Annotated in this window: 62 protein-coding genes and 4 tRNA genes (2 of these 66 running past the window's edge); 29 read left to right on the forward strand and 37 right to left on the reverse strand. The window is 70.7% G+C overall.

The features are described 5' to 3' along the window. The 17 genes from AB0N02_RS34020 to AB0N02_RS34100 form a co-directional block, all read right to left on the reverse strand. Positions 1 to 855 carry the beginning of a UvrD-helicase domain-containing protein gene (locus AB0N02_RS34020; RefSeq protein WP_363954920.1) on the reverse strand. Its footprint begins 990 nt before the window's first position, so 855 of the gene's 1,845 nt are visible here — the first part of the coding sequence; the start codon lies at positions 853 to 855; its stop codon lies off the left edge, out of view. Between the two features lie 92 nt (positions 856 to 947). After that, complete coding sequence (locus AB0N02_RS34025; protein ID WP_363954922.1) at positions 948 to 1,250, reverse strand: hypothetical protein; 303 nt, start codon at positions 1,248 to 1,250, stop codon at positions 948 to 950. 248 nt (positions 1,251 to 1,498) lie between these two features. After that, complete coding sequence (locus tag AB0N02_RS34030) at positions 1,499 to 1,834, reverse strand: hypothetical protein (RefSeq protein WP_363954925.1); 336 nt, start codon at positions 1,832 to 1,834, stop codon at positions 1,499 to 1,501. Then, positions 1,831 to 2,028, reverse strand: a complete 198-nt coding sequence (locus AB0N02_RS34035) for a hypothetical protein (RefSeq protein ID WP_363954928.1) — start codon at positions 2,026 to 2,028, stop codon at positions 1,831 to 1,833. The genes AB0N02_RS34030 and AB0N02_RS34035 overlap by 4 nt, the downstream gene beginning before the upstream one ends. Continuing rightward, a complete protein-coding gene (locus AB0N02_RS34040; RefSeq protein ID WP_363954931.1) occupies positions 2,025 to 2,858 on the reverse strand; it encodes a DUF2303 family protein in 834 nt (277 codons plus the stop codon). The genes AB0N02_RS34035 and AB0N02_RS34040 overlap by 4 nt, the downstream gene beginning before the upstream one ends. After that, positions 2,855 to 3,226, reverse strand: coding sequence for a hypothetical protein (locus AB0N02_RS34045; RefSeq protein ID WP_363954934.1), 372 nt, complete (start codon positions 3,224 to 3,226; stop codon positions 2,855 to 2,857). The genes AB0N02_RS34040 and AB0N02_RS34045 overlap by 4 nt, the downstream gene beginning before the upstream one ends. Further along, complete coding sequence (locus AB0N02_RS34050) at positions 3,223 to 3,462, reverse strand: helix-turn-helix transcriptional regulator (protein ID WP_363954937.1); 240 nt, start codon at positions 3,460 to 3,462, stop codon at positions 3,223 to 3,225. Before AB0N02_RS34050 ends, AB0N02_RS34045 begins: the two co-directional genes overlap by 4 nt. Beyond that, positions 3,459 to 4,025, reverse strand: coding sequence for a hypothetical protein (locus AB0N02_RS34055; protein ID WP_363954940.1), 567 nt, complete (start codon positions 4,023 to 4,025; stop codon positions 3,459 to 3,461). The genes AB0N02_RS34050 and AB0N02_RS34055 overlap by 4 nt, the downstream gene beginning before the upstream one ends. Next, positions 4,018 to 4,476, reverse strand: coding sequence for a hypothetical protein (locus AB0N02_RS34060; protein WP_363954943.1), 459 nt, complete (start codon positions 4,474 to 4,476; stop codon positions 4,018 to 4,020). Before AB0N02_RS34060 ends, AB0N02_RS34055 begins: the two co-directional genes overlap by 8 nt. Beyond that, positions 4,473 to 4,895 carry a hypothetical protein gene (locus AB0N02_RS34065; protein ID WP_363954946.1) on the reverse strand — a complete coding sequence of 141 codons (423 nt, stop codon included), beginning with the start codon at positions 4,893 to 4,895 and terminating at the stop codon, positions 4,473 to 4,475. Before AB0N02_RS34065 ends, AB0N02_RS34060 begins: the two co-directional genes overlap by 4 nt. Next, on the reverse strand, positions 4,892 to 5,119 hold the full coding sequence (locus tag AB0N02_RS34070) for a hypothetical protein (RefSeq protein WP_363954949.1): 228 nt from the start codon (positions 5,117 to 5,119) through the stop codon (positions 4,892 to 4,894). Before AB0N02_RS34070 ends, AB0N02_RS34065 begins: the two co-directional genes overlap by 4 nt. After that, the gene (locus tag AB0N02_RS34075; protein WP_363954952.1) at positions 5,116 to 5,388 is read right to left on the reverse strand and encodes a hypothetical protein; all 273 of its coding nucleotides are present in this window, start codon (positions 5,386 to 5,388) and stop codon (positions 5,116 to 5,118) included. The genes AB0N02_RS34070 and AB0N02_RS34075 overlap by 4 nt, the downstream gene beginning before the upstream one ends. Beyond that, positions 5,385 to 5,567 carry a BldC family transcriptional regulator gene (locus AB0N02_RS34080; protein WP_363954955.1) on the reverse strand — a complete coding sequence of 61 codons (183 nt, stop codon included), beginning with the start codon at positions 5,565 to 5,567 and terminating at the stop codon, positions 5,385 to 5,387. The genes AB0N02_RS34075 and AB0N02_RS34080 overlap by 4 nt, the downstream gene beginning before the upstream one ends. Further along, positions 5,567 to 5,809, reverse strand: a complete 243-nt coding sequence (locus AB0N02_RS34085) for a hypothetical protein (RefSeq protein WP_363954958.1) — start codon at positions 5,807 to 5,809, stop codon at positions 5,567 to 5,569. Before AB0N02_RS34085 ends, AB0N02_RS34080 begins: the two co-directional genes overlap by 1 nt. Further along, positions 5,806 to 6,399: a hypothetical protein gene (locus AB0N02_RS34090; RefSeq protein WP_363954961.1), complete on the reverse strand. Its 594-nt coding sequence runs from the start codon at positions 6,397 to 6,399 to the stop codon at positions 5,806 to 5,808. The genes AB0N02_RS34085 and AB0N02_RS34090 overlap by 4 nt, the downstream gene beginning before the upstream one ends. Before the next feature lie 85 nt (positions 6,400 to 6,484). Beyond that, complete coding sequence (locus AB0N02_RS34095) at positions 6,485 to 6,790, reverse strand: hypothetical protein (protein WP_363954963.1); 306 nt, start codon at positions 6,788 to 6,790, stop codon at positions 6,485 to 6,487. After that, positions 6,790 to 6,987: a helix-turn-helix domain-containing protein gene (locus tag AB0N02_RS34100; RefSeq protein WP_363954966.1), complete on the reverse strand. Its 198-nt coding sequence runs from the start codon at positions 6,985 to 6,987 to the stop codon at positions 6,790 to 6,792. The genes AB0N02_RS34095 and AB0N02_RS34100 overlap by 1 nt, the downstream gene beginning before the upstream one ends. Positions 6,988 to 7,156: 169 nt before the next feature. Here AB0N02_RS34100 and AB0N02_RS34105 point away from each other — a divergent pair, with 169 nt between their 5' ends. After that, positions 7,157 to 7,666 carry a helix-turn-helix transcriptional regulator gene (locus AB0N02_RS34105; RefSeq protein ID WP_363954969.1) on the forward strand — a complete coding sequence of 170 codons (510 nt, stop codon included), beginning with the start codon at positions 7,157 to 7,159 and terminating at the stop codon, positions 7,664 to 7,666. 148 nt (positions 7,667 to 7,814) lie between these two features. Continuing rightward, on the forward strand, positions 7,815 to 8,030 hold the full coding sequence (locus AB0N02_RS34110; RefSeq protein WP_363954972.1) for a hypothetical protein: 216 nt from the start codon (positions 7,815 to 7,817) through the stop codon (positions 8,028 to 8,030). Positions 8,031 to 8,179: 149 nt separating this feature from the next. Here the strand turns inward: AB0N02_RS34110 and AB0N02_RS34115 are convergent, their stop codons facing one another. Continuing rightward, positions 8,180 to 9,166: a tyrosine-type recombinase/integrase gene (locus tag AB0N02_RS34115; protein WP_363954975.1), complete on the reverse strand. Its 987-nt coding sequence runs from the start codon at positions 9,164 to 9,166 to the stop codon at positions 8,180 to 8,182. Between the two features lie 294 nt (positions 9,167 to 9,460). On the opposite strand from AB0N02_RS34115, the gene AB0N02_RS34120 reads away from it, so the two are divergent. Continuing rightward, positions 9,461 to 10,801: an alpha/beta hydrolase-fold protein gene (locus tag AB0N02_RS34120; protein WP_363954978.1), complete on the forward strand. Its 1,341-nt coding sequence runs from the start codon at positions 9,461 to 9,463 to the stop codon at positions 10,799 to 10,801. Between the two features lie 51 nt (positions 10,802 to 10,852). Here AB0N02_RS34120 and AB0N02_RS34125 read toward each other — a convergent pair. The 3 genes from AB0N02_RS34125 to AB0N02_RS34135 form a co-directional block, all read right to left on the reverse strand. Then, positions 10,853 to 10,927 (reverse strand) — tRNA-Val (locus AB0N02_RS34125). 15 nt (positions 10,928 to 10,942) lie between these two features. Continuing rightward, positions 10,943 to 11,013 (reverse strand) — tRNA-Cys (locus tag AB0N02_RS34130). A 22-nt stretch (positions 11,014 to 11,035) separates the two neighbouring features. Beyond that, positions 11,036 to 11,107 (reverse strand) — tRNA-Gly (locus AB0N02_RS34135). A gap of 385 nt (positions 11,108 to 11,492) precedes the next feature. Between AB0N02_RS34135 and hutH the strand changes: the two genes are divergently transcribed. Beyond that, entirely contained in the window at positions 11,493 to 13,040 is a 1,548-nt protein-coding gene (gene hutH, locus AB0N02_RS34140) for a histidine ammonia-lyase (RefSeq protein WP_363954981.1), read from the forward strand. A 50-nt stretch (positions 13,041 to 13,090) separates the two neighbouring features. Here hutH and AB0N02_RS34145 read toward each other — a convergent pair whose 3' ends face one another. Next, on the reverse strand, positions 13,091 to 14,446 hold the full coding sequence (locus AB0N02_RS34145) for an NAD(P)-binding domain-containing protein (RefSeq protein ID WP_363954983.1): 1,356 nt from the start codon (positions 14,444 to 14,446) through the stop codon (positions 13,091 to 13,093). Between AB0N02_RS34145 and AB0N02_RS34150 the strand changes: the two genes are divergently transcribed. Genes AB0N02_RS34150 through AB0N02_RS34160 form a run of 3 tightly spaced genes read left to right on the forward strand, consistent with a single transcriptional unit; the run spans position 14,358 to position 17,114 of the window. Next, positions 14,358 to 15,260 (forward strand): LysR family transcriptional regulator, encoded by a 903-nt coding sequence (locus AB0N02_RS34150; RefSeq protein WP_363954986.1) that lies wholly within the window; start codon positions 14,358 to 14,360, stop codon positions 15,258 to 15,260. The genes AB0N02_RS34145 and AB0N02_RS34150 overlap by 89 nt on opposite strands. Before the next feature lie 4 nt (positions 15,261 to 15,264). After that, positions 15,265 to 16,287, forward strand: coding sequence for a chorismate-binding protein (locus tag AB0N02_RS34155; protein ID WP_363954988.1), 1,023 nt, complete (start codon positions 15,265 to 15,267; stop codon positions 16,285 to 16,287). After that, a complete protein-coding gene (locus AB0N02_RS34160) occupies positions 16,284 to 17,114 on the forward strand; it encodes an aminotransferase class IV (RefSeq protein ID WP_363954991.1) in 831 nt (276 codons plus the stop codon). The genes AB0N02_RS34155 and AB0N02_RS34160 overlap by 4 nt, the downstream gene beginning before the upstream one ends. A 55-nt stretch (positions 17,115 to 17,169) precedes the next feature. On the opposite strand, the gene AB0N02_RS34165 is transcribed toward AB0N02_RS34160, so the two are convergent. Beyond that, positions 17,170 to 18,537, reverse strand: a complete 1,368-nt coding sequence (locus AB0N02_RS34165) for a hypothetical protein (RefSeq protein WP_363954994.1) — start codon at positions 18,535 to 18,537, stop codon at positions 17,170 to 17,172. Positions 18,538 to 18,581: 44 nt separating this feature from the next. Here AB0N02_RS34165 and AB0N02_RS34170 point away from each other — a divergent pair, with 44 nt between their 5' ends. Continuing rightward, complete coding sequence (locus tag AB0N02_RS34170; protein WP_363954997.1) at positions 18,582 to 19,229, forward strand: DUF305 domain-containing protein; 648 nt, start codon at positions 18,582 to 18,584, stop codon at positions 19,227 to 19,229. A gap of 9 nt (positions 19,230 to 19,238) precedes the next feature. On the opposite strand, the gene AB0N02_RS34175 is transcribed toward AB0N02_RS34170, so the two are convergent. Then, the gene (locus tag AB0N02_RS34175) at positions 19,239 to 19,655 is read right to left on the reverse strand and encodes an SsgA family sporulation/cell division regulator (protein ID WP_089210725.1); all 417 of its coding nucleotides are present in this window, start codon (positions 19,653 to 19,655) and stop codon (positions 19,239 to 19,241) included. Positions 19,656 to 20,117: 462 nt separating this feature from the next. On the opposite strand from AB0N02_RS34175, the gene AB0N02_RS34180 reads away from it, so the two are divergent. Then, a tRNA-Val gene (locus tag AB0N02_RS34180) sits at positions 20,118 to 20,189 on the forward strand. 146 nt (positions 20,190 to 20,335) lie between these two features. Here AB0N02_RS34180 and AB0N02_RS34185 read toward each other — a convergent pair. From AB0N02_RS34185 to AB0N02_RS34195, 3 genes are all read right to left on the reverse strand, one after another. Next, positions 20,336 to 20,644 carry a hypothetical protein gene (locus AB0N02_RS34185; protein WP_363955000.1) on the reverse strand — a complete coding sequence of 103 codons (309 nt, stop codon included), beginning with the start codon at positions 20,642 to 20,644 and terminating at the stop codon, positions 20,336 to 20,338. Between the two features lie 476 nt (positions 20,645 to 21,120). Then, entirely contained in the window at positions 21,121 to 21,384 is a 264-nt protein-coding gene (locus AB0N02_RS34190) for a hypothetical protein (protein WP_363955003.1), read from the reverse strand. A gap of 192 nt (positions 21,385 to 21,576) precedes the next feature. Beyond that, positions 21,577 to 22,467 (reverse strand): phosphotransferase, encoded by an 891-nt coding sequence (locus AB0N02_RS34195; RefSeq protein WP_363955005.1) that lies wholly within the window; start codon positions 22,465 to 22,467, stop codon positions 21,577 to 21,579. A gap of 89 nt (positions 22,468 to 22,556) precedes the next feature. Here AB0N02_RS34195 and AB0N02_RS34200 point away from each other — a divergent pair, with 89 nt between their 5' ends. Beyond that, positions 22,557 to 22,736, forward strand: coding sequence for a hypothetical protein (locus AB0N02_RS34200; RefSeq protein ID WP_363955008.1), 180 nt, complete (start codon positions 22,557 to 22,559; stop codon positions 22,734 to 22,736). Positions 22,737 to 22,781: 45 nt separating this feature from the next. On the opposite strand, the gene AB0N02_RS34205 is transcribed toward AB0N02_RS34200, so the two are convergent. Then, entirely contained in the window at positions 22,782 to 23,096 is a 315-nt protein-coding gene (locus tag AB0N02_RS34205; RefSeq protein WP_363955011.1) for a hypothetical protein, read from the reverse strand. A 272-nt stretch (positions 23,097 to 23,368) separates the two neighbouring features. Between AB0N02_RS34205 and AB0N02_RS34210 the strand changes: the two genes are divergently transcribed. The 4 genes from AB0N02_RS34210 (at position 23,369) to AB0N02_RS34225 (ending at position 26,068) form a co-directional block, all read left to right on the forward strand. Beyond that, the gene (locus AB0N02_RS34210; RefSeq protein WP_363955014.1) at positions 23,369 to 23,635 is read left to right on the forward strand and encodes a hypothetical protein; all 267 of its coding nucleotides are present in this window, start codon (positions 23,369 to 23,371) and stop codon (positions 23,633 to 23,635) included. A 970-nt stretch (positions 23,636 to 24,605) separates the two neighbouring features. Then, on the forward strand, positions 24,606 to 24,908 hold the full coding sequence (locus tag AB0N02_RS34215; RefSeq protein WP_363955017.1) for a hypothetical protein: 303 nt from the start codon (positions 24,606 to 24,608) through the stop codon (positions 24,906 to 24,908). A gap of 231 nt (positions 24,909 to 25,139) precedes the next feature. Next, positions 25,140 to 25,442 carry a hypothetical protein gene (locus AB0N02_RS34220; protein WP_363955020.1) on the forward strand — a complete coding sequence of 101 codons (303 nt, stop codon included), beginning with the start codon at positions 25,140 to 25,142 and terminating at the stop codon, positions 25,440 to 25,442. 416 nt (positions 25,443 to 25,858) lie between these two features. Beyond that, positions 25,859 to 26,068 (forward strand): hypothetical protein, encoded by a 210-nt coding sequence (locus AB0N02_RS34225; RefSeq protein ID WP_363955023.1) that lies wholly within the window; start codon positions 25,859 to 25,861, stop codon positions 26,066 to 26,068. Positions 26,069 to 27,271: 1,203 nt separating this feature from the next. On the opposite strand, the gene AB0N02_RS34230 is transcribed toward AB0N02_RS34225, so the two are convergent. Continuing rightward, positions 27,272 to 27,556 (reverse strand): hypothetical protein, encoded by a 285-nt coding sequence (locus AB0N02_RS34230; protein ID WP_363955026.1) that lies wholly within the window; start codon positions 27,554 to 27,556, stop codon positions 27,272 to 27,274. A gap of 319 nt (positions 27,557 to 27,875) precedes the next feature. On the opposite strand from AB0N02_RS34230, the gene AB0N02_RS34235 reads away from it, so the two are divergent. The 3 genes from AB0N02_RS34235 to AB0N02_RS34245 all read left to right on the forward strand — a co-directional run bounded on the left by AB0N02_RS34235 (position 27,876) and on the right by AB0N02_RS34245 (position 29,457). Continuing rightward, a complete protein-coding gene (locus tag AB0N02_RS34235) occupies positions 27,876 to 28,196 on the forward strand; it encodes a hypothetical protein (RefSeq protein ID WP_363955029.1) in 321 nt (106 codons plus the stop codon). 108 nt (positions 28,197 to 28,304) lie between these two features. Further along, positions 28,305 to 29,021 carry a DUF4232 domain-containing protein gene (locus tag AB0N02_RS34240; protein WP_363955032.1) on the forward strand — a complete coding sequence of 239 codons (717 nt, stop codon included), beginning with the start codon at positions 28,305 to 28,307 and terminating at the stop codon, positions 29,019 to 29,021. A gap of 106 nt (positions 29,022 to 29,127) precedes the next feature. Beyond that, positions 29,128 to 29,457 carry a hypothetical protein gene (locus AB0N02_RS34245; RefSeq protein ID WP_363955035.1) on the forward strand — a complete coding sequence of 110 codons (330 nt, stop codon included), beginning with the start codon at positions 29,128 to 29,130 and terminating at the stop codon, positions 29,455 to 29,457. On the opposite strand, the gene AB0N02_RS34250 is transcribed toward AB0N02_RS34245, so the two are convergent. Beyond that, a complete protein-coding gene (locus tag AB0N02_RS34250; RefSeq protein ID WP_363955038.1) occupies positions 29,441 to 31,837 on the reverse strand; it encodes an ABC transporter permease in 2,397 nt (798 codons plus the stop codon). The genes AB0N02_RS34245 and AB0N02_RS34250 overlap by 17 nt on opposite strands. Beyond that, positions 31,831 to 32,748 carry an ABC transporter ATP-binding protein gene (locus AB0N02_RS34255; RefSeq protein WP_363955041.1) on the reverse strand — a complete coding sequence of 306 codons (918 nt, stop codon included), beginning with the start codon at positions 32,746 to 32,748 and terminating at the stop codon, positions 31,831 to 31,833. The genes AB0N02_RS34250 and AB0N02_RS34255 overlap by 7 nt, the downstream gene beginning before the upstream one ends. A gap of 108 nt (positions 32,749 to 32,856) precedes the next feature. On the opposite strand from AB0N02_RS34255, the gene AB0N02_RS34260 reads away from it, so the two are divergent. Together AB0N02_RS34260 and AB0N02_RS34265 are read left to right on the forward strand one after the other, a co-directional pair. Then, positions 32,857 to 34,173, forward strand: a complete 1,317-nt coding sequence (locus AB0N02_RS34260; RefSeq protein ID WP_363955044.1) for a sensor domain-containing protein — start codon at positions 32,857 to 32,859, stop codon at positions 34,171 to 34,173. A 71-nt stretch (positions 34,174 to 34,244) separates the two neighbouring features. Beyond that, positions 34,245 to 34,874: a response regulator transcription factor gene (locus AB0N02_RS34265; RefSeq protein ID WP_363955047.1), complete on the forward strand. Its 630-nt coding sequence runs from the start codon at positions 34,245 to 34,247 to the stop codon at positions 34,872 to 34,874. Positions 34,875 to 34,930: 56 nt separating this feature from the next. Here AB0N02_RS34265 and AB0N02_RS34270 read toward each other — a convergent pair whose 3' ends face one another. Further along, a complete protein-coding gene (locus tag AB0N02_RS34270) occupies positions 34,931 to 35,539 on the reverse strand; it encodes a hypothetical protein (protein ID WP_363955050.1) in 609 nt (202 codons plus the stop codon). Positions 35,540 to 35,656: 117 nt separating this feature from the next. Beyond that, positions 35,657 to 36,634, reverse strand: coding sequence for a 2,3,4,5-tetrahydropyridine-2,6-dicarboxylate N-succinyltransferase (dapD, locus tag AB0N02_RS34275; protein ID WP_363955052.1), 978 nt, complete (start codon positions 36,632 to 36,634; stop codon positions 35,657 to 35,659). A gap of 94 nt (positions 36,635 to 36,728) precedes the next feature. Between dapD and AB0N02_RS34280 the strand changes: the two genes are divergently transcribed. After that, the gene (locus AB0N02_RS34280; protein ID WP_363955054.1) at positions 36,729 to 37,433 is read left to right on the forward strand and encodes a GH25 family lysozyme; all 705 of its coding nucleotides are present in this window, start codon (positions 36,729 to 36,731) and stop codon (positions 37,431 to 37,433) included. A gap of 57 nt (positions 37,434 to 37,490) precedes the next feature. After that, positions 37,491 to 39,458: a threonine--tRNA ligase gene (gene thrS, locus AB0N02_RS34285; RefSeq protein WP_363955056.1), complete on the forward strand. Its 1,968-nt coding sequence runs from the start codon at positions 37,491 to 37,493 to the stop codon at positions 39,456 to 39,458. Positions 39,459 to 39,630: 172 nt separating this feature from the next. Here the strand turns inward: thrS and AB0N02_RS34290 are convergent, their stop codons facing one another. Beyond that, positions 39,631 to 40,227 carry an Asp23/Gls24 family envelope stress response protein gene (locus tag AB0N02_RS34290; protein WP_363955057.1) on the reverse strand — a complete coding sequence of 199 codons (597 nt, stop codon included), beginning with the start codon at positions 40,225 to 40,227 and terminating at the stop codon, positions 39,631 to 39,633. 125 nt (positions 40,228 to 40,352) lie between these two features. Here AB0N02_RS34290 and AB0N02_RS34295 point away from each other — a divergent pair, with 125 nt between their 5' ends. Beyond that, a complete protein-coding gene (locus tag AB0N02_RS34295) occupies positions 40,353 to 40,907 on the forward strand; it encodes an HIT domain-containing protein (RefSeq protein ID WP_363955059.1) in 555 nt (184 codons plus the stop codon). Here AB0N02_RS34295 and AB0N02_RS34300 read toward each other — a convergent pair. The 3 genes from AB0N02_RS34300 to AB0N02_RS34310 form a co-directional block, all read right to left on the reverse strand. Next, positions 40,850 to 42,964, reverse strand: a complete 2,115-nt coding sequence (locus tag AB0N02_RS34300) for a hypothetical protein (RefSeq protein ID WP_363955062.1) — start codon at positions 42,962 to 42,964, stop codon at positions 40,850 to 40,852. The genes AB0N02_RS34295 and AB0N02_RS34300 overlap by 58 nt on opposite strands. A gap of 96 nt (positions 42,965 to 43,060) precedes the next feature. Further along, positions 43,061 to 44,719 carry a family 10 glycosylhydrolase gene (locus tag AB0N02_RS34305; RefSeq protein WP_363955064.1) on the reverse strand — a complete coding sequence of 553 codons (1,659 nt, stop codon included), beginning with the start codon at positions 44,717 to 44,719 and terminating at the stop codon, positions 43,061 to 43,063. A gap of 129 nt (positions 44,720 to 44,848) precedes the next feature. Next, the gene (locus tag AB0N02_RS34310; protein WP_363955066.1) at positions 44,849 to 46,981 is read right to left on the reverse strand and encodes an elongation factor G-like protein EF-G2; all 2,133 of its coding nucleotides are present in this window, start codon (positions 46,979 to 46,981) and stop codon (positions 44,849 to 44,851) included. 199 nt (positions 46,982 to 47,180) lie between these two features. Between AB0N02_RS34310 and pgsA the strand changes: the two genes are divergently transcribed. The 7 genes from pgsA to AB0N02_RS34345 all read left to right on the forward strand — a co-directional run. Then, on the forward strand, positions 47,181 to 47,798 hold the full coding sequence (pgsA, locus tag AB0N02_RS34315; protein WP_363955068.1) for a phosphatidylinositol phosphate synthase: 618 nt from the start codon (positions 47,181 to 47,183) through the stop codon (positions 47,796 to 47,798). A 13-nt stretch (positions 47,799 to 47,811) separates the two neighbouring features. Further along, on the forward strand, positions 47,812 to 48,726 hold the full coding sequence (locus AB0N02_RS34320; RefSeq protein ID WP_363955071.1) for a phosphatidylinositol mannoside acyltransferase: 915 nt from the start codon (positions 47,812 to 47,814) through the stop codon (positions 48,724 to 48,726). Between the two features lie 130 nt (positions 48,727 to 48,856). Then, positions 48,857 to 49,984 carry a glycosyltransferase family 4 protein gene (locus AB0N02_RS34325; RefSeq protein WP_363955074.1) on the forward strand — a complete coding sequence of 376 codons (1,128 nt, stop codon included), beginning with the start codon at positions 48,857 to 48,859 and terminating at the stop codon, positions 49,982 to 49,984. Continuing rightward, positions 49,981 to 50,520, forward strand: a complete 540-nt coding sequence (locus tag AB0N02_RS34330; protein WP_363955077.1) for a hypothetical protein — start codon at positions 49,981 to 49,983, stop codon at positions 50,518 to 50,520. The genes AB0N02_RS34325 and AB0N02_RS34330 overlap by 4 nt, the downstream gene beginning before the upstream one ends. Positions 50,521 to 50,602: 82 nt before the next feature. Beyond that, complete coding sequence (locus tag AB0N02_RS34335) at positions 50,603 to 51,619, forward strand: DUF3048 domain-containing protein (protein WP_363955080.1); 1,017 nt, start codon at positions 50,603 to 50,605, stop codon at positions 51,617 to 51,619. A gap of 149 nt (positions 51,620 to 51,768) precedes the next feature. After that, positions 51,769 to 52,683, forward strand: a complete 915-nt coding sequence (gene pdxS / locus AB0N02_RS34340; protein ID WP_363955083.1) for a pyridoxal 5'-phosphate synthase lyase subunit PdxS — start codon at positions 51,769 to 51,771, stop codon at positions 52,681 to 52,683. A 138-nt stretch (positions 52,684 to 52,821) separates the two neighbouring features. Further along, positions 52,822 to 54,280: the 5' portion of an alkaline phosphatase D family protein gene (locus AB0N02_RS34345; protein ID WP_363955086.1), read on the forward strand. 233 nt of this gene lie beyond the right edge of the window; the window shows 1,459 of its 1,692 coding nt (coding positions 1-1,459); it begins with the start codon at positions 52,822 to 52,824; the stop codon falls past the right edge of the window.

Here is a 54,280-nt window from a genome sequence, read left to right on the forward strand (position 1 = left end):
CTGGGAGAGCATCAGCCGGGCCCCGTTGAAGGACTCCATGGCGTCGACCGCGCCCCGCCACCCGTAGATGGCCTGGGACTGGTCGCCGACCAGGATCTTCTGCCCGGCCTGCGCTTCGACGATCTGCGCGATCACCGGGTTCGCGTCCTGAGCTTCGTCGAGGAAGATCAGATCGGCCGGGAGTGTGGGGTGGGTGAGTGCCCAGATCTTCAGGTAGTGGTCATGCTGAAACTTGAGTCGACCGTTTACCGAGGTGATGTCGTGCCACGCCTGGTGAATCATCGGCACCAGGCGGCGCCGCAGTTCCATCTGGGCCATGGGCTCTTCCAGGCCGGGAACCGGGGGGATGTGGACGTCGCCGGGCGTCTCCCAGTCGCTGTGGCAGAAGCGGGTGAGTGCGTCCATCACCAGCCGGGCAACCTTCACGGAGGTGAGAGCGTGGGCGCCGAGGTCGAGCACGGCCGGAATCTGGAGGATCCGGGCGACCTCGCGGGCGGGCACGCGGGGCCCGTTGAGGCGGTGCTCGAACTGGCGGCCGACCGTGGCGAACGCCAGCGAGTGGGCGGTGCGGCACTGGACGTGGGCGGGGAACGAGGCGGCGGCGTCCTGCGCGATGGCCTTGTTGTAAGCCAGGTACAGGCCGCGCTGTGTGGTGCTCGCGGCGATCATCTTGAGCGTGCTGGTCTTGCCGGTTCCGGCTCCGGCCTCGATGACGAGGTCCTGGCCGGTCTGCGCGGCGGTGAGGATGGCGGCCTGTTCGGGGGTGGGCGGGTGTTGGAACACCGGCGCCACCGGAGCCACGGGAACGGCCGGGGCGGGCGCGGTGAAGGTGGCGCCGCCGGGCTGAGTGAACATCTGCTCGCCTCCTTTCTGTCGTGAAGCGGGGGAGGGGGAGGAGGGGGGCGTCCCGGGGATTGACCCCGCCCCGGGACGCCCCGGTCAGGGGGTCAGGCGACGGCGGGGGCCCAGCTGCTGCCCTGGTAGCGGGTGACGAGGTGCGCGTCGACGGCGATGCCCCACCGCTTCTGGATCCGGGTCCCGGCCGCCAGCTGGTTCTCGGCCTTCGCGCGGTCCCAGGCCCCCCGGAGGCCGTAGTAGGTGCGGACCTCCAGGTCGCCCTCCTCGTCGAGGAAGGTCAGCTTCACGCCGTACTCGCACGCCTGCGTGAGCTCGGTCATGATCCGGGGCGCCCGGCAGGAGGCGAGGAGTTCGGGGACGGTCTGGCGCGAGCGGGGGAGGGTGACGGTCATGGCCTGAGCTCCTGGGATCCGAGTGTTCCGTGATGCCCCACGATGTTCCTCGGGGCGATGATGGGACACTATCTCATGGGCCATCATGGTGCAACATGGTACATCGAGGGGCGTGAAAAAGCGGGACTTACAGGACGCGGACCCGCCCCTGACCGCACCGTGAGCAGCGCTGATACGCCACCTGGCCGATCGGATCCACCGTCACCCACCGGTGCCTCCACAGACACCGTCGCGGGGCGGGCGGGGCGTCACGGGACATGGACCACCCCGGTATCCCGCGCCATGTTCGCCTCCTGCAACCGGGCGAGCCGCGCCTCCAGTGCCTGGACCGTCGCCTGCAGCTGGAGCACGGTGGCCCGGTCACCACCGACCGGCGCCGGCCGCCACACGCTCCGGGACTCCGCGGTCTGCCGGGCGAGCTGCTCGGCCGCCAGGTGCCGGCGGAGCTCGCCGCATTTGATTTCGAGGTCGGCGGCCTCCTCCCGGGCCTCCGTCAGGAACTCGTCGGCCTCGGCCAGACGATCCCGGAGGCGATCGATGGCACGGACGAGGCCGGTCCGGGTGCGGAACCAGTCACGGATCATGGGATGTCCTTTCCGCGGGGTTCACCCAGCAGGTTCGTGATGAAGTCGGCGACGCCGTAGCAGGTCCGCCAGGTCACCGTGGTGACCCGGGCACCGCAGCGCGTCGCCACGGTGATCTGCGCGTCCCGGGGAGGCGAAACAGGGGGAAGCCCCCCACCGAAGCCGGTGAGGGGCGTGGTGCTGGGGACGGTCACGGCGAGGGCGTCCCGCGCATGATGACGATGCCGAGCGCCGTCTCGACCTGGCCTACCACCGCGAGCACCGCATCACGCAGCACCGCGGCCGTGTCGTCCAGCAGATAGACCACCTGCAGACTGCCGCCCTGGATCCGATAGCGGAACCGCGCGTCGATCCCGTACACCGTCGGGTCCTCGCCCTCGGCCACCGGCAGCTCGAGACACTTCACCGCGATCTTGAACACGGTGGGAACCTGCAACTGCCCCTTCGCGCCGGCGGACGCGTCGGTAGTCTCCTCGAACACCAGGCGCCGGTCGCCGGACGCGAGAGGCATGGCCGAGGAGAAGTTCACCTTCGTCTTTGCCTGGAACGTGGTCGCGATCTCCAGCATGTCGGCCGCCGACGGCTCCCGGATATCGCCGAGGTGATCCTCGACGAACTCAGCGAACGTCTGCTGCGACATGGGCTTGCGGTCCTGGCCGACCCACTCCTGCCACGCCTTCGTGGTGCGCAGCTGGAGGACGAGCCGGTGGTCACCCCACCGCGGATCGATGCTGGTGTGCGCGTTGATGACGGCCGTGATGCGCTTGCCGTCGACGTCGACGTACACCTCGGACGCCTCGTCGGCGTGCTTGCCGTAGTAGTGCAGGAACGAGGCGACGTCCTCGACGACGACGGTGCCGGTCTTGCGTTGCGGGCTCTCCCGGTCGCGGTCGAGCAGGTCCACTACGTGCACACGGTCGTTCAGCTTGTAGCCGTAGATGGCGCCGGGCTCCAGCTCATCAGGCGCCTGAGCGCCGTTGAGGGCCTGGATTAGGGCGTCGTTCTCCGTACGGAGCTCGCTCACTTGTTGATCTCCTTGACGTGGTCGTGGTTGACGGCCCGGCCGACCTCGCGCAGGCCGGGCAGGGCGATCTGGCGGGGGTCGTCGCGGACGAGGTTGTTGTCGCTGTCGGCGAAGAACACCGAGGAGATGGGCTCGCCCTTCGGTGGCGTGATGGTGGCCTGCGCCGAGACGACGAGCGCGTTCGAGTCGCCCTTCATCGGCGCGATCTCGACCTTCAGCGCGAACGTGCCCTTCTTGCCGTGCTCGCGGACGGCCCGGACCAGGTCCTGCAGCTGGACGGCGGCCTCGTCGACCACCTGCCCCTGCTTGAGGTCGCGGAGTACGTCGGCGAGCGGGCGCACCTGGCCACGCTCGGAGGTAGCGGTCACGCTGTCTTCCTTTCAACGGGGGATTCGAGGGGGAGGAGAGCCAGGCGCAGGCCGAGGGCCCGCGCGTGGGCATCAAGGGAGTAGAGGTCGGGGGTGGTGTAGCCGGTTTCCCGATGGGACACCGTGACCCCGCGCCGCGACAGATACAGCCGTTCGGCGAGCTCATCCTGGGTGAGACCGAGCTCGCGCCGCCGGTGGGCGAGGGCCCGCATGATCGGGTGAGGGCGGGACGTCACCGCGCCACCGCCTCGGGCCATGCGACCTTGGCGAGCGCGTCGCGATGGGTTCTGGGCATCTCGACGATCCGGTGGCCGAGCGCCTCCATGCCAGCCGCGCGCAGCCACCAGGCGTCGACCTGGTTGTCATCGCGCAGGTCGATCCCGGCGCGCTGGAACAGAGCCATCCGCATGTCGGCCTTGGTGGCATTCCCTCGGCCGGTCGCGTACTTCTTCAGGCTGCTCGGTGGGACGACGGCGTACGGCACGTCACGGCCGTCCAGCTGGTAGGCGACCAGCCACCACAGCCCGGCGGCTTCGTGATGGCCGGCGCCGGACATGCTGCCGTAGGACGGCCCTTCGATCACCACCAGGTCGACCCCCTGGGTGACGTGACCCATGACGGCAGAGCAGATCCAGGCCAGGCGGTCGGTGCCGCGCAGGTCTCCGCAGGTGACCCGCTCGGTGTATCCGTCGGTGCGGGCGATGCCGGTGGCGGTGAGGGACAGGTCTAGGCCCATGGTGCGCGGGGTGGCGCCCGCCGCCGGGCCCATGGTGAGCTCGGCGGGGGACAGGTCACCCACGGCCACCACCGTCTTCCTGCTCGGCTCGGCGCGCGGCCCGCACCTGGACGGCCTCGTGGGCGGCGGTGCCCTCGGTGGTTTCCGCGCTGCACGGACAGTCCTGGACGGTCCACTTCACGCCGGGCGCCACGAGCGCACTGCAACCGAACGGGTTCTTCTGGCCCTGCTCGCACAGTCGGGCCGTGCAACACGAGCAGTCCGGGCACGCGGCCGGGGCCAGCCGCACCCACCGGTGCCCGTCGGGAGCGTCGACCGGCACCCGGCCGGGGACGGCCGCGGCGGCCAGGGCGGTGATGCCCTCGACCGGCAGCCCGGTCAGGAGGGCGACATAGATGGCGAGGAGACAGGCGGTCCCGCACAGGGTGGCGTGGAGCCAACGGTTGCGGCGGGCGGCCGCCACCCCGAGGAGGGCAGCGGCCACCGCGAGGACCGCGCAAAAGAAGGTGCTCACTGGGGTACCTCGCGCTCCAGCACGTCACCACGCCAGAGAGCCGCCAGGTCCCGGCGCCACTGCGTGACCCGCCACTCGTCGACCCACCCCGTGCGCAAGCACGCCCGCCCCGGATGACCATGCTCCGTGAAGACGGCGAGCACGTCGCCGAGGATCTTCTGAGACGCGACGAACCGCTCCTCGGCCTGGACCGCGCGCTGCCGCCACTCGTCGTCCGCGCGACCGAGGGCCTGCTCGAAGTCGTCGAGCTGGGCGACCGCGCGGCCGTGGTTCTGGCCGGCGGGGGCGCCGATGAGGGCCTCGGCGACACTGTCGGCGTAGCCGACGGCGACGTTGTGCGGCGAGCACCACGTCTGCATGTTGCGGGCCAGCGTGATGACTCGCTGGAGGGCGGCGGCTGTCTGCTCCGGGGGGATCATGATGCGCCGTCTTTCTGGGGAGTGCGGAAAGGGGCGAGCGTCACGTCGAGCAGCACGACCACCAGGAGGGCGGTGCCGTAGCCCATGGGAGGGATCGCGGGGAGCCAGCCGTGCAGCACCCGCAGCAGCTGAATCAGAGCCCAGGCTGCCAGCAGGTACAGTGCGGCGACCGTGATCAGCCTGGCAGCCAGGCGCTGGCCGGGTTTCTGCTTCGGGCCGGTCACGCCGGACCTCCGTCCGGCTCGGACGCGGCGGGGCGCATGGGCTCGAACGGCGCCCGCCCCGCCTCGCTGTACGGGTAGCCGGCCGGGAACGCCAGCGTCGGCGTCGGCCCCTGGGGAACGGCGTGCGCTTCGGCGTGCGCCAGCAGCGCCGACCACTCGTCCAGCACCGCCCGCGACGCGGACAGCCGCGCCTCGTCAGCGGCCGCCTGGTCCTGGCAGATCTTCACCTGGTCGCGCAGACGCGCGATCGTCTCGATGCTGAACGTCACGACGCCTCCCGGCTGGTGAGGAGGGTGTGGACCTCGGCCTTGAAGAACCGGCGGTGACCGCCCGGCGTGCGGACGGACGTGAGCTTGCCCTCGTTCGCCCAGCGGTTGACGGTCTTCGGGTCAACCCGGAACATGGTGGCGACCTCTCCGGGGGTGAGCAGCGGCTCGGGTTCGGACATCAGACCTCCTCGGCCTGGGGGGTGATAAGGACGACCTCGAACTCGGGTCGCCGGTGGTAGGGGCGCTCTTCGCCGGTCTCGATGACCCGGGCCATCACGTCCCACGCCGGGCACAGGACGTTGCGGCACGGCGCGGGCGGGGCGAGGATCTCGACCGCGGCCGGGACCGTGGGGGAGTCGGGCAGGCGGTAGACGAGGGGGATGCGGGCGAGGGTGCCGGGGGTCAGGTCGCGGAACTTCACGCCGCACCGCCGAGGGGGCCGGTCGCGGGGCCGTTCTCGAAGTCGTTGTACGGCTCCGCCTTCTCGACGCGGGTCAGCGGGCCGTACTGAGCGCTGACGAAGCTCCACGTCTCGTTCGTCGAGGTTCCAGTCATGTGCAGCAGGACCTGGCCGCCGTGGTGGACGACCTTCCACACGTCGCCTTCATCGTCCAGCCACCGGTCGCCGACCCGCAGCGTGGGCTCCTCGGCGGGCTTCGGCCGGTAGACCTTCGTGAGCGGGCCGTACTCGATGTGGAAGTGCCGCCAGAGGTTCACGACGCCGTCGGCGTCCTGCAGCAGGATCTCTCCGTTCGGGCTGTCCAGGTAGGCGAACCGTTCGACGCCGAGCGAGTCCTTCCAGATGTCGCCGGGCTGCGGCTCACCCTCGGCCGGGACCAGGCGCTCGACGGTGACGGCGTCGAGCGGCACGGTCACGTCGTAGAGGCCCGCCGGGTTTTCCAGGGCGATCGTGAGCTCGCCGGGGTAGAGCTCTTCGCCGTCGGTGACGTGCGCGACGGCTCCTTCGACGATGACGCGGACGCGCTCGCCGACCTTGTACTGTTCAGGCATGGCCTGACCCTTCGTTTCGTGGAATCGGATTGGTGGGGTTGGTGCCTACGGGCGCCCGGCCGGTGGCTCGGTCGGGCAGCCCGGTCTACGCCGACCGGCGCAACGAGCGCTTCGTGTCGGCAGCCGCAGTCGCGGTCTTCTTCGCGGCGCGCGCCGCAGCGGCCCGGCTGGACAGCTGCGTCATGTACGCCCGGTGGTAGTTCTCCGCAGCCTTGACGATGTCCTTCTCGGGGACGACGCCTTCGGCGCGGACGTGGGCGATCCAGTAGTCCCGCGACACCGGCGACTTTCGGCGGGCGGGCGCGGTCCGCTCGGTGCGGTTCGGGGTGCGCGCCCACGAGATGTTCCCCGCGATCCGGGCCGACCGGGACTTCTGCTCGGGGGTGGCCATCAGTTGGCCGCCCTCTGCTCGCTGGTCTTGTACTTCCGGTAGGAGGTCGCGAGGATCCTCCACCGTCCCTGCTGGCCTGGGTGCGTCTTGGTGGCCTCCAAGGCGCCCCTGCGGATGGCGCGGATTACGGTCCGCCGTTCGACGCCGAGATCGGCAGCCACGTACGGCACCGTCACGTATGCGCTCTCCGTCTCCATGAGACCTCCGTGGTACATCGTGGTACATCAGAGAGTCACGGTACATCAGGGGAAATGATGGGTCAACGTGGTGCATGTTGGGGCGCAAGTCATGCTGAGTGAGTGATTTATGTCATGGTCGTGTCATGATTCTGGGTTCCCGATGGAGCATCGTGGTACAACATGGCCCATGGGGAGAGAGCAGAGAGAACACAGCCCGCCGCCCGCCCGAGCCTTATGGGAACGCGTCGAACGCGAACGCATCGCCCGCGGCTGGACTACGGTCCAGCTGGCCAAAGAGGCCGGCGTCGATCGGAAAACACACGGCCGCCTCAAAGACAGTGCGCGCAGCCCGCTCCCTGAGACAGTGCACGCCTTCGCCCGGACACTGAACATCCCGCTCGAAGAAGCGTTCATCCTCGCGGGGCTGGACCCCGCCGCGGCCGCCGTGGGGGAGACCGTAGAACCTGAGTCCGAGCCTGAGCCCGTAGATCCGCTCGATGACCTCCTCGCCCGTGTTCCCGCTTGGCGCCGCCGGATCTGGGAACGCGTACGCGCTGAGGAGCGGGAGCGCTACGAGCGGCAGAGTGCGACAGCCCGCGAGGACTACGAACGCGCCCTGTCTCGTATTGAGGAAGTCCTAAAGCTGGAGATAGAGGCTGACCGAAAATCCTCCGAGGAGGGCAAGGAGAAGGACTAGAACGTACTTGCGGGATTCTTGCGGGATTTCCGTGCTGTTTGTCGGCAGCCGGGTGTTATATGGGGCATGCAGTAATCCAGCGTTCAACTAGCTGGATGATCCGTTCATGGCGCGTTCCATGACCGCGTCATGCTTGCCTGGAGGCTCCATGCTCCTCTTACCCGGCGCCATCACCCTGTGGGCGCTGTCCGTCGCCTACGCTGTGGCAGACCTTCTCATCCCCGACCAGCCCATTCCGGACTCCGTACACCATCTCCTCCTCGCCGCAGCACTCACCACCACCCTGCTCTGGAGTACCCGTCATCACGTGGAACTCGACTACCGCGCGGGCTACCGCGACGGCCACCGCGACGGAGCTGGCTGACCTGATCGACCCCTGGTGCTGCGCGCCCCCGACACCGCGACCAGCACCGACGCCCCGCTCACAGGTGACTATGTGAGCGCGGCCCCCGAACTCCCCGCCGGGCCCACCTGACGCTGCCGGTGGAGCCCGCAGCGGGGACCCCACACCACCTACAGCCGATCCGACGGCGACAACCGCGCGTGCGTCTCCCGCGCCCGCTCATGCGCCAGATCCTCGGTGTAGTGCCGCACCATCGCCGCAGACTTCCACCCCAGGATCGACTGCACGTCGTTCGGATGCGCGCCGGCCGCCAGCAGATCATGGGCTGCCGTGCCCCTGAACATGTGCGGCCCCACCTTCTCGATACCGGCCTGGTTGCCGCGCTTCTCCAGCAACTCCGTCACCCCCCAGCGAGTCAATGCCTTGCCGCGGCTCCCCAGCCAGAGATTCGGCAGACCAGCGAGCGTGTGGCGGGCCCGGACCCGCAGGTACCGGTCCAGCGCCTGGACGGCCTTCGCACCTATCGGCGCCCAGTGCTGGTCACCTCCCTTGAGGGTGATGCGCAGACGTCGGCCTCGGAGGTCGACGTCGTCGAGCATGAGGCCGGTCACTCCGTCCAGCCGCATGCCGTTGTCGATCAGGATCCTGAGCACCGCTGTGTCCCGCCGGTCCAGAAAACCCGGTCCCTTGCAGGCGGCCAGGAGCGCCGACAGCTCCTCGTCGCTGAGATACCGCCGGACCTTCTTCGGCACCTTCGGCGCGTCCGCCCGCAGCACGGGGGACAGGGTGCTCCTCTCCTCCTCGTCGATCATCCACCGGAACCACACGGACAGGTTCCGGTGGTGGGCGGCCGAGGTGTGGACGCTGGTCCGTTCCTGCTCGGACACCAGGAAGGCGCGCACGTGCTCGGCCTCGACTCCTTCGCCGTCGTCCGGCATGCCGTGTTCGGTGAGGTAGGCGATGAATGCCCGTGCTGATCGGGTGTACGACAAGATCGTGTTTTTGGCCTTGTTCGCGGCCCTCAGCGCCAGGATCCAGGAGTCCAGGAGGGCGGGTAGGGGAGTGCCGGCGGGGACGGTGGGGCGTGCCGGGCGGCGGTTCCGGCGGGGGCGGGCGGGGCGGAGGGGTATGACGTTCTCGGGAGTGGTTTTGGACATGGAGGGGGCTCCTGCTCTCATCGCGGGAACGGCCGATTATTTGGCATTCCACCTATGTACGGATGAGCAGCAGCGGATTTCCTCTCACCGAGGACGGACCGTAACCCCTGTGAACTGCGGAAACCGGTCGCCGGAGCGGGGAAGGGAATGCAACATGCATCCCTCATGAGAGGACATTAAACGGTGATGGCCGCCGCCTCATGCAAGCCCGGCCAACACGACCTTAACTGTGCCCTTACCCGGGCTGAGTAACTTTGGAGATCCTGAAGGGCGGGGGAACCGGGAGAGAACGGCATGGGAATCACGGCTGGGAAGCTGCAGCTTCTGTTCGGCCTGCTCGCGCTGGTCGCCCTCGCCGTGTCGATCTGGGCGTGGCCGCTGCTGAGCGGGCGGAACTGGAAGGCCGTGCTCGGCAGGGCCGGGGTGCTCCTGGGTAACCAGATTCTCACCTTGGTCGCGCTCGGCCTGGTCGTCAACGCCTACTTCGGGTTCTACGGCTCCTGGAGCGACCTGCTCGGTACCGACGGCGGTACGGCGCCCATCGTCGTCGGCGATGAGAACCCGGATCCCGGCAGGAGCCCGGCCGCCGCCGGGCGTCCCGGCAGGGTGACCGACGAGGGACAGGTGGCCCTGCCTCCCGGTGTGGGCGGCAGACTGGAGCAGGTCGTCATCTCGGGGACCGCGTCCGGCATCAGCTCCACGGCGTACGTCTACCTGCCGCGTCAGTACTTCGACAAGCGGCACGCCGACCGGCGCTTCCCCGCGATCCTGGCGCTGACCGGCTATCCGGGAGACGCCAGGAACCTGATCACCAGGCTGAACCTCCCGGTCGTCGCGGCCAAGGCGATCGACGCGGGGCAGATGCCTCCCACGGTCATGGTGCTCATGCGCCCGACCGTCGTCCCGCCCCGTGACACCGAGTGCATGGACGTTCCCGGCGGCCCCCAGGTGGAGACGTACTTCACCAGGGACCTGCGGGCCTCCATGGCAGCCTCCTACCGGGTCGGTCTCGACGCGCAGAACTGGGGCGTCTTCGGCGGCTCCACCGGGGGCTACTGCGCGCTGAAGATGTCCATGCGGCACCCGGAGTCCTTCTCCGCCGCGGTGTCCCTGTCCGGTTACTACCGCTCGGCCGTCGACATGACCACCGGAGACCTGTTCGGCGGCGACAGCAGGCTGCGCGACGAGAACGACCTGATGTGGCGGCTGAGGAACCTGCCGGTCCCGCCCGTCTCCGTGCTGGTCACCAGCAGCCGCCGGGGGGAGAAGGACTACGACGAGACCCGCCGGTTCCTGGCGCTGGCCAAGGAGCCCATGCGGACCGCGTCCATGATCCTGCCGAGCGGGGGTCACAACTTCAACACCTGGAACCGCGAGATCCCGCAGGTCCTGCCGTGGCTGGGACGGCAGTTGCACTCGCCTTCCGGCCTGCCGCCGGATCGCGGCCACGGTGCGCCGGACCAGGCGGCTCAACCCGCCGGCCCGACGGCCCGGGCCGCCGATCGAGCCGGTCGGCCGGCTCAGCCCACCGGCCGGGCCGACCGGCCCACCGATCTGCTCACCGGGCCCGCCGACGGTCTGCCCGGGCCCGCCGACCGGCTCACCGGGCGGCAGGGGCGGGCGGACCGGGAGTAGCCCGGACCGGAAAGCGAAAGGCTCCCGGGTCACGGACCCGGGAGCCTTGGATGGTGGACGATACAGGGATTGAACCTGTGACCTCTTCCGTGTCAGGGAAGCGCTCTCCCGCTGAGCTAATCGTCCTCGCCGAAGAACAAGAGGTGGAGACGGGATTTGAACCCGTGTACACGGCTTTGCAGGCCGTTGCCTCGCCTCTCGGCCACTCCACCGAGTGGGGCCGTAGCCCCTCCGAGCGGAAGACGGGATTCGAACCCGCGACCCTCACCTTGGCAAGGTGATGCTCTACCACTGAGCCACTTCCGCGTGTGTTTCCGGGCTTACCCGGCCTCACGGACAGAACTTTAGCGAATATTCGCCGACTCCCCAAACCGGAACGTGCATTCACGCCGGTGTGACAGGTGGGCCGGGGTGTGTCCGGCGGCCGGGACGCCCGCCCGCCGTCGCTCCGATCGCCGCGCTCATCGCCGATCGGGCCAGGGCACCCATGTCGGCCGCGTTGCTGGACGGGGCCCTTGGCGCCGCTCTGACCTGTGCTCTTCTGGAGTGGGGATGGTACAGACGAGGGATGGTGCGCCGAGCGGTCGAAGTCACCGAATCGGGCAGGAAAGGGATAGCGGCGATCTTGGCATGTAAGGAGCTAACATCGCATACACCAGTTACGTGAACTCCCAAAAGCGAGAGTGACACCATGCGCGACAACGCGGTCGTGAACGTCGGACCTGAACCGCTGAGCTTCGACGAGGTGGTCAGGGTCGCCCGGCACGGTGCCGAGGTACGCCTCACCGACGACGCCGTGGCGGCCATGGCCGCGGCCCGTACCCGCGTGGACGAGCTCGCCGAGAGCCCCACTCCCGCCTACGGGGTCTCGACCGGGTTCGGCGCCCTGGCCACCCGGCACATCGACCCCTCGCTCCGCGCCCAGCTGCAGCGTTCGCTGGTCCGCTCCCACGCCGCCGGGTCGGGCCCCGAGGTCGAGACCGAGGTCGTCAGGGCGCTGATGCTGCTGCGCCTGCACACCCTGGCGACCGGGCACACCGGTGTACGCCCGAAGACCGCCAAGGTGCTCCAGAGCCTGCTCAACACGGGGATCACCCCCGTGGTGCGCGAGTACGGCAGCCTCGGCTGCTCCGGAGACCTCGCGCCGCTCTCCCACGTGGCCCTCACGATCATGGGCGAGGGCCTCGTCCGCGACGCCGCCGGTGACCTGGTGGAGGCCGCCGAGGCGCTCAAGCGGGCGGGCATCGAGCCCGTTGAGCTGGCGGCCAAGGAGGGACTGGCGCTCATCAACGGCACGGACGGCATGCTGGGCATGCTCATCCTGGCGATGGACGACCTGGGCCGCCTGTTCAAGACCGCCGACGTCGCCGCAGCCATGAGCGTCGAGGCGCTGCTCGGCACCGACCGTGTCTTCGCCGCCGACCTGCAGGCACTGCGCCCCCACCCGGGCCAGGCCGCCAGCGCCGCCAACCTCCGGACCCTGCTCAAGGACTCCGGGATCATGGACTCCCACCGGGACGGCACCTGCACCCGCGTCCAGGACGCCTACTCGCTGCGCTGCGCCCCGCAGGTCGCTGGGGCCGCCCGTGACACGCTCGCGCACGCCGCGACCGTCGCCGCGCGCGAGCTCGCCTCCGCGATCGACAACCCGGTGGTCCTGGCCGACGGCCGGGTGGAGTCCAACGGAAACTTCCACGGCGCCCCCGTCGGCTACGTGCTCGACTTCCTGGCCATCGCCGTCGCCGACGTGGCGAGCATCTCCGAGCGCCGTACCGACCGCATGCTCGACGTCGCCCGCAGCCACGGCCTGCCCGCCTTCCTGGCCGACGACCCCGGCGTGGACTCAGGGCACATGATCGCCCAGTACACCCAGGCCGCGATCGTCTCCGAGCTCAAGCGCCTGGCGGTGCCCGCCAGCGTCGACTCCATCCCGAGCTCCGCCATGCAGGAGGACCACGTCTCCATGGGCTGGTCCGCCGCGCGCAAGCTGCGCCGGTCCGTGGACGGCCTGACCCGGGTGCTCGCGGTGGAGATCCTCACCGCGGCCAGGGCGCTCGACCTGCGCGCGCCGCACCGGCCCGCCCCCGCCACCGGTGCCGTGGTCGCCGCCCTGCGCCAGGTGGTCGCCGGTCCCGGCCCGGACCGCTTCCTCGCCCCCGAGATCGAGTCGGTGGTCCGGCTCGTCGCGGAGAACTCGGTCGTCGCCGCGGCCGAGTCCGTCACGGGGCCGCTGGGATGACCGCGGCCGAGTCCGTCACGGGACCGCCGGGACAGCCGTGGCCGGATCCGTCACGGGGTCGCCGGGACGGCCGCGACCACCTCGATCTCGATCATCAGTCCCGGCACGAACAGCCGTGACACCTCCACGGTCGTGCTGGCCGGGGGCGCACCGGTGATGTGGCGCCCCCGGACGGCCCCGTACTCCGGCAGCAGCGACATGTCGGTGAGGAAGGTCCGGATGTGGGTCACGTCGTCGAACGTGCAGCCCTGGTCGGCGAGGACGCGCGCCAGCAGGTCCATCACGTACTCCGACTGGCGGGTCATGTCCCCCTCGCCGACCACCCGGCCGTCCGCGTCCAGCGCCACCTGCCCGGAGACGAACAGCAGGTTCCCGGCCCTGGTCGCGTGGGAGTAGTACCCGTTGGTCGCCGGGACCGAGGCCGGGTTCAGCTTCCGGACGCCGGTACGGCCCGCCGCGCCGGCGTGCCCGAAGACGGCTGTCAGATCCCTTCCGCCCAGCCCGGCGGAAGCCGCGTCGAGCAGCCTGTCCCTGGCCGCCGCGGCGAGCGTCTGCGCCGGGTGCGAGGCCAGCACCAGGTCCTTGGCCGCGAGTCCGAGGGCGTAGCGGGTCTCGGGCGGCCCGGTCTCGACGACGGGGCGGACCCGCTCGACGAGGGGGCCCAGCGGGGTGTCGCCGAGCACGTCCAGCAGCACAGAGGTGTCCACCCCGGTCGCCTCCGCGTACGCGACGGTCTCGGCGAGCAGCACCTGGGCGGGCACCAGCGCGCTCATCACCGCCAGCTTCGTCGCGGCCCCCGCGCCCAGGCCGCCGACCTCCCGCACTCGCCCGAAGACCTTCAGCGTCTCGCGGCAGCGCGCCAGCTCCCCGGGTGATCCGCCGGCCAGCACCGTCAGCGTGCCGTCCGCGGCGGGTCCCACGCTGCCGAGCACCGGCGCGTCCACCAGCCCGACCTGGGCGGGAAGCCGATCGCGGAGCTCGGCCACCGCCTCGGGGCCGATCGTGGACATCTCCACGACCAGCGCCCCCCGCCGCAGCCCGGGGGCCGCGTCCGAGAGCACCCGCTTCACCGCCGCCGGATCGGCGAGCATCGTGATCACGAGATCGGCCTCCGCCACGGCCTCGGCGGGCGAGGCCGCGCTCGCGGCGCCCTCGATCGTGCGGGGGGTGCGGTTCCAGACCGTGACCTTGTGCCCCGCCGCCACCAGCCGCCGGGCCATCGGGACGCCCATGCGTCCCAGTCCGAGAAAGGAGATCATGCCCCCACGGTAGAGAGAGCCGAAGGCATTCCACCAGCGACTAGATTTCATGTGACCCATGCGAAGGAGGAATGTGTTCGACACCGACTCGCTGCGCCTGCTGGACGCCGTGGCCAGGACCGGATCGTTCACCGCCGCCGCGGCCATGCTCAACTACACCCAGTCCGCCGTCTCCCGGCGCATCGCCTCCCTGGAGCAGCTGGCGGGCGGGCCGCTGTTCGAGCGGCTGCCCCGCGGTGTACGGCTCACGCCCGCCGGCGACGCGCTCCACCGCCACGCGCGGATCACGCTGAACCGGCTGGCCATGGCGGAGGAGGAACTGGCGGGCATCCACGGCGGCTACCGGGGACGGCTGCGCGTCGGCGCGTTCGCCACGGCCAACGTCGCGCTGGTCCCCGGCGCCCTGCGGGCTTTCCGGCGGGAGTTCCCCGAGGTCGCGCTCGTCCCGGTCGAGGGTCCCAGCGGGGGTCTGCTGCGCCGGATGCGCGAGGGCGCCCTCGATGTCGCCGTGGTCAGCGACTATCCGTCCGGCCTGCCGTACGACGAGGAGGTGGAGATCGTCGAGCTGGTCGAGGACGAACTGCTGGTCGCGCTGCCCCGTGACCATCCGCTGGCGGGGGAGGGGGAGGTCGATCTGCGCGAGCTGCGGGAGGAGACCTGGATCGAGGCGCCGCCGCCGGGCGGTACGACCATGCTCGACGAGGCCTGCGCCCGGGCCGGGTTCACTCCCCGCGCCAAGCTCAGGATCGCCGAGTGGACCGGCAAGTTCGGCTTCGTCGCGGCGGGGCTCGGCGTCACGCTGGTGCCCGCCATCGCCGCGCGGGCCGCGCCGGCCGGACTCGTCCTGCGCTCCCTGGGCGATCTCGCCCCGCGCCGGACCGTCTACGCCGCCCTGCCGCGCACGGTCCTGCCCGCTGCCCGCACTCTGGTGAGCCTTCTCGCCGAGGCGGCGGGACAATAGCGGAGTGCACGACTCATTTGCCCATGTAGGGGGCCATTTGGCCACCCGGCTCCGCGACGTCACCACCGACCTGGCCGCCCTCGACGGCCAGGGGTGGTGGGCCGTGGTGGTCGACTACGAGGGGAAGGTCACGTGTGCCAGGTTCGACGACGTCCGGCCCGCGCCGCTGCCCGTGCCGTGCGGCCCCTGGCGCGGGCCGCATCCCTCGTCCTGGCGCAGCTCGCTGGACCGGGCCGCCTACGAGCGAGGCGTGCGCCGCATCCGCGAGTACATCGAACGCGGCGAGGTGTACCAGGCCAACCTGTGCCGGGTGCTGAGCGCGCCGCTGCCCGGGGAACCGGACCTTCCGGCGCTGGCCGTACGGCTGGCCGAGGGCAACCCCGCCCCCTACGCCGCCACGGTGAGCCTGCCCGGGCTCGGGGTGGTCTCCGCCTCTCCCGAGCTCTACCTGTCCAGGGACGGTGACGTGATCGAGTCCGGGCCGATCAAGGGGACCGGGGCCACCGCGGGGGACCTGCTGGAGAAGGACTATGCGGAGAACGTGATGATCGTCGACCTGGTCCGCAACGACCTGGGGCGGGTCGCGGAGGTCGGGTCGGTGAGCGTGCCCGCGCTGTGCGCGGTCGAGGAGCATCCCGGCCTGGTGCACCTGGTCTCCACGGTCCGGGCCAGGCTCGCCCCCGAGTTCGGCTGGCCCGAGCTGTTGTCGGCGACGTTCCCCCCGGGGTCGGTGACGGGCGCCCCGAAGTCCTCCGCCCTGCGGATCATCAGCGAGCTCGAGCCCGAACCGCGGGGACCGTACTGCGGGGCCGTAGGCTGGGTCGACGCCGACCGGAGGCGGGCGTCACTGGCGGTGGGGATCCGCACGTTCTGGCTCTCCCGCGACGAGATCCACTTTGGTACCGGTGCGGGCATAACCTGGGGGAGCGATCCGCGCGGAGAGTGGAGCGAGACCGAGCTGAAGGCCTCCCGCCTCATAGCGCTCGCTTCCACGTCGGACCCGGCAGTTTCAGGAGGAACTCGATGAACCTACCCGTGTGGGTCAACGGACGGCTCATGCCGTCCGAGCAGGCGGCCGTCTCGGTGTTCGACCACGGCCTGCTGGTCGGCGACGGCGTGTTCGAGACCGTCAAGTGCGTCGGCGGCGCTCCCTTCGCCCTCACCCGCCACCTGGACCGGCTCCGGTCTTCGGCCCGCTCCCTGAACATGCCCGAGCCCGACGTCGAGGCGATCACCGCGGGCGTGCGGGCCTGCCTGGCCGAGGCGCCCGCGTGGCCGCTCGGCCGGATCCGCATCACCTACACCAGCGGGCCCGGCCCGCTGGGCTCCGACCGGGGCGACGGCGGAGGCACCGCCGTGGTGATCGTCGCCGAGCAGCCGTCGTTCCCGGCGACCGCCGACGTCACCGTCGTGCCGTGGCCCCGCAACGAGCGCGGCGCGCTCGCCGGGGTGAAGAGCGTCTCCTACGGGGAGAACGCCATGGCCCTCTTCTACGCGAAGGCCAGGGGCGGTGGTGAGGCGATCTTCGGGAACCTGGCGGGCAGCCTCTGCGAGGGCACCGGCAGCAACGTGTTCGTCGTCCACGGGGGGCGCCTGGTCACCCCCACGCTCGCCTCAGGCTGCCTGGCCGGGGTCACCCGCGCGCTCACCCTGGAGTGGTGCGGCGGCTCGGAGGAGGACGTGCCGCTCTCGGCCCTCTACGAGGCCGACGAGGCGTTCCTGACCTCGACCACCCGCGACATCCAGCCGATCCGCATGGTCGACCAGACCGTACTGCCCGCCGCGCCCGGCCCGGTGACCGCCAAGGCGATGCGGATCTTCGCCGAGCGGAGCGCGGCCGACCTCGACCCGTGACGGTGCGTCGCGGCCACCGCGGAGGCCGTCCCCGGCCGGTGACGGTGCTCTGCGGCTACTCCGGGTAGGAGACCTGGGTCTGGGCGTTCAGCGCCTTCGTCCTGACCTTCTTGGCCGGATCGGTCAGCGGGTCGTCGATCCGGAGGACGTCCAGACCCCTGGTGATGTCGCTGGAGTAGATGTGGCCGTTGTAGTAGTAGGCCGACCACGATCCCGCGGCCGCGTCGATGGGGCCGCGCTCGAAGAAGCCGATCTCCCGGGGGTTGGCCGCGTCGGTGAAGTCCCAGACCGAGACCCCGCCCTGGTACCACGACTGGACCATGATGTCCCTGCCGGGGACCGGTAGCAGCGCTCCGTTGTGCGCGACGCAGTTCTCGCCGGGCTCCTGCTCTCTCGGGATCTTGAAGTAGCCGCGGAGCGTGAGCGTGCGGTCCTCGCCGAGGTCGTAGACGGCGTTCGCTCCGTGGTTTTCCGGGGTGTCCCGGTCACACGTCGCGCTCATGCCGCCGCCCAGCTCGTCACTGAAGACGACCTTGGTCGCGGCGTTGTCGAACGTGGCCGAGTGCCAGATCGAGAAGTTCTCCTCGTCGCGCACGTGCTGGATCACCCTGGGGTTCACCCGGTCGGAGATGTCCAGCAGGATCCCGTCGCCGAAGCAGGCCGCCGCCGCCAGGTTTTTCTCGGGATATGCGGTTATGTCGTGACAGCCTCCTTCGCGTCCTCCCGTGGTGGAGAAAACCGGCTGCGAGACGACCCTGGCCGCGGCCGGATTCCCGGTGGGCACCTCGACCACGGAGATGCCTTCGTGCGGCCCGGAACAGGTCGGCGTTCCGGGAACGGGGCCGGGGGAGGAGACGTAGAGGTAGAGCGTGTCCGCGTTCCGGCCGGGGACGAGAGTGTGGGTGTGGGAGCCGCACTCCGTGGCGACCGCGGAGACGAACGTGGGATGGGTCTTGTCGGTGATGTCGAAGATCCGGATGCCCTCCCAGCCCTCGCCCTCGTCCTCCTCGTCTCGTGGGCCGCTCCCGCACCCGGGCCCGCCGCGTGGGGTGTCGACGGAAAGGAACAGCAGGTTCCCGCTCACCGACACGTCGTTCTGCTCGCCGGGGCAGAGCACCCGGCTGACCACGGAGGGCCTGGCCGGATCGGACACGTCGAGCACCGTGAAGCCGTCGAAGTTGCCGACGAAAGCGTGATCGTCCTGGAAGGCCAGATCGGTGCCCCACGACTGGGGGCCGTCAAGGGGCGCCCCCGGCGGCACGTTCGCCAGGTGCGTGATGTTGGCGCTGTGCAGGGCGTCCCCGGTGGTTTTCACGGTGAGCGGCGCCGAGGTGGCCGCCCGCAGGGCCGACGGTTCGGGAGCGGCGGCACAGCCGGTCACCAGAAGCAGGGCCGCCAGCCCGAATGCCGGAATCGATCGCACTGCGCCCCCGTTTTGGTCAGTTCCCTTGCCCCATTATTGAAGATATGCGAAGGACGTATTTGCCGTACGGGGTCGATGTGACGATCTTTGCGGTACTGCTCCTCAGCGGCTGTGCCACGACGGGGACCGGTGGGCGGGCCCCGCTGGTCGCGGGCACCGGCGCACCGGTGATCATCCCGGGTGAGCCGGGGGACGCCGGCCGTACGGCGGCGCCGGGCGAGCGGCTCGGCGAGTCCGAGGCCCGTGTGACGGCGGCCGACGTGCGGTTCGCCGAAGGAATGATCCCGCATCACCGGCAGGTGCTGGAGATGGCCGCGCTGGTCCCGTCGCGGTCCTCCTCGCCCGCGCTGCACAGGCTCGCCGGGCGGATCATCGCCGCGCAGCGATCGGAGATCATGGCGATGACGACGTGGCTGAAGTCGGTGGGCAGGGTTCCACCGGGCCACGACGGGCACCCCGGCGCGGAGCACACGATCACGCCGGAGCAGATGGAACGGCTCGCGGCCGCCAGGGGCGCCGTCTTCGACGAGCTCTTCCTGAACCTGATGATCGTCCACCACGAGGCGGCGGTGGAGATGGCCGGACGGCAACTCGAAGAGGGTGCCGACCGGACCATGCTGGCCACCGCGAACGACGTCGTCTCGGGACAGGGCGTCGAGATCGCTCGGATGAGGAGACTGCTCGCGGGGTAGGAGCGGAGGTCAGGAACTCCAGAGCATGTTGCTGAGTTCGGCGTCGAGGTCCATGAAGTCGGTCTCGCGGCCGGCGGGGACCAGTTCGTAGGTCCGGTGCAGGAACTCCGTCAGAGGCGCCAGGGGAACCTCGAACAGGGCCTGGCCGAACGGCGACGTGAGGCTGATGTGCAACGTGCGCTCGCCGTCGGCGCGCGCCGGCCACACCTGGACGTCTCCGTCACCGACACGCCGGACGATGCCGACGGTCAGGAGTTCACGGGCGAAGATCCACTCGACCGGTTCGTCGTTCCCCACGTGGAAGGCCATTCTGATCGCGTAGGGATCATCAGCCGTGTAGCTGAGTCCGGCGAGGAGGGGGACGGTGGTACGGTCGGGGACCACAAGCCGAAGGCCCAGCTCGGCAGAGACGGTGGAGCTGTTCATCGTCAGCCAAACCTTTTTCGTCGTCGGTCCCCTCTGCGGGGCTTTCACTGCTCTGGCGGACTCTCTATGTCCCGAGCTATGACGCGGAACAAAGAAACCTGTAGGAAAGATTCCGCCTCCGGGCCCTTCTGTAACACACATCACAGCGCGACATTTGGGCGTCTACCTGGCTAAACATCACCAACAGGGCCATATTTGCAAGGGTTTTGCGTATCGTTTTGGTCACCGTCGACTCCCCCTCAGGGGCGTCTCGGGCTATAGAGGTCGAGCCTGGGTCGTACGGTGCTTCTACGGATCAGGATGATGCTATGCCACCGTAGCCCCCCGCTGGACGCATCCTCGGACCTTCGAGTCCCGTCCGTGTCGCGCCTCAAGATCATTCCCTCCAAGGTCTCGCTTCGCCAGCGCTCCCGGATTGCTGTATGGTTTTCCACGTCGGCACCGCGAGGAGCCGGACAGGGCGGGCGATTAGCTCAGCGGGAGAGCGCTTCGTTCACACCGAAGAGGTCACTGGTTCGATCCCAGTATCGCCCACACAGATGTGACGCAGGTCAGGACCCTCTGGTTGACAGCAACCAGAGGGTTTTCTGTTGCCCGGCCAAGATCGACCACAGGTTTTGGGCGCAGAATAGGCGCAGACCTCGGAGATCCACCTCCGCGACCCACCCCTCTCGCCATCGTCACCTCCCGGCTTCCGCTGGAGGCGAATCCCGGCCGGCCAGCCGGACGGCCCGCCGCCGGAGCGTCTTCGGCCGGAGAATCCGGGTCACCGCCGCATCCCGGTACGGCTCCAGCAGCCGATCGAGAAGCGGCACCGTCAGCCGGTGAGGAACACCCGCCTGCCCCCACGCCGCCTCCAGGGCGGCCCGCTCCATGAACGCGCTCTCCCACCGCTTCTGCGGCGCCTCCATCGCCTCGCCGCGCATCTGCTCCGGCGCGTGCGTGTAGTGGTCCCGCATCGCCGAGGCGATGCGTACGTCGTCCTCCACGCCGTGTCCCATCCGCTCATCGCGCAGGATGTCGGCGACGCGGTCCTCACCCGTCCACGTCGGGTAGGCGTGGCGTAGCCCGTGCGTCGTCAGGCCATGCCGGATCGGCGGCCACGAGGCGACCGGCGCGCTGCCGCCGGCGCGGGAGGTCCTTGAGGGGACCGCGACCGACGAGCAGCGGGGCGGTGCCGGCGGAGGTGCGGGAGGCTCGCCCGTAGCCTCTGGAAGCGCTCAACGCCCACGCGTGGTGGGGCGAGCAGCGGGACCGGCATGGGGTGTGGACGGCGCTGCCGAAGGCCGCCAAGGAGTGACCGTCCAGTGCGCCCCGGGTGCGGCCGGGGCGCGCCCATCGCGCTGGTTGAAGCTCAGGTACCACCCCGTCGGACGGGCACCACCCCCGCTCGGGTCCCTCAGGTGATGGAGACATGGAAGCGGCAGGCGCTTGGCTGCCCCTCTTCGGAGGGCGGCGGGCGCTTTCAGCCCGCCTGGACGCTCTGGCTGATGTACACGACGAAGCTGTAGCCCCCGCGGTCGGGTATGCAGACGCTGGTCGGCTCACCGTACGTCGCGACGATTTCCCGTTCCGCCTGGCATTGTTCCAGGGTGGGGTAGGGGCCGTACCTGATGATCCAGTACTGACCGGTTTGGGTGGTGGCGGAAGCTGGTGCGGCACCGGCCAGGGCAGCGGTGCCCAGCGCTGCCACGAGCAGGGCTGCGGCTGATAATCGGCGGATCTTCACGGTGACTCCTTACGGCTGGGTAGGAGGACACCTTCAGAGGAGCACCGATCGCCGAGGTCGGGGAGCTACCGGTTTCCCATATTTCGGCTGCATGGTCCGCGTTTCCTGGGCCCGTTTCGCCGGGCCTGAACAACGCGGCGCCCCGTCGTCCTCCTTGCGGAGGACGGCGGGGCGTTTTCGTCGTGTCTGGGCTCAGGTGGTGCGGTACTCCACCCAGGCCCGGCCGGCGGCGGCAGCGGCAGCACGGGAGGCCTGGATCCCGGCGGGGCCGTTTCGGGAAACGAACTCCCGAAACAAGCTCCACACGGCAGCAAGCCCGGTCACCGCGGACTCAGGGGCGGCCTTCCACGCTGGCACCTGAGTGGCGAGCTGCTCGGCCTGCTCCGGCGTGTGCCCGGCCAGGATCAGCCGCGGAACGAACAGGGCCGTCTCGACCCAGGTAGCGCCCTGACAGGCCAGACCCCAGTCGATGACCCGCACCCCGCCGGGGACGGCTAGCAGGTTGCCCTCGTGTAGGTCAGCGTGCAACAGGGTGGCCCCGGCCAACGCGTCGAGGTTGAGACCGGCCCGAGCATGCTGGTAGGCGGCCAGGCTCTCCAGGTCGGAGGGCGGGGCGGCCAGCAGCGCATCAGCTCGCTTGCAGAGGAACTCTACGTTGTCGCTCACGGGCGGTACGTCGGCGCCCGGGTTCGGGGTGAGGATCTCGCCGAGCACCCGGATCAGGTCGATGACGTCAGGCAGGTACGGGGAGGCGGGGCTGAGGTCCACCTCGCCCGCGGTCTCGATGTACTCCAGCAGGAGGACGATCCAGCCAGCGGTGTGCCCACTCCACAGCATGCGGGGGCTGGGCACACCGCTGGGTATTGCGGCGCCGACGAGGCGCTCACGCTGGTAGAGCGGCGCGGATGGTGCATCGTCCGGCAGGGCTTTGAGGAACACTGGCCCGGCTGTCGTGTCCAGTCGTGCGGCAAGCCCCGCTGTGAGACCGCCCGGCAGGGACATCGCCTGCTGGATCGGGCCGCACACGGCCGTGACTGTGTCGCGGACCTCGGTGGGGAGGGTGTCCCATCGGTGCTCGGTCATGTGCCGCACTGTACGCCGCTCCTATGCGGTTGACGTGCTGTTTCGGTTAGCTGTCGGTGCATCCCTGGTGGCACTGGGAGCATTTGCCGGTGCCGCCGTCGCAGGAGGTCTTGAACGGCGCCATGACCGACGAGCAGCGGGCCGAGCTGGCGGAGGTGCGGGAGGTCTGGCTGCAGGCGTTGGAGGCGTTGAACCGGCACCCGTGGTGGCGGGATGTGAACGACCGGTACGCCACGCAGAAGGCGCTGCGGAAGGCTGCCGAGGGCTGAGGTGGGCGCGCCCCGCACTGGTGGCCGGGGCGCGCTCGTTAGGGATCAAGGGATGTAAATGAGGAAGTAATAGCCCGCCTGGCGGTACTGGTCACCCGCGTACCATCGGCAGCCGCGGAGTCCGGTGAAATCACCGTGGTCCGCAGCGTCCTGCCAGCCGACCAGGCAGGCGTCCATGGTCTCGTAGCGCTTGGACCAGTACCAGTCCGGCGGCAGCGGAGCGAAGGCGTGGCTCTCGGCGCTCCTGGCCGAGGCGGTCTGGTAGTTGACGGATGCGGATGCAGGGGCAGCGCCGGCCAGGGCGGCGGTGCCCAGTGCCGCTGCGAGCAGGGCTGCGGCTGATAATCGACGGATTTTCACGGTGGCTCCTCACGGTCGGGTGGGAGAACACCTTCAGAGGACCACCGATCGGCGAGGTCGGGAGCTACCGGTTTTCCATATTTCGGCTGCATGGTCCGGCGAGCGGGCACGTTTCGCTGGGCCTGAACGGCTGGAAGCCCCGCCACCGCAGGCGGGGCTCTCGCCTACCGTCGCCGATGGTGGAGAACGCCACCGACTACGTCCCCGGCACCAAGGCCGCCAAGCTGTTCTTCGCCACCATGCAGAACCGGCTCTAGCGGCACATCACCGGCATGAGCGCCGTCGAGATCAGCAACGCCCGGGAGATCTGCCACTGGCCCGGCCGGGAAACCGGCAGGCTGCAGCCGACCAAGAAGGACCGGGACGTCGCGAAGAACCACCTGACGGTCGGCGAGCTGAGGAGGCTGGACCGGCTCGTCGGCCGCCTGTGCCTGCGGGCCGAGGACATCGCCGAGGACGGGCTCAGCCTGACCCTGGCGGCTTGGGAGGGTCTCGTCGACGCCGAACTCACGGTGGGGGCCCGGCAGGCTATCGCCTGAGTTCCTCCCCTGAGATGACGCTGTAGCGGACTCGTCTCGCGAGACACGGAAGCCCCGCCGCTCTTCGGAGCGGCGGGTTGATGTCCGCTTCCGGCTATAGCGGGGTGAGGTTTCCCGCGTTACCTTCGAGGCGCTCGGTCTCGTTCTTCGCTTCGGAAAGGGCGCCTTATGGCCTTGATCAGACGCCTCGCCGCCGCGGCGGTTGCGGCGGTTCTTGGCGGCTTGCTGTTGCCGGCGTCGCCTGCGCGTGCTGATGGCTCCTTTGTCTGTGCGTCCGGTACCCGCTTTGAAGTGTCGCCGACGGTGGGCTACAACGTCGTGGCGAGCGACTGCACGGGTGGCGGTGATGGAGGGTGGGTCACGATCGTGATCACGTCCGGCTACTACGCGGGCACTCATGAGTGTCGCCGGTTGATGTCTCCTGGGCCGTACATCGTGAGCGGACAGCAGTGCACCTAGAAACGCCCTCGATCGGTGGTGAGGGCGAGATGTCGCCGCCTGCAACGCGGAGAACGGGGGCGTCACGGTCGAGGCGTGTGAGGGCGTGAGGGTGTGGATCTAGTCCCCCTCTGTGTCTCCTTCGAGGTTTTTGCCCTTGGTGGCTTTCTTGCTGCGGCCTGGCCCATCATGATGACGGGCGTACCGGCGATGATCATGGCGATCATCACCATTTTTGTGAGGTGGGTCCGCATTGTCGGCTCCATCTGGCCAGTGTTTGCGGGGGGCCGTGCCTGTCGGACTCTCGGGGTGAGAGTACGCCGCTGCGGTGGTGCTTTCCAGGCTCAGCGGTGTTGTGGTCGGGACGGGCGGGTGCAGCGGCTGCTGGTGGTGCGGGGGCAGGCTGGCGGGGCGCTCTTGGTCGGGTGGAGGCGCGGAGAGCGCTTGCTTCGCCCTTTCTGGGGCGTATCGTCCGTTTAGGAAAGTTCCTTGCCGGAAGCGCCATTTACCTTCGAAGCCGGAGGAAGCGCACATGAGAAGAAACCTGGCCGCAGTCGTGTCCGCCACCGCCCTGCTCACCGCCTCCTTGCTGGTGGGCTCCGCATCCCCCGCCCACGCCGCCCCGACGGGCTGCACGACCTGGCAGGAGGGGTACGTCGCCTACAGCAAGTGCACGGGCGGTACAGGCACGCAAGCGGTTTACGTGAGCGGCGTGCACGTGAACCCTGCAGTGGGATGGGTCGCTATGAGCGGCCCCCGGGTGGGGGTGGGCGAGATATCGTCGGTCAACTTCCCGGGCACCGTGTGGTACCGAAGCACCACCTTGTACGACTGACGCGACACCGAACGGCATGGCGACGCTCCCGCCTCCAGTACGGAGGACGGGGGCGTCGCGGTGTGTGGGCGTCGCCATGGCGCCGAGCTTGGGATCCATGCCGCTCACGGTGGCGTTGTGGGGTGATCGTGCGCGGCTGGGGGGAAACACCCTCAATGCAACGTTGAGTATGTGATCGACTACTCACGGTTATGATCGTGGGGTCGTCCATCTCGCGAAAGGGATCACCTGATGCGCCTGGCCCGTCCCCTGCTCACCGTCGTCCTGGCCACTCTCACCGCCGCCACAGCCGTGGTCCTGGCCCCGCTCAGCTCGGCCTGGGCGGGGAACGGAACACTATGGATCAACGGCAAGCGTCACCAGAACCCCAGCGGCTGCTACTCCCTCAAGCAGGGGCCGCTTTCGGCGACCAACCGCACCAACACGGCGGCTGTCGTCTACGAGGGCGGCAGGTGCAACCACCGGATACTCGGTGCCGTCGGGCCTGACCAGCGCGGCGCATGGGAGCGCGCCGGCAGCATCTATATCAACTAGCGAGGCACGACGGACGCGACGACCGCTGACCGGCACCCTCGCCCGCCCGCGGTGCGTGCCACGTGCTCGTCCTCGTCGAGGCGGGTGTGCGGGAACTGGATCAGGCCGTCCACGGATGCTTCTTGGGGTGTTGCGGATCGACCGGTCTTCTGCCGGCAGGACTGCCGGAGCCGGGTGTACAGCGCCGCCACACCGGTCGAGCCGCGACGAAGGTGGTGGGCCCGGAGTTCCCGAAGCCGCGGTGAACCGCGATGTGGGGACGGTCGGCCGGCAGGTGGTCCGGCCGGCCTCGTTCCAAGTCGGCTCCAAGTCGATCACCAAAGCACGCTGCGACGCTTCGGTGTCGATAACGACACCGAGGAGGCGGCCGGGACGGTGCCTCCTTCCCCCCTCATGTCGCGATCCCAAGGAGGACCATGTTGAGGCATTCGTTCCGCGCCCTCGGTGGCGTCGGGCTGGTCGCCGCTCTGCTGGTGGCCGGGTTCGGTATCGGCCGCGCGACCGATCTCGCCGGTGACCAGGGACCGGTCGGGAGCAGCCAGTCCGGTGTCGGCGTCTACGCCTACGGCTACCCCTCGGGCTCCCACCCGGACGGGTGCGATCAACCCAAGTGCGCAGGGGCGTGATTGCCCCGTTCGCATCGTCGTCTCGGCACCGCGAATCGCCGGGATCGTGATTCGCGGTGGTAGTGCGACAGGGCCTGGCGGATGGTCGCCGCCAGGTCCTGTTTTTTTGGATCATCGAACGTCGAGTGGCGCCATCCGCGCCGATCGGAATCCAGGAAAACATCAAGCTCGCCGGACATCTGTGCATTACCGCCGAAAGAGCAACGCTTGCGAACGTCGATGTCGAAAAGGGCGCCCTTTCTGGGAGAGAAGTGAACCCCCCGCGACTCGCGAGACCTTTCCTGATGACCTCTCCTTGGGAGGGCCCCCCGGTCCAGGCGGGGGAAAGGGTGTGCGTCGGGTCTCCTTAGTGGAAAACGGCTGCCGGAGTCGGTGTCATGGGAGGCCGGTGACTCTCACCGAACGGTTCTGCCCGCTTTTCCGGTCACCGCCCCGAGATCGGGTGCACCCGGCTATGGACAATCCGGCGGGAGGGGCACAGGCTCCGGGTGACCTGTCCCTAGTCCGATGGGAGTCCCATGATCCGCCGTGTTCTGTCTGTTCTCGGAATCGTCGCCGTACTGGTGTCGGTGGCGGGACCGGCGCACAGCGCGAACGTGATCCACTCGCCGCAGGTGGCCGGCGCTCGCTGACCGGAACGTGACCGCACCCTTCGCCTCTTGGAGGGTGCGGTGCCGCGCCCGGTGGTCCACCGTCCCGCTGTCGGATCGGGCGGCACGCTGTGATCCCGGTGGCCTTTTCTCCGTCAACGACGGTGCACCGGAAGAGTACGGCGGTGCGACCTGGAAGTCCTGTTGCGTTGGCGGTTTCCACGGCGTCGCCGAAGCGGAGGCGGAGGCCGCCGTGATGGCCGATGACGGCGATTCGCGTTCCGGACGGCGGGCGGCGGAGGAAGCCGATTGCGAAGAGCGTCGGAAAGTGTGAACGGCGAAAGAACGGGTGATATCGCGGATCCGTGATCCCCGGCCTCGAAAGGAAGGCGCAGGAGGTCCTCTGCCTGCCGTGTGGAGGGATCCCCGCCGGTGGAACGGCGACCGCCGGCGGGGATCGGGGCACGGAGCCGGTGTGGGCGGAAGACCGCCGACACCACCTCGTGCCGGCCTCGGACGAGTGGGAATCCGAGGAGTTGTCGGGGACACGCGGTCGGTGCGATGACCGTGGAGCCAGGCGTCCCGGGCGTTCTCCTCCTGCTCGCCGCGGCTGTCAGTCCCGGACTTCGACGCCTCCGCCGATCAGGGAGGCGGGCGGGCACCAGGCGGTGGAGGGCTTCTTGGCGGGCACCCACGCGCCGTAGTTCGTCCAGCGGGTCTGTGACTCCCAGTAGATGCAGAGTGCCCTGTGCTCGCCGGTACCGCCCGAGCAGTAGGTGACGACCCCGCCCGGGTAGGGGTAGGCCGGCCGGCATCCGACGGGCGCCGCGGTGGCGGGGGCGGCGCCGGCCAGGGTGGCGGCGCCCAGCGTCACTGCGAGCGCGGCTGCGGAGGACAAACGGCGGATTTTCGCTGGGTGTTTCCTTGCCTAATGGGGGGTTGGAGCACCTATAGATGATCATTGGGTGGTATGTGGTGAGGAGATCGCATTTCCTTATATTTCGGTTGAATAGTCAATGTTTCTTGGGTGTTTCGGTCCTGAACAAGGTCGTGGCCGATGGACGGGGTGAGGGGGAAGGTTCCGCTGGGCCCGCGGGTCATATCGTCGTGTGGGGGGCCTGAAAGCCTGGCGGTGCGGTGAGGGCGGCCGGACGGGAGGCGGGTAGGTAGCCCGCGAAACTTGTCCCTTCTGTCCCCTTCTGCGAAAGGGCACCCCCATGTCCCTGATCAAACGCCTCACCGTGGCCGTGGCGGCGGCGGTTCTCGCCGGGCCGCTGATGGCGGTTCCCGCCGCGCATGCGGCCGGAGACTACGTCTGCGATGGCGGGACCTTTTTCAACCGCCCCTACGGGAGCACCCTGTGGCACGTCTGGGGTAATCCGTGCACGGGGTCGGGAGACGGAGGCGTCAGCCTGATCACGCTCTCATCCGGACCGTTCGCGGGCGTCTACCAGTGTGACCGGGCGGACTGGCTCAGCAGCACGTGGGTGTCGGGGAGCACCTGCACCCGCGTCGGTCCCTTCGAGCGCCGGCCGTAGTCAGGGCCGGGCGTGACGGCGTCCCCGTCCTCCGGTGCGGGGACGGGGGCGTGCGGCCGGAGGGCGGGACCCCGGGGGTACGGCCCTCCGGGTGAACAAAATCCCCGGGTGAACAAAACCCCTGAAGCCCGCGTCCAACAGGACATGAAACGCAACAGCAGGGCGAGGCGGCCGTCGGCGGTCTCCCTCATGACGGTGGGCATGCTGGTGGCGGTCGCGGCGTGCGCCTCACCCGCGCAACCCGGGACCGCGGGTACGGCGGGTACGGCGGCGCGTCCCGCGCAGCGCCCCGCCGCCGCACCGGCGAAGGCGGACGTCACGCGGGCGAGGCCCGGTGCCGAAGGGGCGAGGACCGGAACCGGAGCCGGGGGAGCGGTGGCCGGGAACGCGGGTCTCTCCACGGGGAGGACGGCGGCCGTGCGCTGCCGTACCGAGGAGCTCAGCGCACGGGTGGGCGCGGAGGGCGCGGGGGCGGGACAGCGGTACGCGCCGCTGGTGCTCACCAACACCTCGGCGAAGGACTGCTGGGTCTACGGATTCGTCGGCCTGGTCATGTTCGACGGCAACGGTGACGCGCTCCGCACCAAGGTGCGCAGGGAGAACGTCCGGCCGCGCCGGGTGACGCTGCGTCCCGGGGCCGGCGCGCACGCCAGGCTCCACTGGACCGTGGTGCGGGGCGAGGGCGATTCCCCCTGCCCGGCCTCGGCGCGACTGATGATCATCCCGCCGGACGAGATCGCGCACCTCGAGATCCCCTTCACCGCCACGGTCTGCGGCGACGGCCGTCTCGACGTCACCCCGATGGCCGCGGGCACCCGGCTCTGAGCGCGGCGCCCGGCGGCACGGTGCCGTGAACCGGCCGATGGCCGGACGCGGGGGTTCCCGGACCGCTCAGGGTCTTCCCGCCCCGCCGGCCTTCATGATCGCTTTCTTGGACCGCCAGGACATGACGGACCAGCGCGCGAGCGCCGACAGGATCGAGCCGACCGACAGCACCGAGCCGATCGAGAAGGCCGAGGCGGCGGAGCCGATCGAGCCGACGGACAGCACCGAGCCCACCGACCCGATCGAGAGGATCGAGTTGGTCGATCCGATGGACAGGATCGATCTGTCCGAACCTATGGACCACAGCGAATCGCGATTTCTCGGCATAACGGCAATCATGCTCGATCCACGGGACCCGCGGGGCGGTGCGGACGGTACCCGCCCGCCCCACCCGGCCGCCGGGCAGGGGCCGTCCGGCGTCAGCCCGTCCGCCTGACGGCCCGCGCCGCGGGAACCACCCCGCCGGCCACGGCGAGCACCAGACAGGCGCCGATCACGCCGAGCACGGCCGGCCAGGGGACGATCAGCCCAACGGGCGCACCGATCTGCCCGCTCAGCCCGGAACGCATCCCCAGCAGCGCGGGCAGCGCGACCGCCGTGCCGAGCACGGTGCCCATCACCGTCACGAGCACCGACTCCACGGTCACCACGGCCAGCACCTGCCGGGGAGTGGCCCCGGACATCCGCAGCACCCGGAAGTCGGGAACGCGTCCCGAGGTCGCCATGGCCAGGGTGCCGGCGATCGAGATACCGGTGTAGGCGACCGCCATCCCGACCAGGATGAGCGTGAAGAGCCAGACGAGGCGGTCCTCCTCGGCGTCCGAGTTCGCCGCGTAGGCCGCGACGTCGAGCCTCCTGCCTCCCGGGAGGTCGTCCCCTCCGGGGGATCCGGCGGTGCCGCCGACGAGGACCTCCTTCGTCAGAGCGGACGGATCGTGCGCCCTGACGACGTCGCGGGGCAGCAGCAGGGGAGCCGGGGCGTCGGCGACCACGGCCGTCACCCGCGGGGTCGCGGCGCGGCCGTCCTCGAAGGTCAGCGGGACCGTGTCACCCACCCGCCAGCCCCGCTCCCGTGCCACTCGCCGGGCGACGATCAGGCCGCCGGGCGTGTCCAGGGATCCCTCGACGGGGGAGAGCCGGTCCGCGGAGCGGGCCAGCACCTCCCGGGTGACGCCCGCGGCCTCCATGGGGGGAACTCCCTCGCCGTACACGGTGGTCGGCAGCGTCGAGACGCCTCCGGCCGCCGCGACCACGGCGTCGGACAGGCCCGGGGTGCCGTCGGGCACCACCACCCCGCCGGCCCGGACGGCGAAGGCGCGGCCCGTGGCGAACGCCCCCGCCGACGTCTGCACCATGCCGGTCACCAGTACGGCGAAGCCCACGGTGACGAGCACCGGCGCGGTCGTCGACGCGGTCCGGCGGATCGCCGCCAGCGAGCCCTCGCGCACGAGCATCCAGACGGCCCCGCGCGACCCTGAGAGCGGCCGCAGCAGTGCCCGCACGAGCGGCGGGAGGATCGCGGGCGCGAGCAGGGTCAGGCAGACGATCAGCGTCATGGCGGCGTACAGAGACCAGGACATGATCTCCTCGGGGGCCGCGCCCGCCACGGCGGCCGCACAGCCGATCCCGGCCACGCCGGACACCGCGCCACAGATCCAGCGCGCGCGGGTCATCGGCCGCGGATCGACGGCGGCCTCGCGCAATGCCTCGAGCGGGGTCACCCGGGAGGCCCCGCGCGAGGCCGACCACACCCCGAGCATGGCCACGACGATCCCCGCCGCGATCGAGACGAGCGGCGGCCACGCCTCGATCCGCACCGAGAAACCGGGCGGCTCGAATCCGGCCTGGACCAGCAGCCCGCCGAACGACGGGGCCAGGACGACGCCGAGCAGCGCGCCCGCCAGGGCCGCCACGGCCCCGATCGCCAGCGCCTCGCCGTACACCGTCGCCCGGACCTGGCGGGGAGTGGCCCCGACGGCGCGCATCAGGCCGAACTCCCGGCGCCGCCGCATGACGCCGAACGAGAACGTGGAGGCCACCACGAAGATCGACACGAACGTGGACAGGATCGTCATGCCCACCAGGACCTGGGTGCCGATCCACCGGATCCGCTCGTCGGACTTCGGTTCCAGGGCCGACCGCGCGTCGCCGGAGAACACCTGTCCCCGTGTACCGACGATCGCCCTCGCGGCGGCCTCGACCGCGGCGATGTCCGCGCCCGGCCCGGTGACCAGCCCGATCACCCGCACCCCGCCGGACAGGCGGGCGGCCGCGGTGTCGTTCACGTGGAGCCCGGGGCCGTCGAGGACACCGGAGACGGTGTACGGCACGGGCCCGGCGGCGGTGAGGAGGGTGACCGGTGCCCCCGGGGACAGGCCGAGGGCACGGTCGACCACCACCTCACGATCCCGGACGGGCGGCGAGCCGGACACCAGCCGGTACGGCGCGAGCGCCGCGCTCGACCACGGGTGCCCCCACAGGAGCGAGGGGCTGGGGCGCCCGTCGAGAACCGCCTGGGCGTAGAAGGAGCGGTCGGCCACGGCGGCGCTCACCCCGGGGACGGCCGCCAGCAGGCCCGTCAACGAACGGACGGTCTCCGGAGACCAGGGACGGTCCTCCAGGAAGGAGCCGTCGGCCTGGACGGCGGTGGGGCTGCGGACGAGCACGCCCGTGCCCTCGTAGCGGGCGGGGACACGCGGCGCGGCCGACACGAACACCAGCGAGGTCATCGACGTCAGCGCCACACCGAGACAGAGCGCGACGAACGCCCCGGCGAACCCGCCCGGCCCGCCGCGGACCATGTTCAGGCTCAGCACGAGGACTCCAGCGCCGCCATGCGGGCGGCGATCGTCTCGGCACGCAGTCTCCTGACCGTCTCCCCGTCCTTCCCGGCGTTCTTCCCGCCGCCGCTCCCGGCGCTCCAGACCTCCTCAGAGCCGCCCCCGGCCCCAGAGCCGCCCCCGGTCCCCTCGATCCTCCCGGTCCCGCCGGTGCCGCCGCGGCCCGCCGGGGCGCGCCGGTCCGTGCCGGCGGGGCCGTCCGCCGCGCCGAGTTCGTCCACCACGCGGCCGTCGGCCATCAGGACCACCCGGTCGGCGTACGCGGCGGCGACGGGGTCGTGGGTCACCATGATCACGGTCTGCCGCCGCCGGTCGGCGATGTCCCGCAGCAGCCTCAGCACCTCCCGCGAGGTCCTGGTGTCCAGCGCCCCGGTCGGCTCGTCCGCGAAGATCACCGCGGGCCCGGTGATCAGCGCCCTGGCGATCGCCACCCGCTGCTGTTCGCCGCCGGACATCTCGCTCGGCCGGTGCCCGGTCCGCCCGGCCAGCCCCACCTCGGCCAGCGCGGCGCGGATCTCCGCCCCCGAGGGCCGGATCCCGGCCAGCCGCAAGGGCAGCGCGACGTTCTGTTCCGCGGTGAGCGCGGAGACCAGGTTGAGCGACTGGAACACGAAGCCCACCCGCTTCCTGCGCAGCAGCGTCAGCGCCGTCTCGTCCAGCGTGCCGAGATCGGTGCCGTCGATCGTCACCTCTCCGCCGCTGGGCCGGTCGAGCCCGGCGGCGCAGTGCAGGAGGGTCGATTTTCCCGAGCCGGAAGGGCCCATCACCGCCGTGAACGTCCCCTGGCGGAAACCGATCGTCATGTCGTCCAGCGCGGTCAAGGCCCGCGGGGCGGAGCCGTACACCTTGCTCACCGACCGCAGCCGGACGGTCTCAGTCGTCGTCATGCCCCAAGCCAAGGGCAGCGGGGGAGCCCGCACATTGGCGGTGGAACGAGAACCGGGACTACACCTGGCACTACCGCCGAGCACGCGCCCGGCGGCTACGGTCGAAGGGTGTTCGCCGTCCCCCGGCCGCCGTCGGCGGATCCCACCCCGCTCCGCCGCCCGCCCGTGGGCCGCGCCGGACGGGCGGGGCGGGTTCCCCTGACCGCCCTTCAGTCCCTCGTCCAGCCCCCGCTGCGGTTTCTGGCCTCCCCGTGGCCGTGGCGGTCGCTCGCCTACCTGCTGAGCGGCGCGCTGCTGGGTGTGATCCCGCTGTACGTGCTCATGGTGGCCTTCACCTACGGGGTGGTGCCCGCCACGGTGCTGGCGGTACTGACCGTCGTGTGCTCGGCGCTCCCGCTGGCGAGGTTCGAGCGGCTGCGGGCGCGCCTGGTGGATCACGAACCCCTTCCCGCCCCGCGCGAGGGCTCCGGCCCGGGCCTGCGTGCCCGGCTGCGTGCCCGGCTGGGAGCCCAGTCGACCTGGCGGGAGCTCGGCTACACCCTGATCGCGCTGCCCGCGCTGTGGTGGCTCGACCTGGGGGTGATCTTCTTCGCCGGCGGCCTCCCGGGCATGCTCATGAGCGCGCCCTTCCAGCCGGGCACCTTCCCGCCGTTCGGCGTGTTCCTGGCTCTGTGCGGGGTCGCGCTGCTTCCGGCCGGGGTCTATCCCGTGACCGCCTGGGCCGGGGTGCGGGCCCTGCTGGTACGGGCGATCCTCGCGCCCCGTGACGCCGAGCTGACCGAGGTCGTGCGCTCCAGGGCCCGCCTGGTGGACGCCTTCGAGGTCGAGCGGCGCAGGATCGAACGGGACCTGCACGACGGCGCCCAGCAGCGGCTGGTCGCGCTGACGCTGAAGCTCGGCATGGCCCGGCTCGACCTGGAGCCGGGATCCCCCGCCGACAGGTCGGTCGCCGAGGCGCACGAGGAGGCCATGCGGGCCCTGGCCGAGCTGAGGGAGCTGATCCAGGGGGTGCATCCACGGGTGCTCACCGACCTCGGCCTGCCCGCCGCGGTGCTCGACGTGGCCGGGCGCTCGCCCGTGCCGGTCGACGTGGACGTCGTGCTGCCCCGGAGGCCGCCCCCGGCGGCCGAGATCACGGCGTACTTCGTGGTCTGCGAGGCGCTGGCGAACGTCGCCAGGCACAGCGGGGCGAGCCGCTGCGCCGTACGGGGCAGGCTCGTCCACGAGACCCTGCTGCTGGAGATCCACGACAACGGCGAGGGCGGGGCCGCCCCGGCGGCCGGGACCGGGCTGGCCGGGCTGGCCGACCGGATCGCGGTGGTCGACGGCACGATGTCGCTGTCCAGCCCGGCCGGAGGGCCGACCCTGCTGCGGGTGGAGATCCCGTGCGCCCGGCCGCCGGAGACCTCCCGGACGTTCCCCTGACCGGGGCGGGGCGGAGCGCGCCCTCTCCGTCCCCGTCACCGTTGAGAGAAGTTGAGAGAAGAGGAGACCCCGTGCGGGTGGTGCTGGCCGAGGACGCGGTCCTGCTCCGCGAGGGGCTGATCGGGCTGCTGGAGCGCTTCGGCCACCCCGTGGTGGCCGCCGTCGGCGACGTGCCCTCGCTGGTGGCCGCCGTCGAGGAACACGAGCCCGACATCGTGGTGACCGACGTGCGGATGCCGCCCGCCTTCACCGACGAGGGCCTGCGCGCCGCGCTCACCCTGCGTACGGCGCGTCCCGGCCTCCCGGTGCTGATCCTCAGCCAGTACGTCCAGCAGGCCTACGTCGCCGAGCTCATGGACGGCGGGATCGGCTACCTGCTCAAGGACCGGATCGGTCACGTCAGGGAGTTCGTCGACGCCCTGGAGAGGGTCGCGGCCGGCGCCACGGTCGTCGACCCCGAGGTGGTCAGGCAGCTGCTGGCCCGCCGCCGTGATCCGCTGCGGCGTCTGACCCCCCGGGAGCACGAGGTGCTCGCCCTCGTCGCCGAGGGCCGTTCGAACTCCGCCGTCGCCAGAACCCTCGTCGTCACCGAGGCCGCCGTGGCCAAGCACATCGCGAGCATCCTCGCCAAGCTCGACCTGCCTCCCGCCGGGGACGACCACCGCAGGGTCCTCGCCGTTCTCGCCTACCTGCGGGGCTGAGGCGGCCTCACGGGCGGGTGAGGACGGCGGGCCGGGACGGATGACCGGAACCGGGTCTAGGCGCCGAAGGCGCTCAGGGTGGCCCAGGCCGTGCCGGAGCCGACGGCGACCCCGGCGGCGACCTGGGCGGGAGTGTGGTGGCCCAGCCGCGTCCTGGCCCAGCAGATCGTGGCCACGACCAGCGCGCCGGCCACGAGAGTGGGCGCGGCGGGCAGCACCCGGGAGAGCACCACCACGGTGCCCGCGGAGACCGCCGCGTGGAAGGAGATCTTCCACCTGAGTGTGACCGGGACGGTCACCGCGAGCGCGGCCAGCATCGCGGTCACCGTGGCCACCAGCAGCCGGGGCGCGCCCAGCCAGACCAGCAGCACCAGCGCGACCAGCACCGCCCCGACGGCCACCAGCAGGGGCTTCGTCCTGCTCGCGCGGTCGACCAGGTGGTGGGAGTCGAGCCGGCCCGAGCGGACTCCGGCCAGGATCACCCCCGCCGGGACCCCGCCGCACAGCGCCGAGGCCCCCAGCCCCCAACCGGCCCCCGGCCAGCCGTCCGCCAGCAGGCCGACGACCGGGGGCAGCACGATGACCAGCAGTTGCGGGGCGAACAGCCCGGTGACCCACCGGGCGGCCCTGACGGCCCCCGCCGGGGCCGTCTCATCGCGTGCCATTTCCCGACCGCCCATGCCACTCCCCACTGATCAAAGGCTCGTCGCGCTAACCTTGGCAGGAGAGCGGCCCGGGGGCGAAGTCCGCGGGCCGGAAGTGGTCCTGTGCGGCCGAGAGGGTCAGTCGTTGGCGTGCAGAGCGCTGTTGAGCTCGATGCCGGTGCCCTGGCGGGCGACGACCTCCACGGCCCCCGTGGTGGAGTTGCGGCGGAACAGCAGGCCGGAGGAGCCGGACAGCTCGGCGGCCTTGGCGACCCGTCCGTCGGGGAGGACGACCTTCGTCCCGGCCGTGACGTACAGGCCCGCCTCCACGACGCAGTCGTCGCCGAGGGAGATGCCGACACCGCTGTTGGCGCCGAGCAGGCAGCGGCGGCCGATGGAGATGACCTGCTTGCCGCCGCCGGACAGGGTGCCCATGATCGAGGCGCCGCCGCCGACGTCGGAGCCGTCGTCGACGACCACGCCCGCCGAGATGCGGCCCTCGACCATGGACGTGCCCAGCGTCCCGGCGTTGAAGTTGACGAAGCCCTCGTGCATCACCGTCGTGCCCGCGGCCAGGTGCGCGCCCAGCCGGACCCGGTCGGCGTCGGCGATCCGCACGCCGGACGGCAGCACGTAGTCGACCATCCGGGGGAACTTGTCGACGCCGTGGACGGTGACGGCGCCGCGGGCGCGCAGGCGCAGCCGTACGGACTCGAAGTCCTCCACGGCGCACGGGCCGTGGTTGGTCCACACCACGTTGCTGAGCAGGCCGAACAGGCCGTCCAGGTTCTGCCCGTGGGGCTGGACGAGGCGGGCGGAGAGCAGGTGGAGGCGGAGGTAGACGTCGTGGGTGTCGGCGGGGGGCTCCGACAGCTTGGCGATCCCGGTGGACACCGCGACCACCTCGACCCCGCGGGCCTGGTCGGGGCCGAGCAGCGCGGCGACCTCGGGGCCGAGCGCCTCTACGGCCTCCTGGGCGGTCAGCCGCCTGGTGCCGGGGGAGGCCGGCTCGCCCAGTTGCGGGGAGGGGAACCAGGTGTCGAGCACGGTTCCGTCCGGGGTGATGGTGGCGATGCCGACGCCGTGGGCGCCGGAGGTCTGAGCTGCTGCGTTCACGTCGGCCAAGCCTAGTCAAAAGCGGTGCAACGGCCGTACGCCGAGGGGTGTGGTCGGCGTGTGCGCACGCCACGCCGTCAATAGCGTGGCGGCCATGTTGTACGGGATCGACGTGTCGAACTGGCAGGGGGCGGTCGACTGGGGCGACCACGCGGACGACGGCGTCGCCTTCGCCTTCGCGAAGGCGACGGAGGGAAGCACCTTCGTCGACCGGTGGTTCGACAGGAACTGGAACGGGATGCGGGAGAACTGGATCGTCTGCGGGGCATATCACTTCGCCCGCCCCGCGGGAGACCCGGAGGAGCAGGCGCGCTGTTTCCTGCGGACGGTACAGCGGGCGGGCGGGCTGCACCACGGCGACCTGCTGGCCCTCGACCTGGAGACCAGCGACCGTCTGCCCGCCCCCAAGGTGGCCCGTTTCGCCCGCCGCTGGTGCCGGGCCGTCACCGCGCAGGCCGGGGTGCGGCCGGTGATCTACACGTTCCTGACCTTCGCCTACGGCGGCAACTGCGCGGGACTGGAGGACTATCCGCTGTGGATCGCGGCGCCCGGCAACCCCACCGGCAGGCCGGATGTGCCGGGCCCCTGGAACCGGTGGACCATCCACCAGTACGCCCACAAGCCGCTGGACCGCAACGTCTTCCACGGCACCCGGGCCGAACTCACCTCGCTGGGTTACCGCAGGCGGCACGGTGCGAACAGACATGGCGCGGGCAGGCACGGCGTGGACGGGCACAGGGCCGAAAAGCACAGGGGCGAGAAACACAGGGCTGGGAAAAGGCGTGGCGGACACCGGTAGCATCGATCCAGAACGGGATTTTCCCGCGACCAGTTTCACGTCTACCGAGGAGCAACCGTGTCGGCCGTGTCAGAACTTCGCATCACCCTCGCCGGAGCCGAGCGTGTGGTGGCGGAGGGCACGACGTACGGCGACGCGCTCGAGGCGGACGGCCGCTCGGTCGTCGCCGCCCGCGCGAACGGCGAGCTGAAGGACCTTGAGGCACTCGTCGCCGAGGGCGACGTGATCGAGCCCGTCGAGGTCGGCAGCCCCGACGGCAGGGCCATCGTGCGCCACTCGACCGCCCACGTCATGGCCCAGGCCGTGCAGGAGATCTTCCCCGAGGCGAAGCTGGGCATCGGCCCGCCGGTGGAGAACGGTTTCTACTACGACTTCGACGTCAAGTCCCCCTTCACCCCCGAGGACCTCAAGCGCATCGAGAAGCGCATGCGTGAGATCGTCAAGCAGGGGCAGCGCTTCTCCCGCAGGCGGGTCTCCGACGAGGAGGCGCGCGAGGAGCTGGCGGCGGAGCCGTACAAGCTGGAGCTCATCGGGCTCAAGGGCGGCGGCGACGCCGAGGAGAACGTGGAGGTCGGCGGCGCGGAGCTGACCATCTACGACAACCTCGACCCGAAGAGCGGCGAGCTGTGCTGGAAGGACCTGTGCCGTGGGCCGCACGTGCCCACCACCCGCTCCATCCCGGCGTTCAAGCTGATGCGCACCGGCGGCGCCTACTGGCGGGGCAGCGAGAAGAACCCGCAGCTCCAGCGGATCTACGGCACCGCCTGGGAGTCGCGCGACAGGCAGGACGAGTACCTCCACTTCCTGGAGGAGGCCGAAAAGCGCGACCACCGCAAGCTGGGCGCCGAGCTCGACCTGTTCTCCTTCCCCGACGAGCTGGGTTCGGGCCTGCCGGTCTTCCACCCCAAGGGCGGCGTGATCCGCCGGGTCATGGAGGACTACTCACGGCGCAGGCACGAGGAGGCGGGTTACTCCTTCGTCAACACCCCGCACATCACCAAGAGCCACCTCTACGAGATCTCCGGGCACCTGGACTGGTACGCCGACGGCATGTTCCCGCCCATGGAGCTGGAGGGCGCCAAGTACTACCTCAAGCCGATGAACTGCCCGATGCACAACCTGATCTTCAGGGCGCGCGGGCGTTCCTACCGTGAGCTGCCGCTGCGGCTGTTCGAGTTCGGCACCGTCTACCGCTACGAGAAGTCCGGCGTCGTCCACGGCCTGACCCGCGTGCGCGGCCTCACCCAGGACGACGCGCACATCTTCTGCACCCGCGACCAGATGCGCGACGAGCTGAAGTCGCTGCTCAGGTTCGTCCTGGAACTGCTGCGCGACTACGGCCTGGAGGACTTCTACCTGGAGCTGTCGACCAAGGACCCGGTCAAGTTCGTCGGCACCGACGAGGACTGGGAGGAGGCCACCGAGACCCTGCGCGAGGTCGCGGAGTCGGAGAACCTCGAGCTGGTCATGGACCCCGGCGGGGCGGCGTTCTACGGGCCGAAGATCTCCGTGCAGGCCCGTGACGCCATCGGCCGCAGCTGGCAGATGTCGACCATCCAGCTCGACTTCAACCTTCCGAAGCTGTTCGAGCTGGAGTTCCAGTCGTCGGACGGCTCCCGCCGGCAGCCCGTCATGATCCACCGGGCGCTGTTCGGCTCGATCGAGCGCTTCTTCGGCGTCCTGGTCGAGCACTACGCGGGCGCCTTCCCTCCGTGGCTCGCCCCGGTGCAGGTCGTCGGCATCCCGATCGCCGACGCCCACGCGCCCTACCTGCAGGACGTGGCCAAGAAGGCCCGCGAGCGGGGCATCCGGATCGAGGTCGACGCCTCCGACGACCGGATGCAGAAGAAGATCCGCAACGCGCAGAAGTCCAAGGTGCCGTTCATGCTGCTGGCGGGCGACGAGGACATCGCCAACGGCGCGGTCTCCTTCAGGTTCCGCAACGGTGAGCAGAAGAACGGCGTCCCGGTCGACCAGGCGATCGAGGAGATCGCCGACGCGATCGAGCGCCGGATCCAGGTCTGACCGACCCCCGTCGTGGCCCGCGGCCCGCACCCTCGCAAGAGGGCGCGGGCCGCGGTTTTTCTCCGGGAACACCGCGTCTCCGGAAACACCGCGTCTCCAGCAGGGTCTCCGGGGTCTCCGGGGAACACCGCGGGGGCGGGGCCGGGCGCGGCCCGGCCCCCTTCGCCCAGGCTCAGGCCTCTTCGGGGGCGGGCGGCTCGGCGGCGAGCTCGCCGGGCAGGCGGACGTCGTCCACGCCGACGTTGACCTCGACGACCCGCATCCCCAGCATCCGGCTGACCGTGCGGGCCACGTTGGTCTTGACCTCGTTGGCCACGTCCATCACCACGTGGCCGTACTCCACCACGATCGACACGTCGATCGCGACCGTGCGGTCCTGGACGTGGGCGCTCACGCCCCGGCCGCCGCGCCTGGCCCTGGGGACGGCGCGTTCGCGGACCGGCTCGAGGATGCCCGCCGGGTCCTCGCCCAGCCCGGTGACACCGGCCACCTCGAGCGTGGCCAGGGCGGAGACCTTCTCCACCACCTCGTCGGCCACCTTGATGCGGCCCTTCACCACGGCGGAGGCCACCGGCTCATGGACGATCACCGGCTCCGGGGCGGCCACGGGCTCCGAGATCGCCACGGGCTCCGGGACGATCACCGGTTCGGAGACGGCCGGGGCCGCCAGGTTCGCCGAGAGGTTCAGGGAGAACGGGCGGGCGGCCACGGCCGTCTCAGCGGGAGAGTCGGTCTCCTCGATGATTTCCTCGACGGAGAGGTCGGTCATGGGTACTCCTCGGCTGTTGATGTCACGCTGGCTGGGATTCTGCCGGAAATTAGGCTGCTTTGTCCGCATATACACTGGGGCACCGGCTGGAGGCCTCCGGAGCGGGTGGGCCTATGCTGCAATGCATGCAGGAGAGTGAGCCGATCGAGCAGGCCGGAGCCGGGGCCCCCGACAACTTCCAGCGACTGTGGACCCCGCACCGGATGGCCTACATCAAGGGAACCAACAAGCCGACCGGCTCGGGCCCGGGCGACGGCTGCCCGTTCTGCGAGATCCCCGGCATGAGCGACGAGGACGGACTGATCGTCGCCAGGGGCGAGTCGGTCTTCGCCGTGCTCAACCTCTACCCGTACAACTCCGGCCACCTGATGGTCTGCCCCTACCGGCACGTGGCGGACTACGCCGACCTCGACGACGCGGAGACCGGCGAGCTCGCCGACTTCACCAAGCGGGCGCTGGCGGCCCTGCGCAAGGCCAGCGGAGCGCAGGGCTTCAACGTGGGCATGAACCTCGGCGGGGTCGCGGGCGCGGGCATCGCCGCCCACCTGCACCAGCACGTGGTCCCCCGCTGGGGCGGCGACACCAACTTCATGCCGGTGGTCGGTCACACCAAGGTGCTGCCTCAGTTGTTGCGCGACACCAGGGAACTGCTCGCCGGCTCCTGGCCCGTCTCCTCGTAGCCGGCCGCGCCGTCGCCGAGGGCCTTGACGCCCGCCGACAGCGCCAGCGGCACGCCGAGGGCGAGCGCCATGGACAGCACCGCGGCTCCCGAGTCGTTGACCAGCATGCCGATCACCCCGCTGACCAGGGCGCCGACCAGGCCCGCCCGCAGCGCGGGGGAGTGCTCGAACGCGGCGGGGAGGACCCCGGCGCTCGCCGCGTCGGGGTGCAGCAGCGCGTAGACCAGGAACGCGGCGGCGGCGATCACGATCGGCATCAGGTTCGGGTTGAGCAGCGTGCCCAGCATCGCGCCGAGTTTGCGGCCGATCACCTCCGCCGCCTCGCCGGTGAGCACCTGGCCGACGAAACGTCCCAGGTGCGTCTGGGAGGCGGGGGGACGCAGGTAGTCGAGGTAGGCGATGGCCATCACGATGACGCCGCCCGCCGCGCAGAACGCGCCCAGCTTGACGATCGAGACCCGCCTGCCCGCGATCAGCAGCGCGGTCACCGCGATGCCGGGCACGAAGGCGATCACGCCGCCGAAGTCGCTGCCGACCCCGGGCCAGCCGCCCAGGATCATCGCGGTGCTCCCCAGCACCGCCACGACGGCCACCGCCACACCCCGGCGCCCCCGGGCCGTCAGCCGGTGGGCGATCGTGGTCGCCAGCAGCAGCACCGACGTGGCGAAGAGCGCGAACGGAATGTTGCCCAGGCCGTAGTAGCGGGCGCCGACCACCGCGGTGTAGCCCATCACGCTGTTGAGCTGCAGGGTCGTCCCGGTCAGCAGGTCACCGGCGAGCACCGCCGCGGTGACCCCCGCCACGACCGCCAGCGGCCCGAGCGGGCTGCGCCGCCAGGGCCCGGCGAGCGCGACCGCGGCCAGCAGGACCGCGATCCCGGCGATCCCGCCGACCAGGGCGAGCAGCGGAGCCCCGCTGTGATGCCAGGGGGTGAGGTTGACCAGATACGTCGACACCGGCAGGGACGCCAGCGCCAGCGCCGCCACCCGGACGCCGCCGAGCCCGCGCCTGCGGCGCATCAGCAGGAAGGCGACGACGTAGAACAGGACCTGCAGCACGGCGACCGTCGTGAAGAAGACGCCGCCCATGTCCCTGATCGTCTGCCCGGCCACGTCGGCGTTGGCCAGTTCGGTCCGGGCCGCCTCCACGCCGCCGCTGTGGCCGCCCGCCCGCCAGGGCACCCCGATCACCGTCGGCGGCGCCGTGACGCCCGTGAGGGCGAGCATGGTGGCGGTGACGTCCGGCAGGATCGTGACGTCCTCGCGGTGGGTCGAGGCCGCCCCCAGGAAGCGTCCTGAGACGTCTCCTGAGCGCATCATGGCCACCCGCAGGTGCGGCACGCCACCGTGGTCCCCCAGGCCCGCCAGCAGCACCGAGACGTCCTGCGGGAGAGCCCGCAGCGCCGTCCCCACCTTGGCGTCGGCCAGCCGCAGCGCGGCCGCCCGCCGCTGCGGATCGAGGCTCTCATCGGCCTCGGGCAGCCGCCCGCCGGTCACGTAGGGCCGGATCAGGTCGTCGACGTCGACGGCGGCCATCCGGCACGCGGCGAAGGCGTCCGGGGTGAGCCGGTCGGGGGAGGGGAGGTAACGGTCGACCCTTCCCGAGCGGTCGGCCAGGGCCAGCGCCGCCCCGGGACCGACCGCCAGCGTGCACTCCCCGGCGGCGTGCGCGGCCTCGCCGAGCGCTCCCGCGTTCTTCTGCCCGGAGACCCGCATGAGATCCCCGTGGCCGGGCACGACGGCGCCCGCCGCCTCGGGGACGGGCTCGGGCGGGAGCCCGCAGCCGTGGCCGACCGCCGACCTCACTCCGGCCGAGACCGTCAGCCACCCGTCGTAGGGGCACGTCACCCGGCCGACCGTGCGCACCGACAGCGAGCCGACCGCGCTCTGACCGGCCAGCCGCCACAGGTTCGGCGTCTCGCCGGCGCTCAGATCACTCCAGCGCAGGCCCGGGACCCCGATCAGCACCACCCGTCCGCCCGTCTGCGTGGCGGCGTGCGCGGCACCCGGCCACAGCACGCTCAAGACCAGTGCAAACGCGACAAGCGTCCGCCTCACCGAAGACCTCCCCAGACCTCGCCCCAAATGCTGGCACCGTAGGGGAACAGCGCACCCGTGGTCCAGAGAACACGAAGATCCGGGGCAGGTCGTGTATCAGGGCAGGACCGTTTTGGCGGGCGCGCTCTCGTTCTGCAGGCGGTCCAGGGCCGTGACCAGGTAGGTGGCGCCACCGGTCGCGGCGAAGGTCTGGCGCTCCCCGTCCGCCGCCGGCACGACGGCGACCAGGTCACGGGCGTCGGCGGTCGTGCACTTGTCCACCTTCTTGCCCGCGGCGACCCGGTAGACCGCGTACGCGCGGGCGTTCGGGGAGGACTTCCAGCTGATCGTGGTGTCCTGGACCCTCAGGTCGGCGGGCACGGCCGGAGCCTGGCCGCCGAGGTCCCCGATCAGGGGCAGCAGCGCCGGGCGGGTGTAGTACTCCTTGACGATCCGGTCCAGCACGCCCAGCGGGTTGGTCAGGAGCTGCTTGCCGCTGAAGTAGACGTCACCGCGGACCTCCTCGTACTTGCGGTTGAACGCCAGGTGCGAGGGCAGCTCGCCCGGCCTGGTCCAGGCCGGGGTGTCGGTCGCGCCGACCCGGTAGAGGCCCTGGCCGATGTACAGCTGCACGCCGGTGCCCTTGACCTCGTTGGCCCACCACGGCACCAGCACGTCGTAGTCGGCGGCCTTGAACCCGCGCGGCCAGTAGAGCTGCGGGATGACGTAGTCGACCGTGCCCTTCTTGATCCAGTGGCGGGCGTCGGCGTAGATGGAGTCGTAGGCGGACATGCCGCCGGTCGCCGAGCCGGTGGGGTCCTCGGTCTTGTTCCGCCAGATCCCGAAGGGGCTCACCCCGAACTTGATGTACGGCTTCGCCTCGTGCACCACCGTGTCGACCTGGGCGATCAGCTTGTTGACGTTGGCCCGCCGCCAGTCGGCCCTCTTGGTGCCCTTGCCGTACTTGGCGAAGGCGTCGTCGTCGTCGAACTTCGCACCGGCCCCGGGGTAGGGGTAGAAGTAGTCGTCGAAGTGGACCCCGTCCACGTCGTAGCGCTGCACCACGTCCTTGACGACCGCGGTGACGTGGTCGCGGACCTCCGGCAGGCCGGGGTTGTAGTAGAACTTGCCCTCGTGCTTGACGATCCACTCGGGGTGCCTCCTGGCCGGGTGGTCGGCCGGGAGCCCGTTCAGGCCGCCCTCGAAGACGGCCCGGTAGGGGTTGAACCAGGCGTGGAACTCCAGCCCGCGCCGGTGGGCCTCGGCGATCAGGAAGGGCAGCGGGTCCCAGCCGGGGTCCTTGCCCGCCGTACCGGTCAGATAGGCCGACCAGGGCTCCAGGGACGACTTGTAGAAGGCGTCGGAGGCCGGGCGGACCTGGAAGAAGACCGCGTTGAACCGGCGCTTGACCGCGTTGTCGAGGAGCCGGATGTACTCCGCCTGCTGCTTGGCGATCGGCAGGCCGGTGCGCGAGGGCCAGTCGATGTTCTTGACCGTGGCGATCCAGACTCCGCGCATCTCCCGCTTGGGATACTTCGCGTTGGTCGGGCACGACGCCGTCACCGAGTCGGCCGCGGCCGTCGCCGGCGCCCGCCCGCCGTCACCGTCGGCCGCGGGCTTGGCCGGCGCGGCGGGCTTGGCGGATTTGGCGGGCTTGACGACCTTGGCGTGCTTGGCGGGCTTGGCCGGCGGCGCCTCCGGGCCGAAGGCGTAGGCGGCGCTGGTGGTGACCACGGCGAGGGCGGCGGCGGCGAGCAAAGGACGTGCTGTTCGCATGGTTCATCAGTCTGGCACCGTGACCGCAATGCTTTGGTCAGAAAAAAAGAAATCGTTCTGTGATGTTAATGTTACGCATTCAGTTGTTCGGGAGGCGTGAGCCCGATGGTCCACGCCTCCCGCCGGAAATCAGCCGGCGACCTTGTCCACCAGGTGGGCGGGCAGTGGCTCATAGCGCAGGAAGACGCGCTGGAACGTCCCCGTGCCGTGCGACATGGAGCGCAGGTCGATGGCGTAACGGGTGATCTCCAGTTCGGGCACCTCCGCCCGCACCAGGGTCCGCCCGACACCGACCGGCTCGGTGCCGAGAACGCGGCCGCGGCGCGAGGAGAGGTCGGACATCACCGAGCCGACGTGGTCGTCGGGGACGAGCACGGACACCTCGTCGACCGGCTCCAGCAGCAGCGTCGGGACCTTGGACGCCGCCTCCTTCAGCGCGAGCGCCCCGGCGATCTGGAAGGCCATGTCGGAGGAGTCGACCGAGTGGGCCTTGCCGTCGTACAGCGTCACCCTCACGTCCACCACGGGGTAGCCGGCCAGCACGCCGCGCTGCATCTGGGTGCGCACGCCCTTCTCGACCGACGGGATGAACTGGCGGGGCACCACGCCGCCGACGATCTTGTCCACGAACTCGAAGCCCCCGCCCGAGGGCAGAGGCTCGACCTCCAGGTGGCAGATGGCGAACTGGCCGTGCCCGCCGGTCTGCTTGACGTTGCGGCCCAGCGCCTGGCAGGTGCCGCCGAAGGTCTCCCTGAGCGGCACCCGCAGCTCGATCTTCTCGACCTCGACGCCGTGCCGCCTGCTCAGCCGGTCCAGCAGGACGTCGGCGTGGGCCTCGCCCATGCACCACAGCACGAGCTGACGGGTCTCGGAGTTGTTCTCGAGCCGGAGCGTGGGGTCCTCGGCGACCAGCCGCTGCAGCGCCTGGCCGAGCTTGTCGTCGTCGGCCTTGGACCTCGCCTGGATCGCCACGGGCAGCAGCGGGTCGGGCATCGTCCAGGCGGTCATCAGCAGGGGCCGCTCCTTGTCGGAGAGGGTGTCGCCGGTCTCCGCGCGGGACAGCTTGGCCACCGCGACGATGTCCCCGGCGACGCACTTGGCGGTCGTGCGCTGGAGTTTGCCCAGCGGCGAGGAGAGCGCGCCGATGCGCTCGTCCAGGTCGTGGTCCTCGTGGCCCCGGTCGGCCAGCCCGTGCCCGGAGACGTGCACGGTCATGTCCGGGCGCAGCGTCCCGGAGAACACCCGGACCAGGCTGATGCGGCCCACGTAGGGGTCGCTGGTGGTCTTGACGACCTCGGCCACGAGCGGCCCGTCGGGGTCGCAGGCGATGCCGGGGGCCGGTTCGCCGTCGATCGTGGTGATCTCCGGCAGCGGGTGCTCCAGCGGCGAGGGGAAACCCTGGACGATGAGCTGGAGGATCTCGTGCGCGCCCACGCCGCCCCCGGTGGCGAGCACCGGGTAGAAGCCGCCGCGCGCCACCGCCTTCTCCAGGTCGCCGATGAGGGTCTCCGTGGAGATCTCCTCGCCCGAGAGGTAACGGTCCATCAGGGACTCGTCCTCGCTCTCCTGGATGATCCCCTCGATGAGCGGGCCGCGGTAGACCTCGATCTGGTCCTGGTAGGAGGGGCCGGGGGCGTTCTCGCTCCGCGTGCCGGTCGCGTAGTTGTAGAACTTCTGGGTCAGCAGCCCGATGAGACCGTTCAACCGGCCGTTGGTCACCACCGGGAGGTACAGCGGGGCCACGCCGTCCCCGAAGACGTCCTGGCAGGTGGCGAGCACCTCCTCGAAGTCGGCCCGCTGGTGGTCGAGCTTCGTGATCACCACGGCGCGCGGCATCCCCACGGCCGCGCACTCCTCCCACAGCATCCGGGTCAGGCCGTCGACGCCCTCGGACGCCGAGACGACGAAGAGCGCGGCGTCGGCCGCGCGCAGCCCGGCGCGCAGGTCGCCGACGAAGTCGGCGTATCCGGGCGTGTCCAGTAGGTTGATCTTGACGTCGTCGTGGACCAGCGGGGCCACGGTGAGGTTCACCGAACGCTGCTGGCGCACCTCGACCTCGTCGAAGTCGCTGACCGTGCCGCCGTCCTCGACCCGGCCCGGTCGCTGGATGGTCCGGGTCGCGGCCAGCAGCGTCTCCACGAGAGTCGTCTTGCCCGCGCCGGAATGGCCGACCAGCACGACATTTCTGATCATGTCCGGCCGGTCGGCCGCGGGTGCCCTCCCCGCGGCTCCCGCTGCCCCGCCGGTTGCCTTCTCTGCCACGTCGCCTCCTGCGTCGTTGCCGAAGGAGCGCGGCCGCCTGCGGCCACACCCCGGGGTCCGCCGCCGCGTCCGTACACCGCAAGGACGCGGTGTGTTCACCAAATACCCATGTGGCAAATATCACAAGAGGGCCGCGCCAATCCGCTTGCGGAGCGTTGGACGCGCGCTCACAGGCCGTGTGGCCTACGATCGGAACGCGATGCTCAAACTTCTGCGCCCCGTCGTAACCCGAATCATGACCCCCCTGGGCAGGGCGCTCGCCCGCCGAGGGATCAGCCCCAACGTGGTCACCACGGTCGGCACGCTCGGCACCGTAGCCGCGGCTCTCTTCTTCTATCCCCGTGGACAGTTGTTCCCCGGTACCGTCGTGATCACTATTTTCGTGCTGGCCGACCTCCTCGACGGGGTCATGGCCAGGATGACGGGGCCGGGAAGCCTCTGGGGGGCCTTCCTCGACTCCACCCTCGACAGGGTGGGCGACGCCGGGATCTTCTCCGGGCTGCTCGTCTGGTTCATGGTGAGCGGGCAGCGGGTGCTGGCGGGGGTCACGTTGTTCTGTCTCGTCGCGGGGGCGCTGGTCTCCTACATCAAGGCCAGGGCCGAGGGGCTGGGCCTGAAGTGCGACGTCGGACTCGCCGAGCGGCCGGAGCGCCTGGTCGTCGGTCTGGTCTCCGCCGGTCTCGGTGGCCTCGGCGTGCCGTACGTGCTGGCCGGGGGGCTCTGGCTGCTCGCCGTCGCCAGCGCGGTCACGGTCGGGCAGCGTCTCCTCCACGTCCGCCGCCAGGCCGTCTCCGCCGAGCCCGCCCCCCTCCGCTGATCGGGAAAGAACGATGACAGGCAAGCCGTCTCCCCAGGAACGCCTGGTCGCCGCCGGGTTCGGCGCCGGCTGGGCGATCGTCCCCCGTCTCCCCGAACGTCTCACGGCCTGGGCCTTCCGGGTGGCCGCCGACCGGCTCTGGAAGCGCCACGGCGGCTCGGTGCGCCGCCTGGAGGCCAACCTCGCCCGGGTCAAGGGCACCTCGCCGGACGACCCGCAGATCCGGGAGCTGAGCCGCGACGGCATGCGCTCCTATTTCCGCTACTTCCACGAGATCTTCCGGCTGCCCTCCATGCCGGCGGATGAGATCGTCTCCCGCATGCACGTCAGCGGAGACCAGCAGATCTACGACAACCTGGACCGGGGACGCGGGGTGATCCTGGCCCTGCCGCACATGGGCAACTGGGACCAGGCGGGAGCCTGGTTCACCGCGACGGGGCACCCGTTCACCACCGTGGCCGAACGGCTGCGGCCCGAGTCGCTGTTCCGCCGCTACACCGCCTTCCGCGAGGGGCTGGGCATGGAGGTCCTGCCGCTCACCGGGGGCGACGGCCACACCTTCGGCACCCTGTCGCAGCGGCTGCGCGCGGGCGGAGCCGTCGCCCTGCCCGCCGAGCGGGACCTGACCGCCAAGGGCGTCGAGGTCCGGTTCTTCGGCGCGGCCACGCGCATTCCCGCGGGCCCCGCGCTGCTGGCCGTGCACACCGGGGCGGCGCTGATCCCGGCGGTCCCGTACTTCCAGGGGCGCGACTGGGGCCTGCAGTTCCACGAGGAGATCGCCGTTCCCGAGCAGGGCAGCCGCAAGGAGAAGGTCGCCGCCGTCTCGCAGGACCTGGCCACCGTCTTCGAGAAGGGCATCTCCGAGCACCCGGAAGACTGGCACATGCTCCAGCGGCTCTGGCTCGACGACCTGGAACCGCGCGGGTGAGGACCGCCCGGAAGCGGGAGGCCGGGCGAGGCGGGAAAGATGGACAATACTGACGACGCGGGTGGCCGGACCCTGTACCGGACGCGCCGGAAGCGACGTGGGCGGGCGCCCGAGGAGTGATGAGGAAGCAGTGAGGATCGGCATCGTCTGCCCGTACACCTGGGACGTGCCCGGCGGTGTCCAGGCCCACATCCGCGATCTCGCCGAGGCCCTCATCGAGGAGGGCCACCAGGTCTCGGTCATCGCCCCGGCGTCCGAGAACGCCCCGCTGCCCGCCTACGTGACCTCGGTCGGCAGGGCGGTCCCCGTCCCCTTCAACGGCTCGGTCGCCAGGCTGTCGTTCGGCTTCCTGTCGGCCAACCGGGTGCGCCGCTGGGTGCGCGAGGGCCGTTTCGACGTGCTGCACGTGCACGAGCCCGCGGTTCCCTCGGTCGGGCTGCTGGCCTGCTGGGCGGCCAAGGGCCCGATCGTGGCCACCTTCCACACCTCCCACGAGCGCTACCGCAGCCTGTCGGTCACCACGCCCGTCCTCATGAGCGCGCTGGAGAAGGTCAGCGGCCGGATCGCCGTCTCCGACGCGGCGAGGAAGACCCTGGTCGAGTTCATCGGCGGCGACGCCGTGCTCATCCCCAACGGGGTGGCGGTCGGCCGCTACGCCCACGCCGAGCCGTTGCCCGGCTGGGACGAGGGCGAGGTGATCGGGTTCCTCGGCCGGATGGACGAGCCGCGCAAGGGGCTCGCGGTGCTGCTGGAGGCGTTCGTCGCGCTGGCCCCCGAGCGTCCCGGGCTGCGCCTGCTCATCGCCGGTCCCGGTGACGCGGAGGAGGTGCTGGAGCGTGTCCCGGCCCGATTCCGCGATCGCGTCGGCCTGCTCGGCATGGTCAGCGAGGAGGACAAGGTGCGCGCCTACCACTCGGTCGACGTGTTCTGCGCGCCCAACCTGGGCGGGGAGAGCTTCGGCATCGTGCTGACCGAGGCGATGTCGGCGGGCGCCGCGATCCTGGCCAGCGACATCCCGGCCTTCCGCAAGGTGCTCGACGAGGGGCAGGCGGGGGCGCTGTTCGAGACCGGCAACGCCGTCTCGCTCGCCCGTGAGGCGGCCGCGCTGCTCGACGATCCCCGGCGCAGGGCCAAGCTGTCGGACGAGGCCCGGCAGGCCGTGTGGAAGTACGACTGGTCCACGGTCGCCCGCGACGTCCTGAGAGTCTACGAGACCGTCGCCGTGGCCGCGGGGGTCGAGGAGGACGAGGCGCGATGACCACCACGCTGATCCTGGTGGTGGGCGCGATCGTGCTGCTCACCGCCGTCTACATCTCCTGGCGGGCGGGCCGTCTCGACCGGCTGCACATCCGCCTGGAACTGGCCCGCGAGTCCCTGGACGCCGCGCTGGTACGGCGGACCGCCGTGGCCCTCGAACTGGCCGCCTCCCGGATCCTGGATCCGGCGACGAGCCTGCTGCTGGCCACCGCGGCCCACGAGGCCCGTACGGCGGGCCCCGAGGAGCGGGAGCACGCGGAGAGCGACCTGTCGCGCGCGCTGCGGGCCGTTGTGGACCAGGAGCGTTTCCGGGACCGCCTCGCCGACACCCCGGGGGGAGACGCGCTGCTGGAGGAGCTCGGCGCCGCGGTGGCCAAGGTGCTCTACTCACGCCGTTTCCACAACAACGCGGTCGACGTGACGCGTATCGCCCAGCGCCGCTGGCTGGCCCGGACGCTGAGGCTGGCCGGGCACACGGAGTATCCCGCCTTCTTCGAGATCGACGACGTCCCGCCGAAGACCCTCGGCATCGAATAGGCCGTTCTGGAACTCGTATAACCGACAAGTCGGGCACCGGTAAGCTCTTGGGCATTTCATGGCCGATTTGAGGAGACGAACCGTGCGGGTGCCCCGGATGATCGCCGTCACGCTGGTGGGAGCGGCCGTTCTCGTGCCGGTCGCGGCCTGCTCCTCCAGTGAGCCCGCCGCGGGGAACCCCCCGCCGCCGGCGGCGGCCGATCCGTCCACGACGCCTACCCCCGAGCCCCCGCCGACCCATCCCTTCACCGGGCTCCCCGGTGCCGCGCGCAGGCCGGTGCTCGCCGCCAAGATCGAGAACACCTCGGCCGGCAAACCGCAGCTCGGGCTCAAGAGCGCCGACATCGTCTACGTCGAGCAGGTGGAGGCGGGGCTGACGCGCCTGATGGCCGTCTTCTCCTCGAAACTTCCCGCCAAGATCGGCCCGGTCCGCAGTGCCCGGATCTCCGACCTGCACATCCTGCCGCAGTTCGGCAAGCCCGCCCTGGCCTACTCGGGCGTGCAGACCAAGATGATCCCCAGGGTCCAGGAGGCCTCGCTCGTCGACGTCTCCGACAGCCGGGCCCCCGGCGCCTACTTCCGCCAGCCGGGCCGCTACGCGCCCTACAACCTGTTCGCCAACACCAGGCAGCTGCTGGCCAAGGCGCCAGGCGCGTCCAAGGCCAAGGACATCGGCTTCACCTTCGGCGACGCCCCCCAGGGAGGCGTCTCCAAGAAGGCGTTCAGCGTCAAGTATCCCGCCGCCCGCTTCACCTTCACCTGGTCCGAGGCCGACGGCAGGTGGCTGATCTGGCAGGACGGCAAGAAGGACATGGCGGCTGAGGGCGGCCAGCTCGGCGCGCCCACGATCGTCGTGCAGTACGTCAAGACCGAGCGTTCCGAGTATCACGACCTGAACCAGAGCTACACGCCCCTGGTGCACAGCGTCGGCAAGGGCAAGGCGGTCGTGCTCCGCGACGGCCAGGCGTTCAAGGCGACCTGGTCGCGCAAGACGGAGGAGGAGGGTACGGTCTTCACCACGGCGGCGGGGGAGCCGATGAACTTCGCCCCGGGCCAGGTGTGGGTCGTCCTGGCGGCCCCGAAGCCGGTCATTCCCTGATCGTCCTTCCATCATGTCCAAGAAGATCGCTCGAAGGCGACAAGATGTCGTGTAAAGGGACATGGGACTCAGCGCCTACGATAGAGATGCCGGAAACCGCCCTGGGGGCGGCCCGTGATCCGCAACCCAGCCGTCGTGAGGTAGAGACCGTGTCCAGCAGCACGCCCGAAGTCACCCAGCCCGCCGTCACCGGAACCGCCCGGGTGAAGCGCGGCATGGCAGAGATGCTCAAGGGCGGCGTCATCATGGACGTCGTCAACGCGGAGCAGGCCAAGATCGCCGAGGACGCCGGAGCCGTCGCCGTCATGGCCCTCGAGCGGGTGCCCGCCGACATCCGCGCCCAGGGTGGCGTCTCGCGGATGAGCGACCCCGACATGATCGACGGCATCATCTCCGCCGTCTCCATCCCCGTCATGGCGAAGGCCCGCATCGGCCACTTCGTCGAGGCGCAGGTGCTCCAGTCGCTCGGCGTCGACTACATCGACGAGTCCGAGGTGCTGACCCCGGCCGACTACGCCAACCACATCGACAAGTGGCAGTTCACGGTGCCCTTCGTCTGCGGGGCGACCAACCTGGGCGAGGCGCTGCGCCGCATCACCGAGGGCGCGGCGATGATCCGCTCCAAGGGCGAGGCCGGAACCGGCGACGTCTCCAACGCCACCATGCACATGCGCAAGATCCGCGGTGAGCTCAAGCGGCTGTCCTCGCTGCCCGAGGACGAGCTGTACGTCGCGGCCAAGGAGCTGCAGGCGCCGTACGAGCTGGTCGCGGAGGTCGCCAAGGCCGGCAAGCTTCCCGTCGTGCTCTTCACCGCGGGCGGCATCGCCACCCCCGCCGACGCCGCGATGATGATGCAGCTCGGCGCCGAGGGCGTGTTCGTCGGCTCCGGCATCTTCAAGTCCGGCAACCCGGCCCAGCGCGCCGCGGCGATCGTCAAGGCCACCACGTTCCACGACGACCCGGACGTTATCGCCAAGGTCTCCCGCGGCCTGGGCGAGGCCATGGTCGGCATCAACGTCGACGACATCCCGGCCCCGCACCGCCTGGCGGAGCGCGGCTGGTAAGCAGGCCCAAGAAGACCCAGAAAAGGCGGCATCCGTGACGGATGCCGCCTTTTTCATGACCGCGGATATTCACTCCGGCGTCACGATCCTCCGCAAGGCTGGCGGACGTTCATGTCCGATCATCCTCGGAGGCCCCCCATGTCCCGGCTCAGCCGACGCTCCTTTCTCGTCACCGGCATCGCGGCGGGCGCGGCGGCGGGTATGCCCGCCCTGGCGAACGCCGACCCCGAACCCGCCCCGGAGAGCGCCGCGTCCCTGGCCTCCCGCGGCCTGCGCGCCGATCCCTTCACCCTGGGCGTCGCCTCCGGCGACCCCGACTCCGACGGTTTCGTGATCTGGACCCGCCTGGCGCCCCAGCCGCTCGCCGAGGACGGCCTCGGCGGCATGCCCGCCGGCTCCTTCACGGTGCACTGGCAGGTCTACGGCGACGAGGCGGGACGCCGCGTCCTGCGGCGGGGTGTCGCCCAGGCGACCGGGGAGTGGGGCTACTCGGTCCACGTCGAGGTGGACGGGCTCGCCTCCGACAGGGACCACTGGTACCGCTTCAAGGTCGGCCCCTACGTCTCGCCGATGGGCCGGGCCAGGACCGCCCCGCACCCGCTGTCCTACGGTTCGGGCCTGGCGATGGCCTTCGTGTCCTGCGCCCAGTACGAGCACGGCTACTTCACCGCCTACCGGCGCCTGGCCGAGGACCGCCCCGACCTGGTCCTGCACCTGGGCGACTACCAGTACGAGTACCGGCGCGACACCTACACCATCCCCGGGGGCAACGTCCGTCACCACGAGGGCCCGGAGACCGAGACCCTCGCCGGCTACCGGCAGCGGCACGCGCAGTACAAGGCCGATCCCGACCTCCAGGCGGCGCACGCCGCCGCGCCCTGGCTGGTCGTCTGGGACGACCACGAGCTGGACAACAACTGGGCCGACGAGGTGCCGGAGAACCCGGAGATCCCCCAGCCGAACTTCCTGGCCCGGCGCGAGGCGGCCTTCCGGGCCTACTACGAGAACATGCCGCTGCGGCGCAGATCCGTCCCCAGGGGCATCGACATGCAGCTCTACCGGCGGATCCGGTGGGGCGCCCTGGCCACCTTCCACATGCTCGACACCCGGCAGTACCGCAGCGATCAGGGCTGCGGCGACGGTTACCGCGACTGCCCGGCGGCGCTCGACCCGGCGCGCTCGATCACCGGTGAGGCGCAGGAGCGCTGGCTGCTGGACGGCTTCCACCACTCGCGGGCGCAGTGGGACATCCTCGGCCAGCAGGTCTTCTTCGCCCAGCGTGACAACAACGCCGGACCGGCCAAGGTCACCAGCCAGGACGCCTGGGACGGCTACGTCGCCTCGCGGCAGCGGATCACCCAGGGCTGGGTGGACGCCGGGGTCCGCAACCCGGTCGTGCTCACCGGCGACGTCCACGCCCACTGGGCCGGCGACCTCAAGCTCGACTACGACGACCCGACCACGCGCACGGTCGGCTCCGAGCTGGTCGCCACCTCCATCACGACGGGCGGCGACGGCAAGGACTCCGACCCGCAGAGCCAGCCGTTCCTCAAGATCAATCCGCACCTGAAGTTCTACAACAACCAGCGCGGCTACG

This window comes from Streptosporangium sp. NPDC051022 (genome assembly GCF_040683035.1).
Lineage (GTDB): Bacteria > Actinomycetota > Actinomycetes > Streptosporangiales > Streptosporangiaceae > Streptosporangium.

Coding starts and splice junctions, on each gene's coding strand:
- AB0N02_RS34025 (WP_363954922.1), bottom strand. CDS start 1,250: ATGACCGTCACCCTCCCCCGCTCGCGCCAGACCGTCCCCGAACTCCTC.
- AB0N02_RS34030 (WP_363954925.1), bottom strand. CDS start 1,834: ATGATCCGTGACTGGTTCCGCACCCGGACCGGCCTCGTCCGTGCCATC.
- AB0N02_RS34065 (WP_363954946.1), bottom strand. CDS start 4,895: ATGATCCCCCCGGAGCAGACAGCCGCCGCCCTCCAGCGAGTCATCACG.
- AB0N02_RS34080 (WP_363954955.1), bottom strand. CDS start 5,567: ATGTCCGAACCCGAGCCGCTGCTCACCCCCGGAGAGGTCGCCACCATG.
- AB0N02_RS34090 (WP_363954961.1), bottom strand. CDS start 6,399: ATGCCTGAACAGTACAAGGTCGGCGAGCGCGTCCGCGTCATCGTCGAA.
- AB0N02_RS34095 (WP_363954963.1), bottom strand. CDS start 6,790: ATGGCCACCCCCGAGCAGAAGTCCCGGTCGGCCCGGATCGCGGGGAAC.
- AB0N02_RS34100 (WP_363954966.1), bottom strand. CDS start 6,987: ATGGAGACGGAGAGCGCATACGTGACGGTGCCGTACGTGGCTGCCGAT.
- AB0N02_RS34105 (WP_363954969.1), top strand. CDS start 7,157: ATGGGGAGAGAGCAGAGAGAACACAGCCCGCCGCCCGCCCGAGCCTTA.
- AB0N02_RS34110 (WP_363954972.1), top strand. CDS start 7,815: ATGCTCCTCTTACCCGGCGCCATCACCCTGTGGGCGCTGTCCGTCGCC.
- AB0N02_RS34115 (WP_363954975.1), bottom strand. CDS start 9,166: ATGTCCAAAACCACTCCCGAGAACGTCATACCCCTCCGCCCCGCCCGC.
- AB0N02_RS34120 (WP_363954978.1), top strand. CDS start 9,461: ATGGGAATCACGGCTGGGAAGCTGCAGCTTCTGTTCGGCCTGCTCGCG.
- hutH (WP_363954981.1), top strand. CDS start 11,493: ATGCGCGACAACGCGGTCGTGAACGTCGGACCTGAACCGCTGAGCTTC.
- AB0N02_RS34150 (WP_363954986.1), top strand. CDS start 14,358: ATGCGAAGGAGGAATGTGTTCGACACCGACTCGCTGCGCCTGCTGGAC.
- AB0N02_RS34145 (WP_363954983.1), bottom strand. CDS start 14,446: ATGGCCGCGGCGGCGGTGAACGATCCGGTCCTGGCCACGGCGTCCAGC.
- AB0N02_RS34160 (WP_363954991.1), top strand. CDS start 16,284: ATGAACCTACCCGTGTGGGTCAACGGACGGCTCATGCCGTCCGAGCAG.
- AB0N02_RS34170 (WP_363954997.1), top strand. CDS start 18,582: ATGCGAAGGACGTATTTGCCGTACGGGGTCGATGTGACGATCTTTGCG.
- AB0N02_RS34175 (WP_089210725.1), bottom strand. CDS start 19,655: ATGAACAGCTCCACCGTCTCTGCCGAGCTGGGCCTTCGGCTTGTGGTC.
- AB0N02_RS34195 (WP_363955005.1), bottom strand. CDS start 22,467: ATGACCGAGCACCGATGGGACACCCTCCCCACCGAGGTCCGCGACACA.
- AB0N02_RS34210 (WP_363955014.1), top strand. CDS start 23,369: ATGAGCGCCGTCGAGATCAGCAACGCCCGGGAGATCTGCCACTGGCCC.
- AB0N02_RS34215 (WP_363955017.1), top strand. CDS start 24,606: ATGAGAAGAAACCTGGCCGCAGTCGTGTCCGCCACCGCCCTGCTCACC.
- AB0N02_RS34220 (WP_363955020.1), top strand. CDS start 25,140: ATGCGCCTGGCCCGTCCCCTGCTCACCGTCGTCCTGGCCACTCTCACC.
- AB0N02_RS34225 (WP_363955023.1), top strand. CDS start 25,859: ATGTTGAGGCATTCGTTCCGCGCCCTCGGTGGCGTCGGGCTGGTCGCC.
- AB0N02_RS34235 (WP_363955029.1), top strand. CDS start 27,876: ATGTCCCTGATCAAACGCCTCACCGTGGCCGTGGCGGCGGCGGTTCTC.
- AB0N02_RS34255 (WP_363955041.1), bottom strand. CDS start 32,748: ATGACGACGACTGAGACCGTCCGGCTGCGGTCGGTGAGCAAGGTGTAC.
- AB0N02_RS34270 (WP_363955050.1), bottom strand. CDS start 35,539: ATGGCACGCGATGAGACGGCCCCGGCGGGGGCCGTCAGGGCCGCCCGG.
- AB0N02_RS34280 (WP_363955054.1), top strand. CDS start 36,729: ATGTTGTACGGGATCGACGTGTCGAACTGGCAGGGGGCGGTCGACTGG.
- AB0N02_RS34290 (WP_363955057.1), bottom strand. CDS start 40,227: ATGACCGACCTCTCCGTCGAGGAAATCATCGAGGAGACCGACTCTCCC.
- AB0N02_RS34295 (WP_363955059.1), top strand. CDS start 40,353: ATGCAGGAGAGTGAGCCGATCGAGCAGGCCGGAGCCGGGGCCCCCGAC.
- AB0N02_RS34305 (WP_363955064.1), bottom strand. CDS start 44,719: ATGCGAACAGCACGTCCTTTGCTCGCCGCCGCCGCCCTCGCCGTGGTC.
- pgsA (WP_363955068.1), top strand. CDS start 47,181: ATGCTCAAACTTCTGCGCCCCGTCGTAACCCGAATCATGACCCCCCTG.
- AB0N02_RS34320 (WP_363955071.1), top strand. CDS start 47,812: ATGACAGGCAAGCCGTCTCCCCAGGAACGCCTGGTCGCCGCCGGGTTC.
- AB0N02_RS34330 (WP_363955077.1), top strand. CDS start 49,981: ATGACCACCACGCTGATCCTGGTGGTGGGCGCGATCGTGCTGCTCACC.